Source organism: Thermosipho africanus Ob7 (assembly GCF_003351105.1).
GTDB lineage: Bacteria > Thermotogota > Thermotogae > Thermotogales > Fervidobacteriaceae > Thermosipho > Thermosipho africanus.
In genome coordinates, this window is sequence record NZ_NKRG01000006.1 from 115344 (window position 1) to 159757 (window position 44414).

The 44414-nt window shown below is 30.9% G+C and carries 44 protein-coding genes and 11 tRNA genes (1 of these 55 only partly in view); 26 read left to right on the forward strand and 29 right to left on the reverse strand.

Features of this window, described 5'->3' with window-relative positions; translation table 11 throughout:
• Positions 1-35: the 5' portion of a dihydrofolate reductase gene (locus OB7_RS07440; protein WP_114702921.1), read on the reverse strand. The gene continues 454 nt to the left of window position 1, outside the view; only the first 35 of its 489 coding nucleotides appear in the window; its start codon is at positions 33-35; its stop codon lies beyond the left edge, outside the window.
• A gap of 82 nt (positions 36-117) precedes the next feature.
• Between OB7_RS07440 and OB7_RS07445 the strand changes: the two genes are divergently transcribed.
• From OB7_RS07445 to OB7_RS07465, 5 genes are all read left to right on the forward strand, one after another.
• Positions 118-582: a GNAT family N-acetyltransferase gene (locus OB7_RS07445; protein WP_114702922.1), complete on the forward strand. Its 465-nt coding sequence runs from the start codon at positions 118-120 to the stop codon at positions 580-582.
• Between the two features lie 14 nt (positions 583-596).
• Positions 597-1649: a sensor domain-containing diguanylate cyclase gene (locus tag OB7_RS07450; RefSeq protein WP_114702923.1), complete on the forward strand. Its 1053-nt coding sequence runs from the start codon at positions 597-599 to the stop codon at positions 1647-1649.
• Between the two features lie 82 nt (positions 1650-1731).
• Positions 1732-1807, forward strand: a tRNA-Lys gene (locus tag OB7_RS07455).
• 5 nt (positions 1808-1812) lie between these two features.
• A tRNA-Leu gene (locus OB7_RS07460) sits at positions 1813-1899 on the forward strand.
• 12 nt (positions 1900-1911) lie between these two features.
• Positions 1912-1986: transfer RNA gene (locus OB7_RS07465), tRNA-Gly, on the forward strand.
• 168 nt (positions 1987-2154) lie between these two features.
• Here OB7_RS07465 and rplA read toward each other — a convergent pair.
• From rplA to OB7_RS07530, 13 genes are all read right to left on the reverse strand, one after another.
• On the reverse strand, positions 2155-2853 hold the full coding sequence (rplA, locus tag OB7_RS07470) for a 50S ribosomal protein L1 (protein ID WP_114702924.1): 699 nt from the start codon (positions 2851-2853) through the stop codon (positions 2155-2157).
• 25 nt (positions 2854-2878) lie between these two features.
• Positions 2879-3304, reverse strand: a complete 426-nt coding sequence (gene rplK, locus OB7_RS07475; RefSeq protein WP_004104446.1) for a 50S ribosomal protein L11 — start codon at positions 3302-3304, stop codon at positions 2879-2881.
• Positions 3305-3361: 57 nt separating this feature from the next.
• A complete protein-coding gene (locus OB7_RS07480; RefSeq protein WP_114702925.1) occupies positions 3362-4426 on the reverse strand; it encodes a transcription termination/antitermination NusG family protein in 1065 nt (354 codons plus the stop codon).
• 17 nt (positions 4427-4443) lie between these two features.
• Positions 4444-4632, reverse strand: a complete 189-nt coding sequence (gene secE / locus OB7_RS07485) for a preprotein translocase subunit SecE (protein ID WP_012579694.1) — start codon at positions 4630-4632, stop codon at positions 4444-4446.
• 25 nt (positions 4633-4657) lie between these two features.
• A tRNA-Trp gene (locus OB7_RS07490) sits at positions 4658-4733 on the reverse strand.
• A gap of 6 nt (positions 4734-4739) precedes the next feature.
• Positions 4740-4889, reverse strand: coding sequence for a 50S ribosomal protein L33 (gene rpmG / locus OB7_RS07495; RefSeq protein ID WP_041427184.1), 150 nt, complete (start codon positions 4887-4889; stop codon positions 4740-4742).
• Positions 4890-4914: 25 nt separating this feature from the next.
• A tRNA-Tyr gene (locus OB7_RS07500) sits at positions 4915-5001 on the reverse strand.
• Between the two features lie 9 nt (positions 5002-5010).
• Positions 5011-5086: transfer RNA gene (locus OB7_RS07505), tRNA-Thr, on the reverse strand.
• A 39-nt stretch (positions 5087-5125) separates the two neighbouring features.
• On the reverse strand, positions 5126-5350 hold the full coding sequence (rpsR, locus tag OB7_RS07510) for a 30S ribosomal protein S18 (RefSeq protein ID WP_114702926.1): 225 nt from the start codon (positions 5348-5350) through the stop codon (positions 5126-5128).
• Between the two features lie 25 nt (positions 5351-5375).
• Entirely contained in the window at positions 5376-5780 is a 405-nt protein-coding gene (locus OB7_RS07515; protein WP_114702927.1) for a single-stranded DNA-binding protein, read from the reverse strand.
• Positions 5777-6136: a 30S ribosomal protein S6 gene (gene rpsF, locus OB7_RS07520; protein WP_004104467.1), complete on the reverse strand. Its 360-nt coding sequence runs from the start codon at positions 6134-6136 to the stop codon at positions 5777-5779. Before rpsF ends, OB7_RS07515 begins: the two co-directional genes overlap by 4 nt.
• 86 nt (positions 6137-6222) lie before the next feature.
• Positions 6223-6298 (reverse strand) — tRNA-Met (locus OB7_RS07525).
• Positions 6299-6307: 9 nt separating this feature from the next.
• Positions 6308-6384 (reverse strand) — tRNA-Cys (locus OB7_RS07530).
• A gap of 112 nt (positions 6385-6496) precedes the next feature.
• Between OB7_RS07530 and OB7_RS07535 the strand changes: the two genes are divergently transcribed.
• The 8 genes from OB7_RS07535 to OB7_RS07570 all read left to right on the forward strand — a co-directional run bounded on the left by OB7_RS07535 (position 6497) and on the right by OB7_RS07570 (position 14408).
• On the forward strand, positions 6497-7564 hold the full coding sequence (locus OB7_RS07535; protein WP_114702928.1) for an FtsW/RodA/SpoVE family cell cycle protein: 1068 nt from the start codon (positions 6497-6499) through the stop codon (positions 7562-7564).
• Positions 7561-8196, forward strand: a complete 636-nt coding sequence (locus tag OB7_RS07540; RefSeq protein ID WP_114702929.1) for a hypothetical protein — start codon at positions 7561-7563, stop codon at positions 8194-8196. The genes OB7_RS07535 and OB7_RS07540 overlap by 4 nt, the downstream gene beginning before the upstream one ends.
• 15 nt (positions 8197-8211) lie before the next feature.
• Positions 8212-9063 (forward strand): glycine--tRNA ligase subunit alpha, encoded by an 852-nt coding sequence (locus OB7_RS07545; RefSeq protein WP_114702930.1) that lies wholly within the window; start codon positions 8212-8214, stop codon positions 9061-9063.
• The gene (gene glyS / locus OB7_RS07550) at positions 9063-11054 is read left to right on the forward strand and encodes a glycine--tRNA ligase subunit beta (RefSeq protein ID WP_114702931.1); all 1992 of its coding nucleotides are present in this window, start codon (positions 9063-9065) and stop codon (positions 11052-11054) included. The genes OB7_RS07545 and glyS overlap by 1 nt, the downstream gene beginning before the upstream one ends.
• Positions 11055-11082: 28 nt before the next feature.
• Positions 11083-11589, forward strand: a complete 507-nt coding sequence (locus tag OB7_RS07555) for a rubrerythrin family protein (protein ID WP_012579699.1) — start codon at positions 11083-11085, stop codon at positions 11587-11589.
• Positions 11590-11652: 63 nt separating this feature from the next.
• Complete coding sequence (gene hflK, locus OB7_RS07560) at positions 11653-12582, forward strand: FtsH protease activity modulator HflK (protein WP_004104484.1); 930 nt, start codon at positions 11653-11655, stop codon at positions 12580-12582.
• Positions 12579-13433 (forward strand): protease modulator HflC, encoded by an 855-nt coding sequence (gene hflC / locus OB7_RS07565; RefSeq protein ID WP_114702932.1) that lies wholly within the window; start codon positions 12579-12581, stop codon positions 13431-13433. The genes hflK and hflC overlap by 4 nt, the downstream gene beginning before the upstream one ends.
• Positions 13434-13487: 54 nt before the next feature.
• On the forward strand, positions 13488-14408 hold the full coding sequence (locus OB7_RS07570) for a CBS domain-containing protein (protein ID WP_004104489.1): 921 nt from the start codon (positions 13488-13490) through the stop codon (positions 14406-14408).
• On the opposite strand, the gene tsaD is transcribed toward OB7_RS07570, so the two are convergent.
• Both tsaD and clpX read right to left on the reverse strand, forming a co-directional pair.
• Positions 14398-15390, reverse strand: coding sequence for a tRNA (adenosine(37)-N6)-threonylcarbamoyltransferase complex transferase subunit TsaD (gene tsaD / locus OB7_RS07575; protein WP_114702933.1), 993 nt, complete (start codon positions 15388-15390; stop codon positions 14398-14400). The two genes, OB7_RS07570 and tsaD, sit on opposite strands and share 11 nt — an antisense overlap.
• Positions 15391-16614, reverse strand: coding sequence for an ATP-dependent Clp protease ATP-binding subunit ClpX (gene clpX, locus OB7_RS07580; protein WP_012579702.1), 1224 nt, complete (start codon positions 16612-16614; stop codon positions 15391-15393). It abuts the gene before it with no gap.
• Between the two features lie 156 nt (positions 16615-16770).
• Between clpX and OB7_RS07585 the strand changes: the two genes are divergently transcribed.
• Positions 16771-16859: transfer RNA gene (locus OB7_RS07585), tRNA-Leu, on the forward strand.
• Positions 16860-17215: 356 nt separating this feature from the next.
• On the opposite strand, the gene OB7_RS07590 is transcribed toward OB7_RS07585, so the two are convergent.
• The 10 genes from OB7_RS07590 to OB7_RS10170 form a co-directional block, all read right to left on the reverse strand.
• Positions 17216-18040 carry an ABC transporter permease gene (locus OB7_RS07590; RefSeq protein WP_004104495.1) on the reverse strand — a complete coding sequence of 275 codons (825 nt, stop codon included), beginning with the start codon at positions 18038-18040 and terminating at the stop codon, positions 17216-17218.
• A gap of 3 nt (positions 18041-18043) precedes the next feature.
• Complete coding sequence (locus tag OB7_RS07595; RefSeq protein WP_004104507.1) at positions 18044-18850, reverse strand: ABC transporter permease; 807 nt, start codon at positions 18848-18850, stop codon at positions 18044-18046.
• The gene (locus OB7_RS07600) at positions 18825-19823 is read right to left on the reverse strand and encodes an ATP-binding cassette domain-containing protein (RefSeq protein ID WP_012579703.1); all 999 of its coding nucleotides are present in this window, start codon (positions 19821-19823) and stop codon (positions 18825-18827) included. Before OB7_RS07600 ends, OB7_RS07595 begins: the two co-directional genes overlap by 26 nt.
• A gap of 811 nt (positions 19824-20634) precedes the next feature.
• A complete protein-coding gene (locus tag OB7_RS07605; RefSeq protein ID WP_114702934.1) occupies positions 20635-22077 on the reverse strand; it encodes a B12-binding domain-containing radical SAM protein in 1443 nt (480 codons plus the stop codon).
• Between the two features lie 435 nt (positions 22078-22512).
• Positions 22513-23271: a S8 family serine peptidase gene (locus OB7_RS07610; protein WP_114702935.1), complete on the reverse strand. Its 759-nt coding sequence runs from the start codon at positions 23269-23271 to the stop codon at positions 22513-22515.
• Complete coding sequence (locus OB7_RS07615; protein WP_114702936.1) at positions 23264-24637, reverse strand: PEP/pyruvate-binding domain-containing protein; 1374 nt, start codon at positions 24635-24637, stop codon at positions 23264-23266. Before OB7_RS07615 ends, OB7_RS07610 begins: the two co-directional genes overlap by 8 nt.
• A 22-nt stretch (positions 24638-24659) precedes the next feature.
• Positions 24660-25646, reverse strand: a complete 987-nt coding sequence (locus OB7_RS07620; RefSeq protein ID WP_114702937.1) for a hypothetical protein — start codon at positions 25644-25646, stop codon at positions 24660-24662.
• A 320-nt stretch (positions 25647-25966) separates the two neighbouring features.
• Positions 25967-27151 carry a M16 family metallopeptidase gene (locus tag OB7_RS07625; protein ID WP_170128454.1) on the reverse strand — a complete coding sequence of 395 codons (1185 nt, stop codon included), beginning with the start codon at positions 27149-27151 and terminating at the stop codon, positions 25967-25969.
• Complete coding sequence (locus OB7_RS07630) at positions 27145-28377, reverse strand: RtcB family protein (protein ID WP_114702939.1); 1233 nt, start codon at positions 28375-28377, stop codon at positions 27145-27147. Before OB7_RS07630 ends, OB7_RS07625 begins: the two co-directional genes overlap by 7 nt.
• A gap of 111 nt (positions 28378-28488) precedes the next feature.
• Positions 28489-28614 carry a hypothetical protein gene (locus tag OB7_RS10170; protein ID WP_012579705.1) on the reverse strand — a complete coding sequence of 42 codons (126 nt, stop codon included), beginning with the start codon at positions 28612-28614 and terminating at the stop codon, positions 28489-28491.
• Positions 28615-29593: 979 nt separating this feature from the next.
• On the opposite strand from OB7_RS10170, the gene OB7_RS07635 reads away from it, so the two are divergent.
• From OB7_RS07635 to rbsK, 12 genes are all read left to right on the forward strand, one after another.
• A complete protein-coding gene (locus OB7_RS07635; RefSeq protein ID WP_114702940.1) occupies positions 29594-31081 on the forward strand; it encodes a GGDEF domain-containing protein in 1488 nt (495 codons plus the stop codon).
• Positions 31082-31210: 129 nt separating this feature from the next.
• The gene (locus OB7_RS07640; RefSeq protein ID WP_004104515.1) at positions 31211-32647 is read left to right on the forward strand and encodes an NAD(P)/FAD-dependent oxidoreductase; all 1437 of its coding nucleotides are present in this window, start codon (positions 31211-31213) and stop codon (positions 32645-32647) included.
• On the forward strand, positions 32644-33870 hold the full coding sequence (locus tag OB7_RS07645; RefSeq protein WP_012579708.1) for an NAD(P)/FAD-dependent oxidoreductase: 1227 nt from the start codon (positions 32644-32646) through the stop codon (positions 33868-33870). Before OB7_RS07640 ends, OB7_RS07645 begins: the two co-directional genes overlap by 4 nt.
• Entirely contained in the window at positions 33863-34222 is a 360-nt protein-coding gene (locus OB7_RS07650) for a DUF1667 domain-containing protein (protein WP_114702941.1), read from the forward strand. The genes OB7_RS07645 and OB7_RS07650 overlap by 8 nt, the downstream gene beginning before the upstream one ends.
• A gap of 22 nt (positions 34223-34244) precedes the next feature.
• Complete coding sequence (glpK, locus tag OB7_RS07655) at positions 34245-35717, forward strand: glycerol kinase GlpK (protein WP_114702942.1); 1473 nt, start codon at positions 34245-34247, stop codon at positions 35715-35717.
• Entirely contained in the window at positions 35717-36277 is a 561-nt protein-coding gene (locus OB7_RS07660; protein WP_114702943.1) for a glycerol-3-phosphate responsive antiterminator, read from the forward strand. Before glpK ends, OB7_RS07660 begins: the two co-directional genes overlap by 1 nt.
• A 50-nt stretch (positions 36278-36327) precedes the next feature.
• A complete protein-coding gene (locus OB7_RS10105; protein WP_249031060.1) occupies positions 36328-36513 on the forward strand; it encodes a hypothetical protein in 186 nt (61 codons plus the stop codon).
• 64 nt (positions 36514-36577) lie between these two features.
• Entirely contained in the window at positions 36578-37003 is a 426-nt protein-coding gene (locus tag OB7_RS07665) for a nucleotide-binding protein (RefSeq protein WP_346252949.1), read from the forward strand.
• A 56-nt stretch (positions 37004-37059) separates the two neighbouring features.
• Complete coding sequence (locus OB7_RS07670; RefSeq protein WP_114702944.1) at positions 37060-37893, forward strand: thermonuclease family protein; 834 nt, start codon at positions 37060-37062, stop codon at positions 37891-37893.
• 130 nt (positions 37894-38023) lie between these two features.
• Positions 38024-38113 (forward strand) — tRNA-Ser (locus tag OB7_RS07675).
• 42 nt (positions 38114-38155) lie between these two features.
• Positions 38156-38232, forward strand: a tRNA-Arg gene (locus OB7_RS07680).
• Positions 38233-38296: 64 nt separating this feature from the next.
• Positions 38297-39205: a ribokinase gene (gene rbsK / locus OB7_RS07685; protein ID WP_114702945.1), complete on the forward strand. Its 909-nt coding sequence runs from the start codon at positions 38297-38299 to the stop codon at positions 39203-39205.
• A 25-nt stretch (positions 39206-39230) separates the two neighbouring features.
• On the opposite strand, the gene OB7_RS07690 is transcribed toward rbsK, so the two are convergent.
• The 3 genes from OB7_RS07690 to OB7_RS07700 are packed head-to-tail and all read right to left on the reverse strand — an operon-like array spanning position 39231 to position 44240.
• The gene (locus tag OB7_RS07690; protein ID WP_114702946.1) at positions 39231-41747 is read right to left on the reverse strand and encodes an adenosylcobalamin-dependent ribonucleoside-diphosphate reductase; all 2517 of its coding nucleotides are present in this window, start codon (positions 41745-41747) and stop codon (positions 39231-39233) included.
• Positions 41748-41764: 17 nt separating this feature from the next.
• Positions 41765-42283 carry a 4Fe-4S cluster-binding domain-containing protein gene (locus tag OB7_RS07695; protein WP_114702947.1) on the reverse strand — a complete coding sequence of 173 codons (519 nt, stop codon included), beginning with the start codon at positions 42281-42283 and terminating at the stop codon, positions 41765-41767.
• A gap of 1 nt (position 42284) precedes the next feature.
• The gene (locus tag OB7_RS07700) at positions 42285-44240 is read right to left on the reverse strand and encodes an anaerobic ribonucleoside-triphosphate reductase (RefSeq protein WP_114702948.1); all 1956 of its coding nucleotides are present in this window, start codon (positions 44238-44240) and stop codon (positions 42285-42287) included.
• Positions 44241-44414 lie beyond the last annotated feature (174 nt).

The following is a 44414-nucleotide window of genomic DNA, read 5'->3' on the forward strand; positions in this document are numbered from 1 at the left end:
AATATGTCTGTAACAACAATCATAGATAAATGCATATTAATTCCCCCTTTTTTTTGTCATTTTTTTAATTTTAACATAATTTGTTATATAATATGAATATAGAAATGAGGTGAAAACATGTCGGATTTAATTGTCAAATTATATGATTTAGATTTTAGTTACGATTTATCAGAAAATATTCTTATAAAAAGACCTATTGGTCCTGAAAAGATTCATGTTGTCGAGTGGACTTTAAAAAATTTTGGAAAACTTTGGGCAAGTGAAGTTGATGTCGCGTTTTCAAACAATCCAATATCCGTTTTTATTGCATATGAAAAAGAAAGTAAAGATATTGTTGGTTTTGCATGCTATGACACGACATCAAGAGGTTTTTTTGGACCAACCGGTGTTTTAAAAGAATATAGAAAGAAAGGTATTGGTAAAGCTTTGCTTTTAAGAGCGTTACAGGATATGCTTAATGTAGGATATGCATACGCTATAATTGGAGATGCGGGACCTGTTGAATATTATAAGAAAGCAGTTGGAGCAATTGAAATTCCAGATTCTAGTCCAGGAGTATATAAAGATTTGTTAGATAAATAAAAAGGAGTAAAAAAATGATATATTTTGTTTTTATTTTAGCATTTTTTTTGCTAATTTTATTTCTCTATTTTTGGAGAAACTTAAAAGTTTTGAAAAAAGTCGGTTGTTTTGATTTTTCATGCAAAAAGGCTTTTGAAAAGAATTTTTTGTATAGAGTGTATAAGATTTTTAATAAATATGACGATAAAGATGATACTATAGATACTTTAAAGGAAATATTTGAGTTTATAGTTGAGATTTTAGAAGCTCAAGCTTGGTCTCTTCTTTTAACTCCAAAAGAAAAAATGTGGAGATTTATTGTTTGGAACTATAATTTGGATGATAAACCACTTGAGATTTTGGGAGAATTTTTACAAAATAATACACCGTATAATCTCAGCCAAATTATTTCCAAAAAACGCTATTACTTTATTTCTGATGTTTTGAAAACTAAGTATTGGAAAGAAGTTAAAGGTATAGATACAAGATCGTGGTGCGGTATTCCATTAGTTTATAACGGAGAGGTCTATGCAATATTAAATGTTGATTGGTATAGAAAGAAAAGACTGAAAAAGATTGATAAAATTCTTTTTGATATAATCACTGAAGAATTATCAAAACCAATTTTGAATATTTTAAGAGTTAAAGAAAGATTAGAAGAAAAAAATATTGATTTATTGACAGGTTTATACAATAGAGCAGTTTTAGATTATATTGATAACAGTAAGTATAATTATTTGATTTTTTTGGATTTGGATAATTTTAAAGAAGTTAATGATAGTTTTGGGCATCTTGTTGGCGATGAAGTATTAAGAATAATTTCAAGGAGATTAAAAAATACAGTAAAAAGTGATGATCTAATAATAAGGTATGGCGGAGATGAGTTTATAATATTAGTAAATTCAACTAGAGAAGGTCTAGAAAAATTAATTCAAAGAATTAAAGAACATGTATCAAGAAATATTAATGTAGAAGATAAAGATGTGAATGTTGGGGTATCAATTGGCTACTGTATGTTGGATAAAGGGTTTGAAGATGCTATTAGAATAGCAGATGAAATGATGTACAAAGATAAAAACAAAAATTAAAGAATAATTTACTTTTGTAGTTTTGTAGAAACTTGACAGAACATAAAGTATATGGTATTATTTTAATCGGCTTGTGACGGTTGACCTGGTAGCTCAGCAGGTAGAGCACCTGACTTTTAATCAGGGGGCCGCGGGTTCGAATCCCGCCCGGGTCACCAGAGGGGCGAGAGTGGCGGAATTGGCAGACGCGCTGGACTTAGAATCCAGTGGGCTCGCGCCCGTGTGGGTTCAAGTCCCACCTCTCGCACCAAGAAGAAAGTATGCGGGTGTAGCTCAGTGGTAGAGCGCCTGCTTGCCAAGCAGGAGGTCGCGGGTTCAAATCCCGTCGCCCGCTCCAAGGTAAAAGATAAATATTAATGTATAAAAAATGCTCCATCTTGGGTGGAGCATTTTTTTTTGCATAGTAAAAAAATTATATAAAGATACTAAAATAATCATTTTTGGCGAAGATCTTTAATTTAATAAAAAATCTCCCTTTCAAAGTTGAAAGGGAGATTTTATTACTTTATTGTGTTAATGTTGCAGGATCAACTTTTATACCAGGTCCCATTGTTGTTGAAAGGACAACTTTCTTTATAAAGTTACCTTTAACTCCTGCTGGTTTTAAATTCAATATTTGCTCGTATGCTGACTTTATATTTTCTTTTAACTTTTCGTTGTCAAATGATGCTTTACCAACTGGAATATGTAAGTTTCCTGTTTTATCGGTTCTGACTTCCATTCTACCTTTTTTGAATTCTTTAACTGCTGAAGCAACATCATTTGTGACTGTGCCAGCTTTAGGATTTGGCATTAAGCCTCTTGGACCAAGAATTTTACCTAGTTTACCTATTACTCTCATCATATCTGGTGTTGCTATTGCAACGTCAAAATCCAAGAAGTTTTCTTTTTGTATCTTTTCAGCTAAATCTTCTGCTCCAACATAATCTGCGCCTGCTGCTTTTGCTTCTTCAGCCTTTTCACCAGTTGCAAATACCAAAACCTTAACTTCTTTACCAGTACCATGTGGCAATGAAATAGTACTTCTAATTTGTTGGTCAGATTTTCTGTAATCGATGTTTGTTTTTATGTGTAGTTCAACTGTTTCATCAAATTTAGCTGTTGCAACTTTTTTAGCAAGATCGATTGCTTCGTTTAAGTCATAGTCTTTGTTTCTGTCTACAAGTTTTCTTACCTCATTATACCTTTTGGAGTGCTTCGGCATTTTGCCTCCTCCTTCCTAAAATTTATTAGTCTACAACCTCAATTCCCATACTTTTTGCGGTTCCTTCAATTATCTTCATGGCCGCTTCAATATCATTTGCATTTAAATCTTTCATTTTGATTTCTGCAATTTCTTTAATTTGGTCTCTTGTAACTTTTCCTACCATTTTTCTCTTTGGTTCTTGAGAACCAGAGTTTAATTTTGCTGCTTTTTTCAACAAGAATGATGCTGGTGGTGTTTTTGTAATAAATGTAAATGACCTATCTTCGTATACTGTGATAATTACTGGAATTATCATACCTGCTTTATCAGCAGTCGCTGCGTTAAACTTCTTACAGAATTCCATTAAGTTTACACCACGTTGACCTAATGCAGGACCAACTGGTGGTGCAGGAGTAGCTTTTCCTGCTTCAAGTTGCAATCTTACCTGTGCAACTACCTTTTTTGCCATAATACAACCTCCTTCTTGTGGTTATAGGGTTAACCCTCCCACTTGGTAACAAGTATATCAAACTTTTTCAACTTCACTGGTATGAACAGTGACTGGTGTCTCTCTACCAAAAATGGTAACAGAAACTTTCAATTCATTGTGCTCAGGGTTAATTTCTTTTACGCTACCAACAAAACCTTCAAATGGTCCTGAAACAATTTTTACAGAGTCTCCTACTTCGAAATCAAATTCAATCTTTATTTCCTTTTCTTTTTCTACCTGTGGTGTTTCTTCAACACCAGCAAGTCTCAATAGAACTTTTGCTTCTTTATCATTAATTGGAATTGGTCTACCGCCTGAGGAAACAAAATCTATAATTCCAGGAACGGTTCTAACAAAATGCCAAAATTCGTCATTCATGATCATTTCAACAAAGAGATAACCCGGGAAAAGCTTTCTAACCTTTACTTTTTGAACCTTTATTTCTTTTTTTGTTGGAAAATCTATGATTTCAATTCTCCCAGAACTTTTTGCGGTAACCTTTTTTGGCTCAGCTAGTATCTGCCCAGTTTTTACCTGTGTTCCTTTCTTAATGGTAGAAACAAATGTTTCATTTGGAACAACATATACATCTATTTCACTAATTGAATTTCTTACAACAATTCTTTTCATATTTTCGGTTTGAATAATTTTTCCATCTATTTCACAAATAATTTCTTCATCACTGGAAAGTGGCATTCCTTGCTTTACGTGTCCACCAATTTTAAGTCCTGTAATTGGTTTATTTTTCTGAGGAATAACATATGTTTTGGTAAATTTCTTATCTTCAGTTTCTATAACAACCTTTTTGGCATTTCTTACATCAGTTACAATGCCATCTCTTCTAACCCTTATAGCTGGCTCTTCAGCTAAAACGTCACCTTTTTTAACTAAAGTACCATTTGATACAAGAATTTTAGCATTTAAGGAGACGATGTGTCTTTCAGATGATTTTGAAGAAGCATCAATAACAACTTCTTCGGGTAAAAGTACCCTAGAAATAACATGCTCAAGTCCTTGAGCTTTTATTTTCGCTTCCAAATTCTCTTTGGCGGTAGCTTCATACCCCGCCAATGTTTGTAAAATATACCATCTTTTTTTCATTTATACCACCTCAAAAATTAAAAAAACTTAAATAAAGCACTCAATGCGCCTGAGAAAATCAAGTCAAGAGCAAAGAAGTAAACACCGGTAACCAACAAAATAACCAGAACAACACCTGTTGCTCCCCAAAGCTCTTTTCTATTTGGCCAATGTGTCTTTTTAATTTCAGTCTTTACTTCTCTAAAAAATTTTTTTAATTTTTCCATCTGGCATCTCCCCCATAAAAAAATTTGGCAGGGGCGGCAGGACTTGAACCCGCAACACCCGATTTTGGAGACCGGTGCTCTGCCAGTTGAGCTACGCCCCTGCGTTTTTATGCTTTAGTCTCTACATGCTTCGTGTGTTTATTACATTTTGGACAATATTTTCTAAGTTCTAACTTTTCCTTCTTGTTTTTTTCTCGAGTCGTATAATAATTTTTATTTCCACATTCAGAACATTTCAAAGCGACTTGCATTCTCATCGTCTTCCCTCCTATTAAAAAAATCTGGTGGTGAGGGAAGGATTCGAACCTTCGAAGGCATTCTGCCAGCGGATTTACAGTCCGCCCCCTTTGGCCGCTCGGGCACCTCACCACCTATACTTGGAGCCAGCGGAGGGACTCGAACCCTCAACCTATTGATTACAAATCAATCGCTCTGCCAATTGAGCTACGCTGGCTCGCTGCGGTTTCTATTATACCTTATATCAAAGAACCTGTCAATACTTTACATAGGGTAAAAGTGCCATTTGTCTTGCTCTCTTAATTGCAATTTTAACCATTCTTTGGTGTTTTGCACAATTTCCGGTAATTCTTCTTGGAATTATCTTTTCTTTTTCTGTTAAAAATTCTCTTAGAAGTTTGACATCTTTGTAGTCAACATATTCTACCTTTGATTGGCATAACTTACATACTTTTGGTTTTCTCTTTCTTCTATATCTCATTTATATTACCTCCTTTTTTCAAAGATCAAAATGGCGGTTCATCATTATCATTGTTATCAAACAACTCGTCATATTCAATTTCATTTTCAGCTTCCGGTACTATTGGAACATCATCTTTCTTGTCCATAAACGTAACTTGATCTGCCCAAATTTCTGGAGTAGTCCTGTTTTGTCCGTCACTTGTCTGCCATCTATTTATTCTTAGTTTTCCTTCAACAAGGACTAGTCTACCTTTGGTCAAATAATTTTGAACGAATTCCGCTAATCTGCTGAATGTAACTATTCTTATAAAATCTACTTCATCATTGTCCCTTCTGTTGCTTCTATTTACTGCTATTGTAAATGTCGCAACTATTGTCCCATTTATTGTTTGTTTAACTTCTGGATCCCTCGTCAGCCGCCCAACCAGGACGACCTTATTATAGTTCACTCTTCCACCTTCTCGGTATTTTCAACCGTCTCCACTTTTTTTGCTGTTTTTCTTTCTTTCTTTTCTAGGTCGATTCTTCTAAATGTTTGCCATCTTAAAAATTCTGGTCTGACTTTAAAATACATTTCAAGCTCGTTAAGATTTTCTCCAGTTGCCCTGAAATATACCACCGTGTAATCTGCTTCGTTGTATTTCTTAAGTGGATATGCTGTTTTTCTTATTCCCCATCTGTCTACATTGTCTATTTGTGCATTTAACTTTTCTTTCAAAAATTCTACAACACCGTTTGCAATTTTTTCTCTTTCTTCTTCTGCAATGTCTGGTTTGATGATAAACATTGTTTCGTATATTCTCATTCTTGCACCTCCTCCCTCGGTCTTTTGGTCCCACCTTTTTTAGATGGAACGGGTTTTCAGAATAAAAGGGAGCTATTGCTCCCTTCTGGTGGGCTCGGGAGGAATCGAACCCCCGACCATCCGGTTATGAGCCGGACGCTCTGCCAACTGAGCTACGAGCCCACTTTACTTTGGAGGCGACGGTGGGATTTGAACCCACGAATAGGGATTTTGCAGACCCCCGCCTTTGACCGCTTGGCCACGTCGCCTCGCAAGTCAGATTTTAACATAATATATTTCTTCTGTCAATAAGTCTTTTATTAAAAGAATGTTAAATATATACATTTTATAATTTATGATATAATTTCTTTGGTGAATAAAATGAAAGAGAACAAAAAATTTGATTTTATAATTTTAATTTCGGTTATATTTTTAATTGTTTTTGGACTTTTGAATTTATATAGCGTATCTAAATATTTGGTTGTTAAACAATTTTTCTGGGACTTGCTGGCAATAGGAGCAGCAATTTTTATTTATTTTCTTAAAGAAAATTTGATTAAGAAATTAGTGATACCTTTATATATAATTTCTGTAGTTTTACTGGCTGCTGTGTTGATTTTTGGAACTAGGATATATGGTTCTATAAGATGGTTTAGATTTTTTGGACTTTCTTTTCAACCTTCAGAACTTTCAAAATTATCGTTAATACTTATGCTATCAATTATCTTTGTAAAAAAAGATTTAAGATCTTTGTTTTTCTCGATTCTTGTTTTAGCAGTTCCAGTATTTTTGATATTAAGGGAACCGGATTTAGGAATGTCGGTGTTACATATCTTTGTATGGTTTACAATGCTTTTGTTTTCAGGGGTATCTTTTAAGTATATCCTACCTATAGTTGGAAGTGGAATAGGTGCTATTCCAATAATATACTTTTTCTTTTTGAAAGACTATCAGCGCGCAAGGATATTATCGTTTTTAAACCCAGAAAAATATGCACAAGGAGCTGCCTACAATGTTATAATGTCGAAAAATGCAGTTGGTTCTGGCGGACTTCTTGGAAGAGGGTATTTAATTTCTCCGGCTGTAAATGGTAAATATGTTCCAAAAATGGAAACAGATTTTATTTTTTCGGCAATTGGCGAACAATTTGGATTTTTAGGAAGTATACTAGTCCTTGCAGCATATCTAGTTATTATAATTAGAGCGTTTAGTAAGATGAAAGATTTTAAAGACGATTTTTGGAGACTTGTTTCTGTCGGAATTCTATCAGCATTTGTATTTCATGTTTTTGAAAATATTGGAATGAATATAGGTATAATGCCAGTAACAGGAATTCCGCTTCCATTTTTAAGCTATGGTGGAACATCGACATTTATATTTGGGATTATGATTGGTTTTCTTTTTAAGTCTTTAGCACTTGTTGATAAATCAAGGAAGGTGATTTTATGATTCACAAAAGAAGACGGGAGCGTATTTGGCCTTATGTTTTAGTATTTGGGGTAATAATACTTTTTATAATCACAGTCTTTTTTGCTTTTGGTAATTTTTTCAGGTATAGAAAAATTTTAGATGAGTATAATTCTTTGAAAAAATTTGTTGAGAACAAATTAAATGGTTACGAAGTTAAACTAAAAGATCTTGAAAGCAAATTTGGACCAAACTCGGTTTTGGATAAATACATACTTTCGGTTAATTATTTAAAAAATTTTGGAGCTGATCTAGAATACATTTTAAATAATATTGAAGATGAGCCAGGAACTGGATATTTCATGGTTTTTGTAGTTGGCAATGAACCTAGCTGGGTTACGGTTAAAGATGACAAAAAGACGTATTTTTCAAGAGAAATTTACCCTGGACTTTCAAAGTATAAGTTTTATTACTTTAAAAGTCCAAAGATTATGACGGATTACGATATAATAGTTCCACCAGATGCTGATATTGTTGTAGGAAAGGCTGGCAAAGTATATCTTTTATTTTATGGTGTAGGCTCATCATTTCACCCAACAAAGATTGTTCATATAGAGGATATGAAGGTAGATAATTTGATGAAAACATTTAGTTTATATGTTCCTGGAAGATAAAGGAGGAGATATACGGTGTATTTGCAAGATGTGATAAAAAAATTAGATGAGTTTTGGGCTCAAAATGGCTGTTTTATAGACCTACCATATGATATGGAAATGGGTGCAGGAACATTCCATACATCAACCTTTTTTGGAGTCTTAAGAAGCAGAGATTGGAGAGTTGCATTTGTTCAACCAAGTAGAAGGCCAACAGATGGAAGGTATGGGGAAAATCCGAATAGAATGCAAAGATTTTTGCAGTATCAGGTGATTATAAAGCCAAACCCTGAAAATTCTCAGGAACTTTATTTAAAATCACTAGAAGCATTGGGAATTAATCCTAGAGAGCATGATATAAGATTTGTTGAGGATAACTGGGAATCACCTACACTTGGTGCGTGGGGTGTTGGTTGGGAAGTTTGGCTCGATGGAATGGAAATTACACAGTTTACTTATTTTCAACAAGTTGGAGGCATATCTTTGAAAAAGATACCACTTGAAATTACATACGGTTTAGAAAGAATAGCAATGTATCTTCAAGGTGTAGATAACGTTTATGATGTTATGTGGAATAAGGATGTAAAATATGGGGAGCTCTTTTTAGAAAACGAAAAACAATTTTCAATTTATAACTTTGAAATGGCTGATGTTGAAAAGTTATTTAAATTATACGAATTATACAGGGAAGAGTTTAATAGATTGATAGAAAATAATCTATTTCTTCCAGCATATGAGCAATTAGTCAAGTGTTCTCATACCTTTAACCTTCTTGATGCAAGAAATGCAATTAGTGTTGCACAAAGACAGAATTATATTAGAGATATAAGAAGTATGGCTATGCAATGTGCAAAAAGATTTTTAGAAATTGAGGAAGGTGAAAATTAATGGCTGAGTACATTTTTGAAATAGGTGTTGAAGAACTTCCAACCACAGAAGTTGAGAACATATTGGTTCAATTGAATGAAAAGATTTCAAAACTTTTGGAAGATGAAGGCTTATCATATGGTGAATTGAAAGTTTTTTATGCTCCAAGGCGTTTTGGATTTTATATAAAAGATCTCGATGAAAAACAAGGTGATAAAATTGTCCAAAAGAGGGGGCCTTCTGTAAATATTGCATATGATGAAAACAAGCAGGCTACAAGAGCGCTTGAAGGTTTCTTAAAATCAAATGGGGCTTCTTTAGAAGATATTGTAATAAAAGATAACTATGTATATATAGAAAAAAAGATAGAAGGAAAAAGTTCAGACGTTATTTTGAAAGAAAACATTCCAAGTATTATTTCAAAATTAAGTTTTAGAAAACCGATGAGGTGGGGTAATGGAACTTATTCTTTTGTTAGAATTCCTCACTGGATTTTGTCATTATATAATGGAAAAGTTTTGGATTTTGAAATTTTTGATTTAAAAGCGGACAATAAGACGTTTGGTCATAGATTTGTTAAAGACGAGCCTATAGAAATATATGGAATAGATGATTATTTTAAAAAGCTCAAAGATACAAATGTTATTGCTCTACACGATGAGAGAAAAAAAGTGGTAGAAGATATTCTTTCAAATTACAGTGTTTTAAAAGATGAAGATTTAATAGATGAAGTAGTAACACTTTGTGAGTATCCACAAGTAGTTGAGGGAAGTTTTTCTAAAGAGTATTTAAAATTGCCTGAGGAATTAATTACTACAACTATTAAACATCACCAGAGGTCATTTACAGTATATGAGGGTGAAAAGATAACCAATAAATTTCTTTCATTTATTGACTCACCAACTGGTAATATAGATATTATAAAGAAAGGTTACGAGAAAGTTGTAAATGCAAGATTGGAAGATGCAAGGTATTACTATGAAAAAGATTTGAAAATACCATTGGAGAAATTTAATGAATCTTTAAAGGATATAATTTTCCAGAAGGATCTTGGAACTTTAATGGATAAAGTTGAAAGAATTGAAAAAATTTCAGAAAAGTTGTGCGATGATTTAAGCATTGGATATTCAGATAAGGTAAGGATTTTAAGAATAGCCCATCTTTGTAAGGCAGATATTGCATCGAATGTTGTGTATGAATTTCCTGAGCTTCAAGGAACTATGGGAAGAATATATGCACTAAAAGATGGAGAAGATTATAAAGTTGCAATTGGAATAGAAGAACACTATAAAGATGTTCCAGAAAGTTTAACAGGTGCAGTTGTCGCAATAGCTGATAGAATTGATACTATTGTAGGAAACTTTTTAGTAGGAAATATTCCAACTGGTTCAAAAGATCCATTTGGACTTAGGAAAAAAACTGATACCATATTTGAAATTATAGTCAAATATAGTTTCAATATTGACCTTGAAAATCTTTCAAAGTTTGCTGCAAGTTTATTTTCAAAAGATATTCCAAATGAACTTATTGAATTTTTTGAAACAAGGTATGAGTTATTTAATCAAAATACAAGGTACGATATAGCAAGGGCTGTAAGAAGATTTTGGAAAAAACCATTGTATGGAAGACTTGTATCAGAATCGTTGATTGACATTGTAGAACAAGAAGAATTTCAACACCTTCTTACAGGATTTGAACGTGTGCATAACATTTCCAGCAAATTTGATTCATATGAATTTGATAGTACAAAGTTCCTAGATGAAGCAGAAAAAGAGTTATTTAATAAGTATATAGAGCAAAAGCCAAAGATACTTGAGGCAATAGATAATCTAAACATCGATATAGCCTTAAAGTACTTGATTGAATTAAGGCCATATATAGATAATTACTTTGATAATGTTTTTGTTATGACAAAGCAAGATGATATTAGAATGAATAGACTTGCATTTTTAAAGAATCTAGACAATCTCTTTTTAAAACTTGGAGATTTGAACCTTATAGAGAAAAAATGATATAATAACAAATGGGGAGGTGAAAGGTATGCGTGAGATGACAAAACAATTTTTAGAAGCAGCTTTTGCAGGTGAATCTATGGCGCATATGAAATATTTAATATTTGCAGAAGAGGCAGAAAAAAAGGGGCTTTTAAAACTTTCAAAACTTTTTAAAGCAATTGCATATGCAGAGTATGTTCATGCAAAGAATCATTTTAAAGTTTTGAAAAAACTTTCTGATGATATGAAAGATAACGTTCAAAGCTGTATTGATGGAGAAACTTTTGAAATTGAAGAGATGTATCCAGTCTATAAAAATGCTGCAGAATTTCAAGATGAAAAAGATGCTGTTAGAAGTACGCACTTTGCATTGGAGGCAGAAAAAATACATGCGGATATGTACAAAAAAGCAAAAGAATTAGTTGAAAAAGGTGAGGATTATCCAGCAGAAAAAATTTATATCTGTCCAGTTTGTGGATATACAGTAGAAGACGAAGCACCAGAAAAATGTCCTGTATGTGGTGCGCCAAAGGATAAATTTGTTGAATTTTAATTATTAAGTTTTAAGATAAATGGGGGAAATAGATCCCCCATTTATTTATTTGGAGGTGGTTTGATGTGGAAGAAATTAATTGGTTGGCTTGTTCTAGCAATTATCATTTTAATTTATTTGTCAATAGGTGTTTATCAAGTTGGCCCATCTGAAGTTGCACTTATTAAAACTTTTGGAAAATATACACATTCGACAGGTCCTGGTATACATTTTCATCTTCCTTATCCATTTCAATCTCACGTAATTGTAGATGTTGAGACTATTAGAAAGGAAGAAATAGGTTTTAGGACTATTGAAAGCTATGGAAAAATTTCATACAGAACTGTAAATGAAGAAGCGCTGATGTTAACAGGCGATGGAAATATCATCAGTGTTGAAGCAGCAGTACAATATAGAATAAAGGATCCTGTAAAATTTGCGTTTAATGTTATAAATGGCAAAGAGCTGGTAAGGTTTACAACAGAGTCTGTTTTAAGGGAAAGAATTGCAGTAAGAACTATTGACGATGTTTTAACTGTTGAGAGGGATAAAATAGCTCTTGAGACTGCAGAAAAAGTCCAGGAGATATTAGATAGTTACGATTCGGGGATACTAATTAACAAGGTATATTTGCAAGAGGTTGCACCACCTGATCAGGTTGTTGCTGCATTTGATGATGTAAACAATGCAAAACAAGATAAAGAAAGGTTTATAAATGAGGCGACAAAGTATGCAAATGATGTTATTCCAAAAGCCCAAGGTCAAGCAGAAAAGATTTTGAGAGAAGCCGAAGCTTATGCTCAAAAGAAGATACTTGAGGCTCAAGGTGAAACACAGAGGTTTTTAAGCGTTTTAAAAGAATATGAAATAGCACCTGAAATAACCAAAAAAAGATTGATCCTTGAGAAATTACAATCGGTATTTTCAAGTACAAAAAATATTTTTGTTCTTGATGATAGTGGTACAATAAAACTCTTGAATGTTAACGATTTGATTGGTGGTGATACAAAATGAAAGCCAAAATAATAACAATATCAGTAATTTTACTAATTGTTATTATATTTTTAACGCTTTCAATGTTTGTTGTTGATCAAACTCAGCAGGCTGTAGTCTTAAGGTTTGGACAGATAGTAAATACATATTCAACACCAGGAATACATTTTAGAACTCCGTTTGTAGACAACGTTGTAAAGTTTGAAAAGAGAATACTTCTATATGATATCGAACCAGAAAAAATTATCACGTTAGATAAAAAGACGTTGATAGTTGACACATATGCTCTATGGAAGATAGTCGATGCAAAGAAATTTATAGAGACAATGAAAACAATTGGTCTTGCTGAATCAAGGATAGATGATATAGTATACTCGAATATCAGAAATGTCTTTGCAAAGCACTCTTTTGATGAGATTATATCAGACAAAAGAGAAAGTTTTTTGAAAGAGGTAACAACTCTTTCAAGAGCTGATCTTGAAAATTTTGGAATAGAAATAGTAGATGTTAGGGTAAAACATGCAGATTTGCCATCTGAAAACGTAAATGCAGTATATGAGAGAATGAAGGCTGAAAGATACAGTATAGCAGCACAAATCAGAGCAGAAGGTCAAAAGGAAGCACAAAAAATAAGGGCTGAAGCTGATAAAAACGTTACCGTTATATTAGCCCAGGCGCAAAGCCAGGCTGAAAAGATTAGAGGTGATGGTGAGGCAAGCGCTACTAGAATTTATGCACTTGCATATCAGACTAATCCAGAATTTTTTGAACTTTGGAGAAGTTTAAGTGCATATGATACAATACTAAACAATGGAACTGTAATTTTTGGAAAAGATCTAGAGATATTTAAGTATATTTTTGAGGTAAAATAATTCCTTAGGGGAAGCTTTCCCCTAAGGATTTTAGCTAAAAGGAGTTTGATATAAATGGATTTGTTTGACAAAGTAAAACATATATTTTCGGATATGAAAGTTTCGGAATTTATGAATAGTGATGTAATTTATGTGCTGCCAAACAGAACTATTGCACAGGTTAAGGAAATTCTAAGGCTCAAAAGAATTTCCGGTGTGCCAGTTGTTAATTACAAAAAGAGAGTTGTTGGAATAATAAGTATAGAAGATATAATAAAATGTCTTGAAGCAAATAGTTTAAATGCACTTGTAGAGGAAAAAATGACAAAAAACGTTGTAGTTGTAAATGTTAACGATACTCTTAGGGATGTTATGGAGCTCTTTGAAAAGTATGGATATGGAAGATTTCCTGTGGTAGATGATGAGCACAGATTGGTAGGAATAGTTACAAAAAATGATATATTAAAGAGTGTGGCAATGAAACTAGGGATAATGTACCTTCATGATGAAAGACGCGAAAGGGCGCTTCAAAATTCAGAAAAATCTCTAATTTTGGGAATGGACTTAAAAAAAGAAGAGAGCGATTTTTATTTTAAGATAGATTATTATGATATAAACCAGATAGGAATAGGTGCTGCAAGTTTGAAAAAGTTTTTACTTTCTAAAGGTGTAGATGAAAAACTTGTTAGAAAAATAGCAATTAGTGTTTATGAGGCTGAGGCAAATGTAGTAATTCATAGTGGAAGTGAGGGAGAAATATATTGTTTTATAAAAGATGATAGTATTGTGGTAAGGATTGAGGATAAGGGAAAAGGTATAGAAAATCTTGATCTTGCCATGAAGGAAGGTTTTTCTACAGCACCGGATCATGTTAGAGAGTTAGGCTTTGGTGCAGGGATGGGCCTTCCAAATATGAAAAGATACTCTGACAAATTGGTTATTCTTTCTGAGAAAGATAAAGGTGTTATAGTAGAAATGGTATTTTTTAAATCTTAAGATTTGGCACAGCCTCTAATGTTGAATCTGAAGAAATACCTTTTTTATATAATTTGTATCCTGCCATTGCTATCATTGCTGCATTGTCTGTACAAAATTCAAGAGGTGGGATTAAAACTTTAATGTTTTGTTTTTCTGATAGCTCTTGAGCTTTTTTCCTAAGATATGAATTGGCAGCAACACCGCCTGCAAGTACTATGGTATTTACATTTGAATCTTTTGCAGCTTTGAATGTTTTCTTTAAAAGTATCTCAACGACAGCCTTTTGAAAAGATGCGGCAATATCTTCTTTTGGAATATTGTATTTATCAAATTTTTGTACGGTGTATAACACAGCAGTTTTTAATCCAGAAAAACTAAAGTTATAGTTTTTAGAATCCATCATTGGCCTTGGAAAATTAAATTTATTTTCATCACCGTTTTTGGATAATTTATCAATTTCTGGGCCACCAGGATACCCAAGTCCAAGTATCCTTGCCACTTTGTCAAATGCTTCTCCTGCTGCATCATCAACAGTTTTTCCTAGTACTTCTATTTCATCATCTTGCTTAACTAATAAAATTTCAGTGTGACCTCCTGATACCATTAAAACAATGTATGGTGGTTTAAGATGTGGATATGTTATGTAGTTTGCAAATACATGTCCAACGATGTGATTTACACCAATTAATGGCTTGCCTAATCTTAAAGAAAGCCCCTTTGCAAAGGATATTCCAACAAGAAGTGCTCCAATTAAGCCAGGGCCATATGTTACAGAGATCAAATCAATTTGATCAATGGATATATTCGCCATATCTATAGCATTTTTAAATACTATTGGAAGATTAGAAAGGTGGTGTCTTGCCGCAATTTCTGGCACGACACCACCAAATTTTTTGTGAATATCTATTTGTGAAGAAACTACGTTACTTAAAATTTTTCCATCGCTGAGAATTGCAACTGATGTTTCATCACAAGAGGTTTCTATACCTAAAACTATCATCTATGCTGACTCCTTCATTACAAGCTGTGGTTTTTCTTTGTTAGTTACACACTCTTCAGTGACGATAACCTTTTCGATGTTATTTAGATCAGGAAGTTCAAACATTGCGTCGATCATAACTTCCTCAAAGACGCTTTTTAGTGCCCTTGCGCCAGTTCCTCTCTCTAAAGCCTTTCTTGAGATTGCACGTAATGCTTCTTCGGTTACTTCGAGTTCTACGTTATCAAGGAGGAATAGTTTTTTGTATTGTTTTAAAATAGCATTTTTAGGTTCAGTCAATATTCTTACCATATCATCTTCTGTTAAATCTTCCAACGCTCCAATTACAGGAAATCTTCCAACAAATTCTGGAATGAGACCGTATTGTACTAAATCCTCTGGAGTTACGTGAGAAAGAATTTCCCCCAGCCTCATATCCTTTTTACTTTTTACAGGTGCATTAAAACCAAGTGCACTGCTTTGAATTCTTCTTTTTATTATTTCTTCAATTCCATCAAATGCTCCACCAACGATAAATAGGATGTTTGATGTATCAACTTTTAAGAACTCTTGATAAGGATGTTTTCTTCCACCTTGTGGTGGAACATTTGCAATAGTTCCCTCAACTATTTTCAATAGTGCCTGTTGGACTCCTTCACCTGAAACATCTCTTGTAATAGATGGATTTGGTGATTTTCTTGCGATTTTGTCGATTTCATCGATATATATGATACCGTATTGTGCGCGTTCTATATCAAAATTTGTAACTTCAAGAAGTCTTAGTATAACATTTTCTACGTCTTCTCCAACATAGCCGGCCTCAGTAAGTGGGGTTGCATCTGCAATTGCAAACGGGACATCCAATATTTTTGCAAGTGTTCTTGCAAGAAGAGTTTTACCACTACCGGTTGGTCCTATTAGTATAACATTTGATTTTTCGATTTCAACATCGTCAAAATCAATATCAGAAAATACACGTTTGTAGTGGTTGTAAACAGCGACTGACAGGATTTTTTTAACTCTTTCCTGCCCGATGACATACTTATCTAGTTCTGCCTTTATTTGAGATGGTTTTGGAAGATTTTTCTTGTCTTTTTTTGGAGAAAAACTTCTTTTTTCTTCACTTAGAATGTCATGAAAAATATCAACACAATCGTTGCATATATATACATTTCCGGGTCCAGCAATAAGTTTTTCTACTTTATCAGACGATCTTCCACAGAATGAACAAAACTTTTGAGCCATTCTTTTGCCTCCTTAAATTAATTCATTCTAATTTTATCATATTAATAAAATTAAATTGTTTCTATTATGTTTAGTCTTTTTTTCACAGTAATTAACCTTCTGGTTATTGACATACTAGATTTATATGTTAAAATATTTATCGTGATATTAGTCTATGCCGAGGTGGCGGAATTGGGAGACGCGGTTGACTCAAAATCAACTGGGGTTGACGCCCCATGCGGGTTCGAGTCCCGCCCTCGGCACCAAAAAATGGGGGCCAATGTTGGCTCCCGTTTTTTTATATAATTAGATTAAATAAAATTTTCTTTTTTAAGATTATATACATTATGGGACAGAATTCGTTTCCGTGGAGCGTACAATAAAAGATATAAGAGGGAAAATATTTAAAAATAATAAAACCCCCGTCCTTTTTTATTTCAAAGGGGGTTATAAATAATAATTTTGGAAAAGGATATTTAAAATAAATTTCATAATTATAAGCGTTTATCATTAGAACGATTTGCTCTATTTTTTAGTTATTTTGAAATAATGGAGATGTTTGTATTTTTATCTGACCAAAACAAAAATGATTTTACACCTAATTTTTAGAAATAACAATCATTTAAATTCCATAAGCAGAAAATTTTTTCAAACCTTCCTTCCATATTATTGCTGCTAAAATAAGGACAAATGCTAACCACAGTATTTGAAGAGAAAAATTGATAAAAAAATCAGAAAAGCTTGTGTTGTTGAAAAGAGTGTCTACAGGGGTATATAACATTAACCTGAATGGAAGAATGTTAAGAATTTTTTGAAAAGTTTCGGGAAAAACTTTCAGTGGCAATAAAGAACCTGAAAATAAGTTTTCTATTGTTAAATAGAAGGTTATAATTCCTATGTTCTCATGTGTATAGAAAGAAACTAAACCAATAACATACCATATGGAATATCTAAGAATACTTCCTAAAAATCCAAGAATTAAAAACATTATCAATGTGGGTGCATTTGGGAGTACATTGGCAAAAATTCCTAAGAGGACATATGCTATTGGTGTTACGAAAAGTAGATATATTGATATTGTTGCTACATACTCCATTAGATTAACAATTCCGAATGGAAGATTCCTTGCTAAATAATTTGCTATTTCACCAGAAAAAATATTTTGCCGTATTTCACGCGATTTTCGAATGAAAGGAAATATTTGAGATAAAAAGAGAGATATAGTGTAATATCCAATAATGTAAGATTTTTCCAAATTAGGGAAAGCTCTATTTTCTAGGACTGATAGCCAGAGAAAGTAAAACATGAATAATCTAGCCGGGTATCCAAAAAGTTTTGTGAACAATTCAATTCTATTAGAAAAAGCTTTTTTCAAATTTAGTATATAGGATTCCTTCATTATGTTTGTGATTCTAAATGTTTCTTTTATAATGTTCTGCAAATTCATTTTTCATCCTCCATAACTATTATATTTTTTTATACCGAATTTCCAAAGAATTTTAAAGATAGTTACCCATAGAATAATTGTAAAAGCAGCTCCAATTGCAAGTGCTGAAAAAGTTCCAATATACTTCAATTTTAAAGTAACAAAAGCAGGAACAGTTGAGGCATATCCAAAAGGTAAAAGGGTAATCATAAAAATACGAATAAAGAATGGGAATATTGTATGAGGGTAATTTACTAGCATAGCTAGTGAATCAGAAAGTTCGTCAATAGCAGATATTTTTCCAAACCAGAAGGAAGCAGTACTTGTAGACATTTGAATCAATGAATAAACGAAAACAGCTACAAAATTGAAAAGTAAAGCTATAATAAATGATAAAACGTCAAGTTTAATTTTGTAATAATTTATTAGGACTAATATCCATAAAACAGAAGGAATTAAGTTAAAAATATTTTCTAATCTTAAATTAAGTGTATTTAGTAGCATAAAAGGTTCTACAGGTTTAATTAGATAGCTATCAAGTTTTCCAGTATATATTAATTTCCATAATTTACCAGAAACCGGAAAGAAAATTTTGGTGAAAACATGAAAAAATTCTGTAAAAGCGGTAAAGAGATACATTTGTTCAATAGTCCATCCATTAAAGAACTGTATATTTGTATAAATAATTTTCCAAAATACTATGTTTATTATGAGAAAAAGAGTATTACCAAGAATATCAAAAAAAGTTGAGACTCTAAAATATAAAAGCCTTCTTGAACTTAAAAAAACGCCAATTTTTATAATTTCAAGATATTTTCTGAACGTCCGCATAGAATTCCCCCATAAGCCAATTTATAGTTTCTTCATAATCCATATTTTCTACCTTAAATGATATTATGCTTTCATCTGTTACAATTTTCTTTTTTATAGTTTCAATTTTTTCTTTTTCATTTACAGGAACTTTGATTATAAGTTTATTTTTATTTTTTTCTATAGGGCAGCCAAAGGTTTTAATATTTTCCATAATACTTTTTGTAGGTTCTCTCTTAAAATCTATAACTAATTTTTTAAATCCAAATTTATCTTTTAAATATTTGGTTTTGATATCTAATACTAATTTTCCATTATTAAGGAGTAAAATTCTGGTAGCGAATTCTTTTATCACAGAAATGTCATGTGTGGTTATAAGTACTGTTTTTTCAGAACCAAATGGATAGTTTAATAGAAAATCTTTAAATGCATTTTTAGCTTGTACGTCTAAACCTATAGTAGGTTCATCAAAAAAGAAAAGTAATGGATCATGAATTGTGGCCATTAGTATTTCAGCTTTCATTCTTTCTCCAAGGGATAGAGTTCGTACTATTCTATGAAGTAATTTTTCCACTCCAAAATGTTTATCGAAGATTTTAAGTCGATAATCTATATCTTTTTGTTTCAGTTCATAAACTGCTTTATATAATTTTAAACAATCATACACGCTAAGCTCAGGAATAAGAAGTGTTTTTTGCCCAAATAAAACTCCTATATTTTTTACGTATTTTTTTCTTTCATTAAAAGGGTCATAATCTAAACATTTGCATGAGCCAGATGATGGTGATATTATTCCAGTTAAAATCTTGAAAAGTGTGGATTTTCCACTACCATTGAGTCCTAAGACTGCAACTTTTTCACCTTTAGAAATGGTAAAGGAAACATTGTTTAAAGCTGTAATGGTTTTGTATCTGGAATTAAATAGTCTTACGAAAAAATTGCCTTTGTTATTTGGAATTTTATAATTTCTAGTTAATTTTTCAACTTTTATCAATAACACCCCTCCTCCCTTTTATTGTGTTTATTGTAGCGTGTAACAAAATTTTTAGTTGCAATAATATGAAAGATAGCAAAAATTAGAATTTTTAATTTTTAACCTTTGCGGGTGAAAATTTTAATTGAAATATATTCATTATCTTTGTTAAAAGACAAAGTGTAATTAAGACATAAAAAATGGTATTATTATAAAATTATTTAATCATAAAAATTCTAAAATAAATTATATCAAAAACAAAATTATTATATCAATATTTATACAAATTGTTTAAAAATAATTTTGGTTTATTATTTTAAAATTAATTTTAAGATAATTAGGTTGATTATAACATAGATGTTTATAATTCCAATTATAATATTAGATTTTTTAAATTTAAAATTTAAAAATTTTAACTGTATATGCCAAAATTTCAAGTTGATATTTTCCTGGTTTAGTTAATTGTAATCGAATTATATTTTACAATATATTGTATAAAGAATTCAGATTACGGACATGTTAAAACAAAAAATCTTTTCAAAAAGCATGTTTTTTATTAACTACTAATTATATGAAATTATTGTAAAATAATTGGTGTATAATAATTCTATGTTTCATTGTTAATTTATATGCCAGTAGTAGAATTATCATTGTAATGTCTATGAATCATTTTAATAGTATATATAGAAATTTTAGAAATTTCAGAGTAAAATTTTTCTAGTTTATTAATGTATTGAGCTTTGATAATGTTCCAGCTTTCATCTGATTCTTTAATATTTTTTTCTAGTTTTTTTAAAAAATTGAAATTTTCATTTGCTAATTTTTGTTGATATTATTGTAGAGTTTTATCTAATTTTTCAACAACTTCTTTTTTGATTTTTTTTAAACGTTTTAATAATAATAGTATATCGGCTAATTTACTTAAAAGACCAGACATATTCAAAATTATTCTTTCATTTTGTACATGTTTCATTATGAATTGGCAAATACGCTCTACCTTTTTATCGATAAAGTAATATTCGTAAGGTAAAAAGTGAGAAAAATTTGGTTTTGCTAAGTTATCATTAATTAATGTTTCTTCAAAACTAGTTCCTGGTAGAGCTTGAAGTTGCCAAAACCATATGGAAGGTGTTCCGATCCCTATGTCTTTAAGAAAAGCGGCACTTTTGAACAATTCTTCAATTGATATGAAAGGATTAAACAGAATAAATCCAATATCATATCTGAACATATTTATATCTCTTAATAAATGTATAGCTTTTTTTATTTGATCTATTTTTAATCCTTTTCTATAAATTTTCAAAACTTTGTCAGTTCCTCCTTCAACACCAATAAAGACACTTACAAATCCAGCTTTGTATAAATATTTTAAAAGCTTAATATCTTTTAACAGGCTATCTGCTCGGGATGAAAATTTATAGAAACCTTTTATTTTTCGAGTTAGTATTTCATCGGCTATTTGGTATGCCCTTTCTCTTGCATCGGATACAGATAAGAAGTCATCATCTACAAATGTTATAAAATTTTCAAACCAGTTTGGCTTAAAAAGTTCTATTAAGTTTTCTATTTCATTTACAACAATATTTGCAGCTCTGCCTCTCCATATAGTCCATTCTTTGTAAGGTTTTTTATAAAAATTTGGTATTGTACAATAGATACAATTACCTATGCACCCCCTACTACTACTAATGGAGAGAATTTTAACAATTTTTTGAGAAGGGTTTTGATTATCTATTTGTGTTATAGCGTCACGAGCAGGCAAATATGAAAAGTCAAGATCAGGTGCTTTATCTAGTGGCTCATAGATAATTTCCCCATTTTCTGTGAATGCCATTCCTTTTATATTTTTGAAATTTTTTCCAAGTTTCGATCTTTCAGCAATTTTGAGTATTTGCTCATCAGCTTCTCCACAAAAAATACCATCAATAGGATAGTTGAATAGCAAGTACTTGTATGCTAGTGTTGCGTGATGACCTCCTAAGATTATTTTAGCCTTTGCTCTCTTTTTTTTAAGTATTTCTATAGTTTTTAAAGTTGTTCTTAAGTTTTGTTGAATAACAGAAAATCCTATTAGATAAGCTTTAGAATTTAGAATTTCATTTGCTGTTTGTTCGGCAGTTAAACAAAGATTATCAGCATGAATGAGTTTTACTTTATATCCATTATTTCTAAGTATAGTAGTCAAGAATGCCAAGCCTAGATGATCACGAATAACTTTTGGTGGATTTTTGCGTTCATCAAGTTTAGAAAATACTAATACCACATCATATTTCAATGATTTCCCTCCTCTTTAAAATAATGTGTTTAGTTAGTCTATTCAAATTTTTTATCTTAATTTTTTGATAAATTATTTTCTATCTTTTTGAAAGAGTTTATTAGACTTTTAGTTGTTTTATTCATTATTCCGTCTTTAATTAATGTTTTAAATTAATTCACTAATTACTATTTTAATTTATCTCACAGCTTTTTCGAATTTTTTTCACTATTTTTATTAAACTAACCTCTTATGTCCATCGGGATTGTTTGCTATTCATGGTTTCTTTAACCTATTTAAATTATTATGATAAGTTTGCTTATTTTTTTATTGGGAGTTTCACCTAATGAAAAAATCTGTTTTTTCATTTATGTGTCTGCTTTTCGAACCTTTGTTTTTAATTTAAATATCACTATTATCACTTTTAATCATATTACTATTAGTGTTTGTGTGTTTTTACTTGATTCTTTTTTCTCCTTCTTTTAGAAGTTTATAAATTAAAATTTCAAGTTCTTCAATAGTATTTATGCGAAATTTTTCTTTTAATCTTGCGAGTAAACCAGTAAAAATACTACAAGCATAACTCTTTCCAGAGACTCTAGCATATGAGTTTTCTTTCCATGGAACAGGTATATTTTCTCCTAAAGCTCCTATTAAAAGTTTTTTGTAATCTATTATTTCAATTTGAAATGCACTTTTTAATTTTTTACTTATTTCAATATTTATTGTTTTTTTTAATCTATGGTGATAATTATTATATGGTAAAACTATCATTGTTTCTTTCAGTTTTGATAATATATCTTCCATTTTTTCTAAAAGATTTTCGTTATTAAATCCTAAGCTTAAGTTTAATATATCACATCTTATGTTATTCTGTTTTTGTTGAAGATATAACCATTGTAAAGCGAAAAAAAACTTGTCAAATTCTTCTTCATTTCTGTCAAAAGTTTTTATATGAAAAATTCTTGCGTTAGGTGCAATTTTGCTAATTAGAAAAGAAATAGCTGTACCATGACCTATTGGATCAGTTACTTTTGTTGATTCTATGATTTTATATTCATTTTCTGTTTTATTGGTTAATTTATACGTTTTCAAAAATTTTATATTTATCCAGTCATGGGATAATTCAATACCACTGTCTATAATACATATATTTATTGCTTGGCCACTTGAATTTTTTAATAATTCTCTAACTTTTAAAATTTTATTATTCAAGTTTTATCACTTTCCCTTCATAACCATCAATTGCAACTTTTTTAAAGAATCTTAGTAGTTGAGCAGCTTTTGGAAGAATTACACAAGGAATTTCAAATTCTCTACTTAATATTGCACCATGACATAACACACTTCCAGTTTCTGAAATTATACCTTTAATTTTTGAATAGTAAGGTAGTAAATCAGGGGTCATTTCATGAACTACCAGTATTTTGTTTTCGAGATTCTCATCTATTTTATTTTTCCAAAAGAATAATGTTCCCTCAGCATAACCAGAAGAAACTCCGAGCCCTTGAAATTCTCCCTTATGATCTAAGTAAAATCTATAGTTTGGGAAATTGGATTGTGTTGTAATTGGTCGAATTTGTAGAAAGTAAATTTTGCCATTTTTAATAGTCCATTCTGCTTCAGCTTTTGGAAACTTGTTGGAAACATGAGATAAAGTATTGTATATTTTTAAAATTTCCGGATCACTCAAGACAGGAGTATTCCAAAGTTCAAAAGGAAGTCTTAATATATGAATGTATTTGCTTCTTTTTTTAAAATATGAAAATATTCTAGGCTTGTTTTCCTGGAATAATTGAACTTTATCACCCGGAAGAAGGTTTTTATTGATATTTTTTATTGCAAAGAAGCCGAGTCTTTGTTCTTCAAAAAAATGTGAAAACACTTTGTTACCATCAAAAATGAAGCTTTCGTTCCAAATCATTCCTGATGTCAAAGGTTCTAAAAGCCCTCTTATACATTCGAAGAAAAATTCCGAATGTTTTGGGTTAACTGGATGTTCAGAAAAGACTAATCCTGATTTTTCTGAATTTATTAGCTCTTGAATGATAACTGGCATTCCGTGTAAAATAATTTCTAATATTTCCTTTGGATTAAGTTTTATAATATTTTTCATATATGTAATTAAATCATGCGAAAAGCTACTTAACCAAACCTTTCGTAAGGCTTTTCCTAAAATAACTAGATCTGAAGGTATGCCAATTATGCTTTTGTAAATACCTGCAAATGACGCTGATAAGGTGTCTTCATAAGCAGAGGATGAACGTATGGCCCATAAAGTATTTTTTTTAAGCAATTGTTTTAAAACATCTACTAATGAATATGGGATTTTAAATCTATTTTTATGTTTTATGATGTTTAGATATTTATACTTTAGAGCATCATAATTATCTAGATAAACCATTTTTTTTATTTCATCATATAATCCATTGGAAATTATAAAATCTGCACAATATTTATTTGGTAAACAATAAGTATCTGGAATGTTAACACCATTTTTGTACAAAAAGTATAAGTTATAAGCTTTTGTACCTATATTAGAAGGCGAAATAGTAGAGTTTTTATCCATAACTTTAAACATTTTTCCAACTCCTTATACGAATTTACTTTAATTTTTTCAATAAGTCACTTAAATTTGAGTCTAATGTAGGTAGATTAAAGAGTTTAAAAAGTCTATAAAAATTACGAAGAGATCTCATTTGCCAATAATGCCTTTGTTCTTCATGATTTAAAAGTGTTATTTGGAGACTAAGTAATTTTTTTAAATAAACAGTTTTATCATTTGAGGATGAACTTAGAATTTTAAGTATTTTCTGTACTCTTTCATAATGAGAATAGTATTTGCTTAATAGTTTTTTTATTTCTGAAGCGATTTGTTTTGAATTTTTATGATCAATCAGTTTTAATAACCATGAATTTATAAAATGTTCATTTATTTCTTGTAATTCTTCTATATCGAATCCCAACAGAAAGGCAGCATTTTCTTCGAATTTTTCCATCGAAAATAGCTGTAAATATAATTTATATCCAGATAATCTTAAGATATCATTATAAGATAGATTAATTGGATTTAGGATTGCAGGAATAATGTCAGGTATAGGTAAAAAATCCAGTTTTTTTGAAAAATTATTTAAGTAATTTTGAATTTTATCTATTAAGCTCAGTTCTTCATTTAAGTTAAAGAATTTCATCATTTCATAGACACTATTTGCAAATTCTTCTATCAATTTTTTGGTCAGTTTACTTGGGTTTTTTTTGATTATATGTTCTACTAATATATTCATGTAAGAACATTTATGTAAACTTTTGTTTGCGTTTTTAATAATATAGTGTATTTTATCATATGAACTAAAGGTATCATTTAATTCCTTTGAATAGGAATTAAAATCCTCGATAGGAATATGTACAACCCCTGGATTGTATTCTAAGGCATTTGAAGATGGAGAAAAGAAATGTATTCTTCTTATTAAACCTTTTGTGTAAAAATCAATGTGAATTCTTGAACGAATTTTATAAACACTATAAAAATCTACAAATATTATTCCATTATTTTCGTTTTTTACATAAGGTATTGACCATTTAAATACCATGAAGACGAAATTTTCCTCCTTTCAATGTTTTTTAAGAGAATGAAAACAAACATTAGTAAAGGTATTTGTGGAAAATTATCAATGAAAAAATAATAAATAATTGTATTATTGAAGACTCAATGCATTTATTTGAATAAATTTTATTAAGTTCACTATAGTAATATTTTTAGTTAAAATTTTGAAAAATGTGGAATTCTTACTTTTTATGTTTAAATACCGAATTTTTTTAATTTTTAGAAATTCTAAGTGAAATATTGGTTAAAATTGCAACGATTTTGTGTTTAAAGTTAATTGATATGTTAATAAATTACTTTTTTGAATTAAGTTTTATCAATGATATAGATTCCTTTTAAATTATTTCTAAAATATTTGTATACAAAATCGTATATGTCGTATATTGAAATTGTTTCAAGGATTTTAATAATTTTTTGAATATCTAATGGTTCGTTCATGTATAATAGATTAAAACCAGATCTGGAAGAAAATTTTCCGATATTTTCCAATAGAATCATATAAAAAAGTTTTAATCGATTTTTAATCTTTTGAAAAGTCTTGTTATCTATAAAATCTAAAATAAGAGAATCTAAAGATTTGTTAATCAAATCCGAAGCTTTTTCAACTATAAGTGAATTTTGAAGCTTCATAAAACCAATATAATAACCAAAATTTTTGTTGATAACAATATCAGTATTGATGTGATAAGTAAAATTTTGCTTTTCTCGTATTAAATTTCGTAATTTTGAATTTTCTAATTTGGCAAATATATAATCGATGATTGTAGCAATTATCAAATTTTTGTAGGTATAGCCAGGTAGTGGGAAAATAAATCCTAAAAGATTCATATTATCAGATTTAATTTTTTTCCACATAACGTTACTTCTATGTTTGTAAGTTGGAAAATTAGTATTTACACCTTCAACGTGAATATTTTCAATTCTGGAACAAATTTTTTCAAAACATTTGCTATCTAAGTTTCCAATAATTTCAATGATTGAATTTTGAGGAACAAAAAATTTACTTTTTATTTGCATTACTTCTTCTAGGGTTATTTCATCTAATCCCGAGACAAAATTTAGATTAATCTCAGGATATAATAAATTAATTAAAAGTGAATATATTATAAATACGCTCTTTCTTCTTATTTCGTTTTTTATTATTCTCTTTTCGATTTCTAATTGTTTTTGTGAAATGTTTGGAGATTTATAAGCAATGTTAATTAAATCTTTAAATGCTTCAAAAAGGTTATCATTAAAAGCTCTAGCGTAGAAACAAGTTGCTTCCGGAAATACCAAACCATTAAGGATATATCCCTTTGTTTTGTTTTTGGTGGATGACGTGTAAAAGGAGCAATGTTCGATTAAGTGTACAAGAGATTTAGGTATTGAATGATATAGTCCATATTTGAACCAAATATTTAAAGAGGGAATATTCTTTCCTTTCATGAGAGAATTAACAACAATAGCACCATTTAAAAGTTCTTTTCTCTTCCAATTATTTTTTACCATTTTGTACAAATCACATCCTTTTTTGATGAACCTACTCTTTTTATTGAAATAAGTGGTTTTAACTTGATTGCGAGTTTAATTATTCCTTTTTCTAAAAGTGGGGTAATTACACTTTTTATATTTTTAAAATATTTCGTATTGTGGACTTTGCTTGTACCGTGAGGTATGGAATAAAAAGTGTCTTTAGCTTTTTGTAATGGTTTAATCAAGAATGATTTTTCACCAGGATTGCTTCCAATGTAATAATATTGAAATTTTTTACTAATTTTTGTTAGGCCACTTCTGTGTATTGCAATTCTATTGTGGTTGAATTTTTCTACAAATATTGACGAATGTATGGAATCTGAAACAAAATCAAATTTAATACTATGATTGAATTCTTGGGAAAGAAAATCTATTACTTGTTCAGCAATGTATAATCTATTTAAAAATGAATATTCTAAGATGTTTTTGTATAATTCTAAGAACATTAACCAATTTTTATTTCCATTCTTTCCCCGAGATATAGAATGGTTCCAAAAAGGTATATAAACCTGATGTATTTTGTCTTCAATTTTTGGTATATCTTGCAGGTTCAACTTATTTCCCTCAAAGTATCCGAACATTTGAGCAAGTAACACTAAAAGTTTTTTTCCATAATTTCCTGAACCATTGTGTACAATTAATAACAAGCTATTATTGTTTAACGATTTTAGAGATTCCTCATAAATTTTTTCAAGAATATGAAACTCTATAAAATGCCCGCCTGGGTTAAGTTCTCCAAAATTGTTCCAAATAATTTTTTTGGCAACAAAATAAAATTTTTTGGAAAATTCATTTTGCAACATTTTTTTTGTTATTTTGTTCATTTTTTTAATAATCCAGGATGAGTTCTCAATATTTTTATTAAAAATTTTGGAGATTTCATTCGAATTTTCCAGTTTTTTTGTTATTTTATTCATTTTTATAGGATCTATGTCATAAACTATTAATATTAAGTAACCACAACCGACGTCAAACCCCGTGGAGAAAGGATAAATTTTGTCTGATAAAAGCAAAGATGAAGCTGGTAAACCAAATTCTTCCGGATGAAATCCAGGAAATATTATTATTTTATTGTATTCTGAATGATTTTTGTAAAAATTTATGACTTTTCTTGCTTTTTCATTGCAAAATTCGCGATAATCATTGTCATTAATTATTAAAATTGGTTCCTTTTTTTGAATTTTGTGTAGTTCTTTGTTCATTTAAAACTCCTTTCTGGGAGATTATTAACGCGTTATTTGTATTTTTGACAAAAGCTTAAAAAATTAAAATATAGCATTGGCACGCTAGCTTTAGCGTGCCAGCAAAAAAGTTTAATCAGTTATTTCAAATACCTCTTCTAGTTCCTCTTCTTCAAAAATATCTTGTAGAAGTTCTTCAAGCTCAGTAATCTCTTTTGATAAGACAACATGGTTTCCTAAAAGCATGACTTTATCCATATTTACACCTCCTTTCCAAACTAAATTGTAATACACATAGTTGCTATAGTTGTTAAATTTGTTATTTTTTTAACTTACGAATATTTAATTAACAATAAATAAAAAATTCAAATAAAAACAAAATTAAAATATTAATAAAATTAAATTTAATATTGAGTAAAATTTGTTTGATATTCAAATTATATATTCCAGAAATGATTTTATCAAAACTCAATTTACTTTGTCAATAGCTATCTAAACTATTTATTATTTAAAAGCTTTTTGAATTCTGAAATATATTATTAATTGGTATTATTCATATGTTTTTAATTAAATAATTATAACTTTTAATATCATTGTTTATTGACAATATTGAATTTAAGATTAAAATAAAATTATATTAGGTAACAAATAAATAATGTAAAGTAAATATGGTAATTAAATCTGACTTGAGTGCTAAAGATTATAGAAAAATAAAAAAAGATTCATTTTTTCAGGTTTGGGAATAGTTTATCTGAATTTATATAATTTCTTTCTTTTATTTTTTAATTCTTTATTTGAATTTGAAAGAAAATTAGTTATAAATTTAGGTGTCGAGTAATTTAGTAAAGGTCCTATTTTGAGTTATTGTGAAAATAAAAGTACGGGATATGGTAATTGTATACATCGTAGATATAATAAAATTCAGCAAAATTGCATTGTATTAAAAAGTGGAATATTAAAAATTTGTCTATATAAGATAGAAGTTTTTAAGAGATTTAACTGTTTTTATATGAGAAAATAGAGGTTGTGTTATGTATTGATATATGAGCTAAGGAAAATAGAATCATTTTAGTAATTAAGTATTCAATTGTGAAAATGTTAAAATATTTATGATAAAATTATGAATAATGATCTAGTAGTTGTGAAAACATACCGAAAGTTATGTATTCTTAGGTTGCAGTGGTTTGCTTGAACATTTTGTTAATCTTCAATATCAACAATTTATTGGGGCGGAAATATGAAAAAAATTGTTAAAAACCTTATTATTGCACTTTTTACGTTTGTAGTGTTAGGTATATTGATTAATGGCAATTTTGTAAAAGATAAATATGTTTTAAATAGCTGGAATCAAAAGGTTCCAGATCAAATTTTGCTTGATGAGCCTAGTACGTGTGTTTATGTTACTGAGTTTAATGATACTAGTTTTGATACTCTAGTTATTCCAAAGATTATTGGTAATTTGTTTAAAGTTTACCTTAATGGAGAAGAAATATATTCTTATGGAACAAAGACTGGTAATATTTGGAGTTATACATATGTAGTTCCATTAAAAAATTTAAACTCAAAGAAAAATATATTAAAAATTGAAATTTTTGGTTTATATGATGCAGGACTGCCAAGATTTCCCTTTTTGACAGATAGAATAAGTGCTTTAAGATATCAAAGCTTTCAAAATTTTCTAAGGCACGATTTTTACATCATTTCAATTGGAATTTCTTTTGTTGCAGGGATAATATCTTTCTTTTTGGGTTATTTGTTAAAAGCAAAGCAGATAAGTCAATCTTATGACTTATTTGGTTTATTTTTAGTTTTAACAGCTATAGCGTTATTTGATTATCAAGTTAGAACTTTTCATTTTAATGAAATTACCTTTTTGATTTTTAAAAAGCTATTTTTGATTTCCACATATTTTTCTTCGCTATTTTATATAGCAGCTCTTGAAAAATATAAATTAAAAAGGTTTAGAACAAAATGGCTTATCTGGTATGTGTTTTTTGTTTCCCTCCTTCCAGTTTTTTCATTTGATTTTAATAATTATGCTAAGTTTTCGACAGTTTCAAATATGTTAATGCTTATTGTTTTGCTTTTTGTAATTTACGATGTTTTGCATTTGAAAATGAGCAAACTTTACTTTTCAACTTTTTTCATAGTATTTTCTTATATTCATATTATCCTTTACTTTTTGTATGTAAGATCATATCATTTTCAAGAGTTTTTAACAGGTTATGGAACAGCTTTCTTGTCAATTTCAGTTATTTTAATGCTTACAGATGAGTTTGAAAAAATGGTTGCAGAAACAAACGAACTTTCCAATTCAAGATATATTGATCCATTAACAAAAGCTTGTAACAGAAACATCTTAGAAAAATTAGATAATTCAAATGTTGAAGGTTTTTTTGTTCTTATAGATCTTGATAATTTTAAAGAATTGAATGATAGATTTGGCCATGAAAAAGGTGATGAAATTCTTAAAAAGTTTTCTAACTTAATTATAGAAAATATTAGAAAAGAGGATCTATTTATAAGGCTTGGTGGAGATGAGTTTGCTTTAATTGTTAATTTAGATGATCCTAAAAGTTTTGTTGAAAGACTTAGAAAGCTTTCAATAAATGTTATTAATCTTGATTTTTCATATGGCATAGTCAAATTTAGCAAATTTTCAGAATCTTATAGATTGGCAGATAAATTACTCTATGATATGAAATCAAGAAACAAAAATAAGTAATTTAAAAATTTTTTCATGTTTGTGATATAATACTTTGTGAAAGTAAATAAAGTGCAGGCTTAAGAGATAATGGAGAAGCCATATGCCAGAAAGACCTGGCATATGGCTTTTTTGTTTGGAGGTGTGGATATGAAAGTTTTTGTTATTGGTGCGGGGATTTCAGGTAGTCTTATAGCCAGAGAGCTTTCAAAATATGATTGTGAGGTTCATATTTTGGAAAAAGCTCCAGACATTGGTTGGGGTGTGACAAAAGCAAATTCTGCGATTGTTCATGGTGGGTATGATGATCCACCTCAAAGCGTTAGGGCAAAATTTGCTGCAAAAGGAAACCGTCTTTACGATGAACTTTCAAAAGAACTTGACTTTGATTTTGAAAGAGTTGGTTCTCTTGTAGTTGCATTTAAAGAAGAAGATATAAATTATTTAAAAGAGTTGAAAGAGCGTGGCAAAAAAAATGGAGTTGATGATCTAGAAATACTTGAAAAAAGTGAATTAAAAAAGATTGAGCCGAATATAAGCGATGAAGCAATTGCAGCACTTTATTGTAAGAGTGCAGGAATTACTGAACCTTGGGAAGTTGCAATAGCTGCAATTGAAAATGCGGTTGAAAACGGTGCAATTTTGCACCTTGAAGAAGAGGTTTTAGATATTCAAACAAGTAATCAAAAGGTGTCTAAAGTTATAACCAACAAAGGGGAATATGAAGCAGATGTTGTTATTAACGCCGCTGGACTTTTTGCAGATGAAATAGCTAAGATGGCTGGTGTTGGTGATTTTGAAATTTTCCCCCGAAAAGGTGAATATATACTGCTCGATAAAAAATTAAAAGGTCTTGTGAATACGGTTGTATTTCCTACACCAACAAAAAAATCAAAAGGGATACTCGTTGTTCCAACAGTAGATGGTGGAATTCTGTTAGGGCCAAATGCGAAAGACCTTCCAAAGAGTTTGAAGTACGATCTTGGTACGACACCTGAAGGTTTGCAAGAAGTATATGAAAAATCAAAAAGACTTATTCCAAAAGTGGATCTTTCATATACGGTAAAAACATTTGCTGGCCTTAGACCAGAAACCAAAGAAAAAGATTTTATCATTTCTGCTACAAAAATTTGGGGATTTGTTAATGTTGCTGGGATAAGATCACCAGGTCTTACAGCAGCACCTTCTTTTGCAAAGTATGTAGTAGAAGATATTTTGCAGGACCAGCTAAAAATTAATCTTTCAAAAAAGAAAGATTTTAATCCATATAGAAAGAGAATTACCAATATAAGAAATGTAAGTTTAAAAGAGTGGGAAGAACTTGTGAAGAAGGATCCAAAATATGGAAGAACAGTTTGCTTCTGTAATAACGTTTCAGAAGCTGAAATTGTTGAAGCTATAAGAAGGGGAGCTAGAACACTTGATGGAGTAAAATTTAGAACAAGAGCATCTTTTGGAAGGTGCCAAGGAGGTTTTTGTAGTTTGAAGATTGTAGAGATAATTTCTAGGGAGCTAAATATACCAATGGAAGAAGTTAAGCTTAATTCAAAAAATTCTTGGATCATGGATGGCAAGGTGAGAGCATGAGAAGGGAAAAAGTAGATGTTTTGATAGTAGGTGGAGGTGCAGCAGGACTTGCTGCAGCAATTTCTGCAACTGAAAGTGGCGCAAAGACAGTTTTGCTAGAAAGGGATAGAAGTACTGGAGGCGTTTTAAACCAATGTATTCACAATGGGTTTGGGCTTCATGTATTTAAAGAGGAACTTACTGGACCTGAGTTTATGGAAAGACTCTGGGAAGAATTAAAAGAGGATGTAATAAGGCCTAATTTTACAGTTTTGGAGATTAAACCTGATACAAGAGAAGTAATTACCCTTTCAGAAGATGGGATAATTGTATTTGAACCAAAAGCTCTTGTTATGAGTACAGGAGCAAGAGAGAGGCCTTTGAATTCCCTTAGAATACCAGGTTCCAGAGTTGCTGGTATTTATACAGCAGGAGTTGCACAAAAGATGGTAAATATATACAACAGGCTTCCGGGTAAAAAAGTCTTAATAGTTGGTTCTGGAGACATTGGCCTTATTATGGCAAGAAGGTTAAAGATAGAGGGGATGGATGTTGTAGGTGTTGTAGAAATAATGCCTGAGCCAGGTGGCCTTATTAGAAACGTTGTTCAATGTCTTGAAGACTTTAATATACCGTTGTGGCTAAGCCATACAGTAATTGAAATCCATGGAAAAGAAAGGCTTTCTGAGGTTGTTATTGCAAAAGTAGATGAAAACAAAAAACCAATTGCTGGGACTGAAAAGGTTATTAAAGTTGATACACTAGTAACATCTGTTGGTCTTATTCCACAAAACGAGTTAATTGAAAACTTTGTTGAAATGGATCCAATAAATAGAGGACCAGTTGTAGATGATTATATGAGAACAAGTGTTGAATGGATTTTTGCAGCAGGTAATAACGTTGCAATACATGATTTGGTTGATTTTGTATACGACGAAGGAAAGATTGCTGGAATGTATGCAGCAAGATATGCTTTAGGTGAGAAGCTGCCGGAAGTAAAATACGAGTTTGTAAGAGGTAAAAATGTTGGAGTAATGCTTCCTCAAAGGTTTACTGGAACACAACCATTTAAAATATATATAAGGCCCACAAAAAGTTTGGTAAAATCTGCTTTAAAATTTTCAGATAAAACAATTAGAAAATTCAATTGGAGGATTAGACCAAGTGAGATGATAGACTTGGTTGTAAAAGATTTTGAGGGCTTTGATAGTAAAATCACCGTGGAGGTGAGCAGTCTTGATTAAAAAACTAACGTGTATATCATGTCCTATTGGTTGTGAGCTTACTGTTTATGTGGAAGGCGATGATATAAAGGTAGAAGGAAATAGATGCCCAAGAGGATTTGAATATGCAAAAAATGAGGTAACAAATCCTCAAAGGATGCTTACAATAAGTGTGAAGGTAGAAAATGGTGTTATGGATCTTGTTTCAGCAAGGACCGATAGACCTATTCCTAAGAAAATATTAGAAGAGGCTATTTCATATATAAAAGGCTTAAAAGTTCAAGCACCGATTAAAAGAGGTGATATAATAGTAAAGGATCTTTTAAATACCGGTGCAAACCTTATTGCTACAAGAACTGTTCTTAAAAAATAATTAGAATAACTCAAGGGGGGATATGGTGTATATACTGGCACTTGATCAAGGTACAACAAGTTCACGCGCTATCCTTTTCAATGAAAAGGGCGAATACGTATATGGTTTAAATAAAGAGTACAAACAAATTTATCCAAGGCCTGGATGGGTGGAGCATGATCCATACGATATATTAAATTCACAAATTGAAGTAGCAAAAAAGGTAGTAGAAACAGTTGGAGCAGAAAATATAGCTGCGATAGGAATTACCAACCAGCGTGAAACAACTATACTCTGGGATAAAAATACAGGGAAACCTGTGTATAACGCTATAGTTTGGCAGTGTAGGAGAACTGCTTCAATTTGTGACGATTTAAAGGAAAAAGGCTATGAAAAGCTTATAAAGGAAAAAACTGGACTTGTGGTTGACGCGTATTTTTCAGGGACAAAGATAAAGTGGATTTTGGATAATGTTGAAGGGGTAAGGGAAAAGGCAGAGCGCGGAGATATATTGTTTGGGACAGTTGATAGCTGGCTTATTTGGAATCTTACCGGCGGAAAGGTACATGTGATTGATTATTCAAATGCTTCTCGTACAATGTTATTTAATTTAAAAACATTGGACTGGGATGATGAAATTTTAGAGATCCTTAATATTCCAAGAGCAATTTTACCTAAACCAATGCCATCAAGTTATGTGTATGGATATACAGAAATTTTTGGAGGCAAAATTCCAATTGCAGGAGATGCAGGAGATCAGCAGGCTTCACTTTTTGGCCAAACATGTTTTGAAAAGGGTATGGTGAAAAATACATATGGAACAGGTTGCTTTATACTTATGAATACAGGAGATACTCCTTATTATTCAAATTCGGGACTTTTAACAACCATTGCTTGGGGTGTTGATGATAAAGTAGAATACGCATTGGAAGGAAGTATATTTGTTGCAGGTGCAGCAGTGCAATGGCTTAGAGATAATTTAAAATTGATTGATAACGCTTCAGAAACAGAAGATTTAGCAAAATCTGTTCCTGATTCTGGAGATTTGTATTTTGTTCCTGCAATGGTTGGACTTGGTGCTCCATATTGGGATATGTATGCAAGAGGTCTTTTGATAGGTATAACGCGTGGTACAACAAAGGCACATATTATTAGAGCTGTACTTGAATCGATTGCCTATCAAACAAGAGATGTTTTAGAAGTAATGTCAAAAGAGGCAGGAATTAATATGGGAACATTAAGAGTAGATGGTGGTGCTTCAAATAATAACTTTTTGATGCAATTTCAAGCTGATATATTAGGTGTTCCTGTAGAAAGACCTGAAGTTACAGAAACTACCGCTTTGGGCGCGGCATATCTTGCAGGCCTTGCAGTGGGTTTGTGGAAGAGTAAGGAAGAAATTGCATGGAATTTAAATAAACGTTTTGAACCTCAACTTTCAAAGGACGAACGCGAAAGGTTGTATTCAAGATGGAAAGAAGCTGTAAAGAGATCCATGAGATGGAGTGAAGAATAATGCACCCGTTTATTTATCCTATTGTGCCTGCAATACGTAATTTAAAGATGGTTGAAAAGATAATCAGTACGCAGGTAAGTTCTGTGTTTTTGCTTGAAGGAGATATATTTGAAATTAAAAGGGCGTGCAAGAAATTAAAAGAGCATGGAAAGTTTGTATTTGTTCATGTAGATCTTGTTGAAGGTATAGGAAAAGATAAAGCAAGTGTTAAGTTAGTTAAAGAATTTGTAGGTGCAGATGGGATAATAACTACACGTTCAAATTTGATTGATTTTGCAAGAAAGTTGGATTTAATGGCTATCCAAAGAATTTTTTTAATAGATTCTAAAGCATTTCAAACTGGTATAGAACAGGTGAAAAAACACAAAGCTAACTTTGTGGAGGTTTTACCTGGTTTAATACCAGAACTTGTAAGAAAGATTAAAGAGGAAATTGTTCAGCCAATAATATCAGGTGGACTTGTTACTACAAAAGAGCAGGCAAAATTATTATTAGAAAATGGCGCAATTGGAGTTTCAACAAGCTGTGAAAAACTTTGGGATGAGTTTGAATTAATTTAAACCATACTAAATATCCAGGAAGTGTTAGTTATGAAAAAAAAAGGTTATTTTTGTTTTTAGTATCTTTTTTAGTATTGTTTGTATTGATTTCAGGTTGCTCTCCATTTTTTGAAAGAATTTTTGTTTTTTCGTCTAACAAGAATGAAAAGGCTGATTCTGTAAGCGTAGCTGAGCAGCAAAATAAAGAAGGAACGGTATATTCTAGTTTGCAAGATGTGATTATGGGAAAAAAGTGATTTATATACTGTTAAAGGAATAGTAACGTCTCCAAAAGATTTACTTGGAAAAGGTAGCTTTTACATTCAGGATGAGGTTTCAGAACTCATGATTTATGCACCATCATTTACAGAAAGCTTAGAAATAGGTGACGTTGTTGTAGTGACTGGAAGAAGTAAATTGTGGAACGGAATAGTAGAACTTGTTGCTGACTCAATAGAAGTTGTTGGAAAAGATGAGCCAAAAGCAGATGTTTTAACAAGCCTTTCAGATGTCTTTTTGTCAAGCTTAGTTTACGTTGAAGGAATAGTAAAAGAAAAAGGAAAATATGATTTTGTAGTGGATACAGGGGAATTCTTAATAAAAGTTTATTTAAAGAAAGGTACAAATATAGATATTTCTAACTTGACTGAAGGTTCAAAGGTTAGAGTTACAGGAATCCTTACTTTGTATAAAGGTGAATATGAAATTTTACCTAGAGGCCAATTTGATGTAGAGGTTTTAAAATAATAATTGTGCCGCCTTTTGGCGGCACATTTTAAAAAGTAACAGAAGAAGGTAGTAGTATGGATTTGAAAAAGCTTTTACCAATTTTGTTATTTAGTGTTTTAATTACGTTGTTTTCTTATATAGATATTGATGCTATAGACTTTTTGAGTCCTATTAAGGATGATAGTGGATTTGTAAAGTTAGATGTAGATCACATTGTTGATGGTGATACATTTTATGGATATGTAAATGGAGAGTATAAAAAAGTGAGAATTGTTGGAATAGATACTCCAGAAACTCATGCAGGTAGTAAACCAATTGGTGAGTACGGAGAGGATGCAAAAAGGTTTTTAGAAAATTTTGTCAGTAAATACGAGATATATTTAAAGATTGTAGGAAATGACGGATACGGTAGAACTCTAGCTTATGTTTTTGGAAAAAATAGTGAAAATGGTTATATATTCTATGAAGAGTCAGTTTTAATGGAAGGATATGCAAGACCTTTAATATATTTTGATAATGATGATAGCGAATTAACTCCAAGGCTTGTCCAAGCATATAACTATGCCTTTGAAAATAGAAAAGGAATATTTTCAAAATGGAGCTCAGCAAAGATTTTGAGTAGTAAAGCTCAAATAACAAGCTTACTTGAAGGTAAGATCGTTTTTCTAGAAGGAACAGTGAAAGATATAAGAAAAAATTACCATAGAGATGGCGGGTATACCTACTATATTGATTGTGATTGGTTTGAAATTTCCATTCGCGATGGTGAATATGAATATTTTTTCAAAGATTATAACTTATATTCCATTAAAGGTAAAAAAGTAAAATTTTATGGAGAACTTTGGTTTGATGATAGTAAACCAGAAATATTGCTTAGAAGCCCGAATGAAATAGTTGTTTTGAATTAAACAAATTTAGATAAAAAATTATAAATGAACCTTGGAAATAGTATCATGAAACTTACAACCTAAAAATTATTAAAAATTGTAATCCTTGACATTTTTCATATTTTAAGTTAAAATTTTACATGTGATATTTGGAGAGGTGGCCGAGTGGTCGAAGGCGCTTGCCTGCTAAGCAAGTGTGGGGGTAACCCCACCGAGGGTTCGAATCCCTCCCTCTCCGCCAAAAAGTGGGGGATAGTTCCCCCATTTTTAAATTAAATAACATGTGCCCGTAGCTCAATTGGATAGAGCGTCAGACTGCGGATCTGAAGGTTGGGAGTTCGAATCTCCCCGGGCACGCCAAAAAAGGAGGCTAATGCCTCTTTTTTTGTTATTAAATTAAAAAAGTAAACAAGGAGTTGAAAAAATGATTGCAGTAGTTGGAAGTTCGAATATGGATGTTGTTTTAACAGTTGAGAGATTTACTTTACCTGGTGAAACTCAAAGAGCTCAAAAATTAGAGTTTTTTCCTGGGGGTAAAGGTTTTAACCAGGCAGTTAGTATAGCAAAACTTTCTAAGAAAAATTCTAATGTTTATTTTTTAACCTGTATTGGTAATGACTCATATGGAAGAGCTTTAAAAGATCAATACGACAAATTAAACATAGAAGGATATGTGGTAGTTGATGATAATAATGGCTTAGCTTTTATTGAAGTTACAAGAAAAGGCGAAAATAGAATAGTAATATATCCTGGAGCAAATAGTAACTTAACTAAAGAAATTGTAAGAAAGCATGAAGCAAAACTTTTAGAAGCTGATTACATTTTACTCCAAAATGAGATTCCATTTGAGTCAACTTTATATGCTGCCAGGCTTTTTAGTGAAAATGGAAAGATTGTTATTTTTGACCCTGCTCCAGTAAGTGGAATTGAAAAGGAAATTTTTCAATTTGTTGATTTTTTGACACCGAATGAAGAAGAAATAAAACTTTTAACAGAAAAGTTCTTTGGAAAATTTGTCTCGTATGAAGATAGTTATTTTAAACTTAAAAGCTTAGGAGTAAAAAAACTCATTGTAAAACTTGGAAGCAAGGGAGTAATTTATTTTGAAGGTGATAAAAGGATAGAAATTCCATCTTTTAAAGTTAAGGCTGTTGATACAACGGCAGCGGGAGATGTATTTAACGGAGCATTTGTTGTAGCTTTGCATGAAAATCTTGATATAAGAAAATCATTGGAATTTGCCTCGGCGGCAGCTGCTTTGTCAGTTACTAAAAAAGGTGCACAAAATTCTATTCCTTCAAGAAAAGAAGTTGAAAATTTTTTAAATATATAAAAAAGGCGCAATGCGCGCCTTTTTTTTAACTACATTTACTCCATCCACATTTTTTACAACTCATACACCCTTCCTGCTTTATTATACTATTTTTTGAAAGACAAGAAGGACAATATACATTTCCATTTTCATCTACATAGTAGCCTTCACTCCATTCAAGATCATTTGCCATTACAAATTTTTCTACTTCTTCTGCTGTTTTAACGGTTCCATCTATTACAAATGCTTCGTCACTTTCAATTTCTGAGTTACCCCATAGCTCTATAAAATCATCTATTGCTTTTTTGATTTCTTCAGCAAGGCCTCTTGTATATTCACCGTTGACCTTTTGAAGCTGTTCTAAAATTTCTTCTATTGATACACCTGCTCTTAGAGCTATTGAGGATAATCTTCCGATAGATTCTGCAAGTTCAGTGCCGTTTGAAAGGAATATTTCGACTGCTTCTCCGTTGTCATCAAAAGATACGGTAATGTAAGTTGTATTTTCGTTTGATTTATATTTTCTTGTAACGCTTCTTAATGTACTCTTTCTTGGTCTTGGCCTTAGTTTATGTTTTTCATCTAAGAGGAAAAATTGAACTTTTGGAGCGTCCTTAGTTTTAACGTGCTTTGCAGAAGTTAAAACTTGAGTTTGCAGTGAGCCATCTCTATATATTGTCAGCCCTCTTACATTAAGTTTTAATGCTTCAAGATAGATATTTAAAACATCTTCCTTTGTAGCACTATTTGGCATATTAATAGTTTTAGAGATATTATTGTCAACATATCTTTGGAAAGCATCTTGCATGAGTAAGTGATCCATTGGAGAAATATCCATTGCAGTTACAAAGACTTTTTTAATTTCTTCTGGTACATCTAAATTTTGCAATGAACCTTTTTCTATTAATTTTTCTTTAATTTTTTCAAGAATTTTTGGATCAAGCTTTTTTTCTAAAACTTTGTTTACATAAAAGAGTGATTCTTTTGTGCCATCGTGTTTGTTCATGTATCTAACATAAGCTAGTAAGAAATTTGGCTCAAGACCGCTACTTGTATCTGCTATGTTAGATATAGAGCCTGTTGGTGCAATAGTTAATACTGCTACATTTCTTTTTCCTTTTTTAGACTCTCTCATTACTTTTTTGATATCTTCATCGTATTTGCTCATTCCCATAGCAAATGGGACAAATTCTTCTTCTTTAAAGAATTTACTTTTTTCAAACAATGGGAAGCTTCCTTTTTCTCTTCCTAGTTTGTTTGATTCATCATGTCCATGTAACGCCATGAACCCCATAAGATCAGCTGCAAATTGTCTTCCCTCTTCAGAATTGTATGGGATATCAAGTTTGTATAAAAGATCAGCAAATCCCATTATACCTAAGCCTAGTCTTCTACTGTTTCTAACTGCGTTTGTAATTTTTTCAAGAGGAAAGACATTAACATCGATTACGTTGTCTAGGAATCTTACAGCAAGCCTTACAGTATCTTCAAGTGCATCCCAGTCAACTTGTCCATCGTCTGTAACAAATTTAGCAACATCAATTGAACCAAGATTACATGCTTCATATGGTGCAAGGCCTATTTCACCACATGGGTTGGTTGAGATTATTTTCATTTCTGGATATAATGGATAATATTTATTCATTTCATGGAGAAATGCAAGACCTGGATCGCCTGTTTTCCATGCATTCTCTGCTATTTGTTTAATTATATCTCTTGCTTTTATATATCTTTTTTCTGTAAACTTTGGATGTGAAAGTTCTATTTCACCATCTTCTTCGTATAATCTTAAAAGTTCCTTTTTGTCAAATGGGATTCCTACGGAAATATTGAAATATTTTAGCACTTTTTCTCCGTCATTGTTTTCTTTGGCGGTTATAAATTCTTCAATATCAGGATGGTTTATATTTAATATTCCCATTAATGCGCCACGTCTTTTATATCCTTGTTCTACAACTCCAATTGCGGAATTAAAAACGTGCATAAATGATACAGGGCCAGAAGCTTGACCGTGGGTTCCAGCCACAAAACTTCCCTTTGGTCTTAAACTTGAAAAGTTAGATCCAATTCCTCCACCTGCTTTTGTAATTAACGCATATTCTTTTACTGCCTCAAATATTCCATTGATGCTGTCATCAACTGGAACTACAAAACAGGCAGATAACATATGCAGGTGATTTCTGGTATTGTATATTTCTTGATAATCAGAAAGTGTCATATTTTCAATAGGTTTCCAGAGAAGTTCATGCCTTACACCCATACCAGCGTTGAATAGAGTAGGACTATTTGGAATAAATATTCTTGCTTTTAGCATTTTAAAGAATGTTTCTTCTGTTTCCTTTATAATCTCTAATTTCTTTGCATCATCCATTTTCTTTACTTGTGGGTTGTTGACAAGTTCCGATGTTGCAACTACTCTGGCAACTCTTCTACATACGTCTTCCCACTTGTTTTCTAAAAAGTTTCCGCTGATATCTTTTATAAAGTACCTTTCTGAAAGTATTTTGTAGGCGTTTTTTGAAGGTTCAACATCTAGCCAGCGTTTTATAATGTCTTCATACATAATGCTTCCTCCTCTTCTTATTTACTTAGTACTTTATTAAACTTAATATATTTTTGATTTTTTGATGCTGGAAACAAAACATTGCCTTTTTCGTCAACGTTTCTTTGCGTATGATCATATGGCCCTAAAACTAATTCATCCATATATTCAATGTAATTTTCTAAATTTTGTTTTTCTATTTCCTCTAATGTTCTCCAGGAATAAAGGGTATTTACAATTTTTTCTGAAAATTCTTCTTTTAATTCTTTTGAAATTTGAAAAACTGCATCTCTGTTATATGGAGCAAGGGGTTCACCACCTAAATATACCACAGCTATTTTGTCATATGATTCAAGAGCATAATTTATTTTATCTTTTAAAATTTGTATAAGGTCTTCTAAATCGTATTTAAATCCTTTATAAGGTTCCCAAGTTTCTTTGTTGTGACAAAACAAACATTTTGGAGACCTATCACAGCCTTGAAAATAAATAGAGAGGCCTAATAATTTTGGATGATCATTTGTTGAAAAGAAAATTCTATTTACATAAACAGTCATATTACATTACCTCCAGTGAATAGAATTTCCTTTTTGAGTATTCATAGTTTCTTCTCGTTTTATTAAAGGAATTAATTGGCACGAGGTAACCTACTATTCTAATGTATTCTTCTGCTTTTTCTTTTCCGCATATTGGGCATCTTTTTCCGATAAATGCATGACCTTCATTGCAAACTGAAATTTTTTGGTTAAATGCAAAGTACATAACACCTTTTTTAGCTATAAGATTTACCATCTTCCATGAGTCTTCTTCGGATTTAAAAGGTGCACCTATGTTAATGTGTAATATAGCTCCACCTGATACCTTTTTGTCAAATTTTCCTGAGTATTTTATTCTATTCATCATATCAGTTTCAGCTGTTAGTGGTACCCATTGATTTGAATAAAGTTCATATGGTTGCCTTTCTTTCCCAAATATGATAGCATCTTTTTTTGCAAGAGTAACTGCTGCTTTTTCTGCAGGAACTTGTTCAATATTAAATGTAAAACCATATTTTTTAAATCCTTGCTCGGCTTTAGACTTAATAAAGTCAAGAGTCTGAGATACAAACATTTCTCCATCTTTTGAATATTTTAAGCCTTCTGCAGAAAGTTCGGTAAGTCCCATAAAATCTGCTGATTCCCATACTCCCGTAATTCCAATTGTTCCGTATTGTCTTTCAAGTTTCATAAGACCTATCTTGTATAGTGGCAATACACCTTGTTCAATTCTTTCTTGGATAATAGTTCTTACTGTATGAAGGATTTTTTGTACTAGATCTACCCTTTCATTCAGAATTTCAAAGAATTTATCTTTATTTCCATTTGCTTCAAGAGCAATTCTTGGAAGGTTTATAGTTACTACCTTAAATGAACCTATATTAAGGTCTGAACCTCCAATGGAGTTTGCCATGCCTTTTAATTTGGTATCTTCAGGATTCGCTGAAAGTGAGAGTTTGATTTCTTTAGTAGAGCTTGTAAGCCTACAACATGATGCAACGGCATCGATTGAATCGGAGATATACCAGTTTGTATCTTGCCATTTTAAATTAATTTTGTTAATAAACCTTGCACTGTCTTCATCGACAAACTTTCCATCTTTATAGAGAAGTGAAGCTGTAAGAACAGGAAATGTAAACATCTGCCTTTCTCTTTCTTTTACAACCCATTCCCAATAGTGTTTTTGCAATTTAATTATGTTCTCTAGTTCATCTACAATAGGTGAGCCATCTGGATATTTTTCTCCTTTAAATATTGCTTTGATGTAATTTCTGTCTAAATATGTAAAGTTTGTATATGGTGATTGGTGTGTTCTAATTGGTTGATTAAATGAATAAGTTAGAATTTGGAAATGTTGTTCAATATACCAGTCAAGTTTATCTTTTGGTATAATGCCTTCTTCTAAGTCTTTTTTTACGTAATACCACATCCATACAAAAAAGTCAGGAAGTCCAACTGCTCCACTTGATTGATTAGAAGCAAACATTACAAATTGAATTACATGTTGAATGAAAGTAGATAAATGTTGCGCTGGTATTGATTGAATTGTGTCGATAAAGGGTAAACCTTTCTCCACTATTGGTTGGAGAGTATAGGCAAAACAATATGGCATAAATGCTGCATGATGTGCATCATGTAAATAAATTGCTCCGTTGATTTGTGCTTCTAAAAATTTGCCTGCATCTTCTTTTCCATATAGTTTTTTCATTTTTTTCCAGATAACATAAATGGAATTTAATTTTGTAAATGGTTTATTTACTTCAGCAAAGTAAGTTCCAATATGCTTAGAGCGAACATTAGCATTAGTGTCAATTGATAAATCACCTATTTTTTCGTTAGCAAAAAACTTCTTATTAAAATAATCAATATCAAGATTTTTACCAAAACCTTCTAATTCAAAAATTTCAGGACCATATTTTTCCTCTAGTTTTTTAAATAGCAAATCAAAATCTTCAGAGTAACTGAATTTAACGAACATAAAATACCCCCCAATAGAAGAATCGAATAAAATTTATTTATGACCACAATATATTGTATATCATAAAAGCAAAATATACAATATATAGTTTATGTTAACATTCTAAATAAGTGGAAATTAAAAAGTGAACTTATTATGAAAATTATAAAAACGTTAAAAAATTCCAAAAAATGT

What these genes read in the sequence shown, in the direction of transcription:
- OB7_RS07555 (WP_012579699.1), top strand. Translation starts at nt 11,083, where the DNA reads ATGCGTGAGATGACAAAACAATTTTTAGAAGCAGCTTTTGCAGGTGAA.
- OB7_RS07570 (WP_004104489.1), top strand. Translation starts at nt 13,488, where the DNA reads ATGGATTTGTTTGACAAAGTAAAACATATATTTTCGGATATGAAAGTT.
- OB7_RS07615 (WP_114702936.1), bottom strand. Translation starts at nt 24,637, where the DNA reads ATGTTTAAAGTTATGGATAAAAACTCTACTATTTCGCCTTCTAATATA.
- OB7_RS07620 (WP_114702937.1), bottom strand. Translation starts at nt 25,646, where the DNA reads ATGGTATTTAAATGGTCAATACCTTATGTAAAAAACGAAAATAATGGA.
- OB7_RS07535 (WP_114702928.1), top strand. Translation starts at nt 6,497, where the DNA reads ATGAAAGAGAACAAAAAATTTGATTTTATAATTTTAATTTCGGTTATA.
- OB7_RS10170 (WP_012579705.1), bottom strand. Translation starts at nt 28,614, where the DNA reads ATGGATAAAGTCATGCTTTTAGGAAACCATGTTGTCTTATCAAAAGAG.
- OB7_RS07630 (WP_114702939.1), bottom strand. Translation starts at nt 28,377, where the DNA reads ATGAACAAAGAACTACACAAAATTCAAAAAAAGGAACCAATTTTAATA.
- OB7_RS07445 (WP_114702922.1), top strand. Translation starts at nt 118, where the DNA reads ATGTCGGATTTAATTGTCAAATTATATGATTTAGATTTTAGTTACGAT.
- OB7_RS07670 (WP_114702944.1), top strand. Translation starts at nt 37,060, where the DNA reads ATGGATTTGAAAAAGCTTTTACCAATTTTGTTATTTAGTGTTTTAATT.
- secE (WP_012579694.1), bottom strand. Translation starts at nt 4,632, where the DNA reads ATGGAAAAATTAAAAAAATTTTTTAGAGAAGTAAAGACTGAAATTAAA.
- glpK (WP_114702942.1), top strand. Translation starts at nt 34,245, where the DNA reads ATGGTGTATATACTGGCACTTGATCAAGGTACAACAAGTTCACGCGCT.
- OB7_RS07700 (WP_114702948.1), bottom strand. Translation starts at nt 44,240, where the DNA reads ATGTTCGTTAAATTCAGTTACTCTGAAGATTTTGATTTGCTATTTAAA.
- rpsF (WP_004104467.1), bottom strand. Translation starts at nt 6,136, where the DNA reads ATGAGAATATACGAAACAATGTTTATCATCAAACCAGACATTGCAGAA.
- rpsR (WP_114702926.1), bottom strand. Translation starts at nt 5,350, where the DNA reads ATGAGATATAGAAGAAAGAGAAAACCAAAAGTATGTAAGTTATGCCAA.
- OB7_RS07695 (WP_114702947.1), bottom strand. Translation starts at nt 42,283, where the DNA reads ATGACTGTTTATGTAAATAGAATTTTCTTTTCAACAAATGATCATCCA.
- OB7_RS07690 (WP_114702946.1), bottom strand. Translation starts at nt 41,747, where the DNA reads ATGTATGAAGACATTATAAAACGCTGGCTAGATGTTGAACCTTCAAAA.
- tsaD (WP_114702933.1), bottom strand. Translation starts at nt 15,390, where the DNA reads ATGATAGTTTTAGGTATAGAAACCTCTTGTGATGAAACATCAGTTGCA.
- OB7_RS07450 (WP_114702923.1), top strand. Translation starts at nt 597, where the DNA reads ATGATATATTTTGTTTTTATTTTAGCATTTTTTTTGCTAATTTTATTT.
- OB7_RS07645 (WP_012579708.1), top strand. Translation starts at nt 32,644, where the DNA reads ATGAGAAGGGAAAAAGTAGATGTTTTGATAGTAGGTGGAGGTGCAGCA.
- clpX (WP_012579702.1), bottom strand. Translation starts at nt 16,614, where the DNA reads ATGGCTCAAAAGTTTTGTTCATTCTGTGGAAGATCGTCTGATAAAGTA.
- OB7_RS07480 (WP_114702925.1), bottom strand. Translation starts at nt 4,426, where the DNA reads ATGAAAAAAAGATGGTATATTTTACAAACATTGGCGGGGTATGAAGCT.
- OB7_RS07595 (WP_004104507.1), bottom strand. Translation starts at nt 18,850, where the DNA reads ATGCGGACGTTCAGAAAATATCTTGAAATTATAAAAATTGGCGTTTTT.
- OB7_RS07640 (WP_004104515.1), top strand. Translation starts at nt 31,211, where the DNA reads ATGAAAGTTTTTGTTATTGGTGCGGGGATTTCAGGTAGTCTTATAGCC.
- OB7_RS07540 (WP_114702929.1), top strand. Translation starts at nt 7,561, where the DNA reads ATGATTCACAAAAGAAGACGGGAGCGTATTTGGCCTTATGTTTTAGTA.
- OB7_RS07625 (WP_170128454.1), bottom strand. Translation starts at nt 27,151, where the DNA reads ATGGTAAAAAATAATTGGAAGAGAAAAGAACTTTTAAATGGTGCTATT.
- rbsK (WP_114702945.1), top strand. Translation starts at nt 38,297, where the DNA reads ATGATTGCAGTAGTTGGAAGTTCGAATATGGATGTTGTTTTAACAGTT.
- OB7_RS07635 (WP_114702940.1), top strand. Translation starts at nt 29,594, where the DNA reads ATGAAAAAAATTGTTAAAAACCTTATTATTGCACTTTTTACGTTTGTA.
- glyS (WP_114702931.1), top strand. Translation starts at nt 9,063, where the DNA reads ATGGCTGAGTACATTTTTGAAATAGGTGTTGAAGAACTTCCAACCACA.
- rplK (WP_004104446.1), bottom strand. Translation starts at nt 3,304, where the DNA reads ATGGCAAAAAAGGTAGTTGCACAGGTAAGATTGCAACTTGAAGCAGGA.
- OB7_RS07660 (WP_114702943.1), top strand. Translation starts at nt 35,717, where the DNA reads ATGCACCCGTTTATTTATCCTATTGTGCCTGCAATACGTAATTTAAAG.
- rplA (WP_114702924.1), bottom strand. Translation starts at nt 2,853, where the DNA reads ATGCCGAAGCACTCCAAAAGGTATAATGAGGTAAGAAAACTTGTAGAC.
- hflK (WP_004104484.1), top strand. Translation starts at nt 11,653, where the DNA reads ATGTGGAAGAAATTAATTGGTTGGCTTGTTCTAGCAATTATCATTTTA.
- OB7_RS07590 (WP_004104495.1), bottom strand. Translation starts at nt 18,040, where the DNA reads ATGAATTTGCAGAACATTATAAAAGAAACATTTAGAATCACAAACATA.
- hflC (WP_114702932.1), top strand. Translation starts at nt 12,579, where the DNA reads ATGAAAGCCAAAATAATAACAATATCAGTAATTTTACTAATTGTTATT.
- rpmG (WP_041427184.1), bottom strand. Translation starts at nt 4,889, where the DNA reads ATGAGAATGCAAGTCGCTTTGAAATGTTCTGAATGTGGAAATAAAAAT.